Source organism: Ochrobactrum sp. PL_is501, assembly GCF_055816895.1.
The window spans coordinates 55,566-113,236 of sequence record NZ_JBVPGR010000040.1; the positions used below are offsets into that span (position 1 = coordinate 55,566).

At 55.8% G+C, this 57,671-nt stretch carries 50 protein-coding genes, 1 tRNA gene, 1 pseudogene and 1 riboswitch (2 of these 53 cut by a window edge); of the genes and pseudogenes, 15 read left to right on the forward strand and 37 right to left on the reverse strand.

Going from position 1 to position 57,671, the window contains the following annotated elements:
- The 3 genes in view from cobM to AC0TOF_RS19840 are tightly spaced (at most 42 nt apart) and all read right to left on the reverse strand, a layout consistent with a single transcriptional unit that may run on beyond the window.
- On the reverse strand, positions 1-44 hold the 5' portion of the coding sequence (gene cobM, locus AC0TOF_RS19830; RefSeq protein ID WP_473769533.1) for a precorrin-4 C(11)-methyltransferase. 715 nt of this gene lie to the left of the window's left edge; only the first 44 of its 759 coding nucleotides appear in the window; its start codon is at positions 42-44; the stop codon falls past the left edge of the window.
- The gene (locus AC0TOF_RS19835) at positions 41-466 is read right to left on the reverse strand and encodes a cobalamin biosynthesis protein (RefSeq protein ID WP_473769534.1); all 426 of its coding nucleotides are present in this window, start codon (positions 464-466) and stop codon (positions 41-43) included. Before AC0TOF_RS19835 ends, cobM begins: the two co-directional genes overlap by 4 nt.
- A 42-nt stretch (positions 467-508) precedes the next feature.
- Positions 509-958: a TerB family tellurite resistance protein gene (locus AC0TOF_RS19840; RefSeq protein WP_122000516.1), complete on the reverse strand. Its 450-nt coding sequence runs from the start codon at positions 956-958 to the stop codon at positions 509-511.
- A gap of 164 nt (positions 959-1,122) precedes the next feature.
- On the opposite strand from AC0TOF_RS19840, the gene AC0TOF_RS19845 reads away from it, so the two are divergent.
- A complete protein-coding gene (locus AC0TOF_RS19845; protein WP_473769535.1) occupies positions 1,123-1,908 on the forward strand; it encodes a TSUP family transporter in 786 nt (261 codons plus the stop codon).
- Between the two features lie 99 nt (positions 1,909-2,007).
- Here AC0TOF_RS19845 and AC0TOF_RS19850 read toward each other — a convergent pair whose 3' ends face one another.
- The 8 genes from AC0TOF_RS19850 to AC0TOF_RS19885 all read right to left on the reverse strand — a co-directional run bounded on the left by AC0TOF_RS19850 (position 2,008) and on the right by AC0TOF_RS19885 (position 11,265).
- Complete coding sequence (locus AC0TOF_RS19850; RefSeq protein WP_122000514.1) at positions 2,008-2,436, reverse strand: EamA family transporter; 429 nt, start codon at positions 2,434-2,436, stop codon at positions 2,008-2,010.
- On the reverse strand, positions 2,436-3,074 hold the full coding sequence (gene cobO / locus AC0TOF_RS19855) for a cob(I)yrinic acid a,c-diamide adenosyltransferase (RefSeq protein WP_112592424.1): 639 nt from the start codon (positions 3,072-3,074) through the stop codon (positions 2,436-2,438). Before cobO ends, AC0TOF_RS19850 begins: the two co-directional genes overlap by 1 nt.
- Positions 3,067-6,846 carry a cobaltochelatase subunit CobN gene (gene cobN, locus AC0TOF_RS19860; protein WP_473769536.1) on the reverse strand — a complete coding sequence of 1,260 codons (3,780 nt, stop codon included), beginning with the start codon at positions 6,844-6,846 and terminating at the stop codon, positions 3,067-3,069. The genes cobO and cobN overlap by 8 nt, the downstream gene beginning before the upstream one ends.
- A complete protein-coding gene (cobW, locus tag AC0TOF_RS19865) occupies positions 6,846-7,895 on the reverse strand; it encodes a cobalamin biosynthesis protein CobW (RefSeq protein WP_473769537.1) in 1,050 nt (349 codons plus the stop codon). Before cobW ends, cobN begins: the two co-directional genes overlap by 1 nt.
- Positions 7,896-7,899: 4 nt before the next feature.
- Complete coding sequence (gene cobU, locus AC0TOF_RS19870; protein WP_473769538.1) at positions 7,900-8,421, reverse strand: bifunctional adenosylcobinamide kinase/adenosylcobinamide-phosphate guanylyltransferase; 522 nt, start codon at positions 8,419-8,421, stop codon at positions 7,900-7,902.
- A gap of 5 nt (positions 8,422-8,426) precedes the next feature.
- Positions 8,427-9,140: a CbtA family protein gene (locus AC0TOF_RS19875; protein WP_473769539.1), complete on the reverse strand. Its 714-nt coding sequence runs from the start codon at positions 9,138-9,140 to the stop codon at positions 8,427-8,429.
- A 147-nt stretch (positions 9,141-9,287) separates the two neighbouring features.
- Complete coding sequence (locus AC0TOF_RS19880; RefSeq protein WP_473769540.1) at positions 9,288-9,476, reverse strand: CbtB domain-containing protein; 189 nt, start codon at positions 9,474-9,476, stop codon at positions 9,288-9,290.
- A 51-nt stretch (positions 9,477-9,527) separates the two neighbouring features.
- Positions 9,528-9,764, reverse strand: a riboswitch (cobalamin riboswitch).
- A 49-nt stretch (positions 9,765-9,813) separates the two neighbouring features.
- Entirely contained in the window at positions 9,814-11,265 is a 1,452-nt protein-coding gene (locus AC0TOF_RS19885; RefSeq protein WP_473769541.1) for a cobyric acid synthase, read from the reverse strand.
- 181 nt (positions 11,266-11,446) lie between these two features.
- Between AC0TOF_RS19885 and AC0TOF_RS19890 the strand changes: the two genes are divergently transcribed.
- The 3 genes from AC0TOF_RS19890 to AC0TOF_RS19900 all read left to right on the forward strand — a co-directional run bounded on the left by AC0TOF_RS19890 (position 11,447) and on the right by AC0TOF_RS19900 (position 15,422).
- Entirely contained in the window at positions 11,447-12,604 is a 1,158-nt protein-coding gene (locus tag AC0TOF_RS19890) for an isobutyryl-CoA dehydrogenase (RefSeq protein ID WP_473769542.1), read from the forward strand.
- Between the two features lie 30 nt (positions 12,605-12,634).
- The gene (mmsB, locus tag AC0TOF_RS19895) at positions 12,635-13,525 is read left to right on the forward strand and encodes a 3-hydroxyisobutyrate dehydrogenase (protein WP_473769543.1); all 891 of its coding nucleotides are present in this window, start codon (positions 12,635-12,637) and stop codon (positions 13,523-13,525) included.
- A gap of 400 nt (positions 13,526-13,925) precedes the next feature.
- Positions 13,926-15,422, forward strand: a complete 1,497-nt coding sequence (locus AC0TOF_RS19900; RefSeq protein ID WP_473769544.1) for a glycosyltransferase family 39 protein — start codon at positions 13,926-13,928, stop codon at positions 15,420-15,422.
- Positions 15,423-15,460: 38 nt separating this feature from the next.
- Here AC0TOF_RS19900 and AC0TOF_RS19905 read toward each other — a convergent pair whose 3' ends face one another.
- Together AC0TOF_RS19905 and AC0TOF_RS19910 are read right to left on the reverse strand one after the other, a co-directional pair.
- Entirely contained in the window at positions 15,461-15,595 is a 135-nt protein-coding gene (locus AC0TOF_RS19905; RefSeq protein WP_122000505.1) for an entericidin A/B family lipoprotein, read from the reverse strand.
- A gap of 221 nt (positions 15,596-15,816) precedes the next feature.
- A complete protein-coding gene (locus AC0TOF_RS19910; RefSeq protein WP_473769545.1) occupies positions 15,817-16,737 on the reverse strand; it encodes a LysR family transcriptional regulator in 921 nt (306 codons plus the stop codon).
- On the opposite strand from AC0TOF_RS19910, the gene AC0TOF_RS19915 reads away from it, so the two are divergent.
- The 3 genes from AC0TOF_RS19915 (at position 16,717) to AC0TOF_RS19925 (ending at position 21,323) form a co-directional block, all read left to right on the forward strand.
- Positions 16,717-17,037 (forward strand): hypothetical protein, encoded by a 321-nt coding sequence (locus AC0TOF_RS19915; RefSeq protein ID WP_473769546.1) that lies wholly within the window; start codon positions 16,717-16,719, stop codon positions 17,035-17,037. The genes AC0TOF_RS19910 and AC0TOF_RS19915 overlap by 21 nt on opposite strands.
- A gap of 433 nt (positions 17,038-17,470) precedes the next feature.
- A complete protein-coding gene (locus AC0TOF_RS19920; protein WP_473769547.1) occupies positions 17,471-18,469 on the forward strand; it encodes a GlxA family transcriptional regulator in 999 nt (332 codons plus the stop codon).
- A gap of 292 nt (positions 18,470-18,761) precedes the next feature.
- The gene (locus AC0TOF_RS19925) at positions 18,762-21,323 is read left to right on the forward strand and encodes a GcvT family protein (protein ID WP_473769548.1); all 2,562 of its coding nucleotides are present in this window, start codon (positions 18,762-18,764) and stop codon (positions 21,321-21,323) included.
- Here the strand turns inward: AC0TOF_RS19925 and AC0TOF_RS19930 are convergent.
- The 3 genes and pseudogenes from AC0TOF_RS19930 to AC0TOF_RS19940 form a co-directional block, all read right to left on the reverse strand.
- Positions 21,322-21,429: pseudogene (locus tag AC0TOF_RS19930) on the reverse strand (flagellar basal body P-ring protein FlgI); the annotation flags it as partial. The gene AC0TOF_RS19925 and the pseudogene AC0TOF_RS19930 sit on opposite strands and share 2 nt — an antisense overlap.
- Before the next feature lie 103 nt (positions 21,430-21,532).
- Positions 21,533-21,823, reverse strand: coding sequence for a hypothetical protein (locus AC0TOF_RS19935; protein WP_473769549.1), 291 nt, complete (start codon positions 21,821-21,823; stop codon positions 21,533-21,535).
- Positions 21,824-21,943: 120 nt separating this feature from the next.
- Positions 21,944-24,520 carry a mechanosensitive ion channel family protein gene (locus tag AC0TOF_RS19940; protein WP_473769835.1) on the reverse strand — a complete coding sequence of 859 codons (2,577 nt, stop codon included), beginning with the start codon at positions 24,518-24,520 and terminating at the stop codon, positions 21,944-21,946.
- 235 nt (positions 24,521-24,755) lie between these two features.
- On the opposite strand from AC0TOF_RS19940, the gene AC0TOF_RS19945 reads away from it, so the two are divergent.
- The 5 genes from AC0TOF_RS19945 to AC0TOF_RS19965 all read left to right on the forward strand — a co-directional run bounded on the left by AC0TOF_RS19945 (position 24,756) and on the right by AC0TOF_RS19965 (position 31,409).
- A complete protein-coding gene (locus tag AC0TOF_RS19945) occupies positions 24,756-25,172 on the forward strand; it encodes a hypothetical protein (RefSeq protein ID WP_122000498.1) in 417 nt (138 codons plus the stop codon).
- 108 nt (positions 25,173-25,280) lie between these two features.
- Positions 25,281-27,815: a protein translocase subunit SecD gene (secD, locus tag AC0TOF_RS19950; protein WP_122000497.1), complete on the forward strand. Its 2,535-nt coding sequence runs from the start codon at positions 25,281-25,283 to the stop codon at positions 27,813-27,815.
- A gap of 77 nt (positions 27,816-27,892) precedes the next feature.
- Entirely contained in the window at positions 27,893-29,737 is a 1,845-nt protein-coding gene (gene ybaL, locus AC0TOF_RS19955) for a YbaL family putative K(+) efflux transporter (protein WP_473769550.1), read from the forward strand.
- Positions 29,737-30,684 (forward strand): lysylphosphatidylglycerol synthase domain-containing protein, encoded by a 948-nt coding sequence (locus AC0TOF_RS19960; RefSeq protein ID WP_122000495.1) that lies wholly within the window; start codon positions 29,737-29,739, stop codon positions 30,682-30,684. The genes ybaL and AC0TOF_RS19960 overlap by 1 nt, the downstream gene beginning before the upstream one ends.
- Before the next feature lie 161 nt (positions 30,685-30,845).
- On the forward strand, positions 30,846-31,409 hold the full coding sequence (locus tag AC0TOF_RS19965) for an alpha/beta hydrolase (RefSeq protein WP_473769551.1): 564 nt from the start codon (positions 30,846-30,848) through the stop codon (positions 31,407-31,409).
- A 39-nt stretch (positions 31,410-31,448) separates the two neighbouring features.
- Here the strand turns inward: AC0TOF_RS19965 and cysW are convergent, their stop codons facing one another.
- From cysW to AC0TOF_RS19995, 6 genes are all read right to left on the reverse strand, one after another.
- Entirely contained in the window at positions 31,449-32,279 is an 831-nt protein-coding gene (cysW, locus tag AC0TOF_RS19970) for a sulfate ABC transporter permease subunit CysW (RefSeq protein ID WP_473769552.1), read from the reverse strand.
- Complete coding sequence (cysT, locus tag AC0TOF_RS19975; RefSeq protein ID WP_122000548.1) at positions 32,266-33,087, reverse strand: sulfate ABC transporter permease subunit CysT; 822 nt, start codon at positions 33,085-33,087, stop codon at positions 32,266-32,268. Before cysT ends, cysW begins: the two co-directional genes overlap by 14 nt.
- Before the next feature lie 68 nt (positions 33,088-33,155).
- Positions 33,156-34,160 carry a sulfate ABC transporter substrate-binding protein gene (locus AC0TOF_RS19980; RefSeq protein ID WP_473769553.1) on the reverse strand — a complete coding sequence of 335 codons (1,005 nt, stop codon included), beginning with the start codon at positions 34,158-34,160 and terminating at the stop codon, positions 33,156-33,158.
- Between the two features lie 267 nt (positions 34,161-34,427).
- Positions 34,428-34,616: a hypothetical protein gene (locus tag AC0TOF_RS19985; RefSeq protein ID WP_122000491.1), complete on the reverse strand. Its 189-nt coding sequence runs from the start codon at positions 34,614-34,616 to the stop codon at positions 34,428-34,430.
- Positions 34,617-34,791: 175 nt separating this feature from the next.
- Positions 34,792-36,360 (reverse strand): TerC family protein, encoded by a 1,569-nt coding sequence (locus AC0TOF_RS19990; protein ID WP_473769554.1) that lies wholly within the window; start codon positions 36,358-36,360, stop codon positions 34,792-34,794.
- Positions 36,361-36,682: 322 nt separating this feature from the next.
- The gene (locus AC0TOF_RS19995; RefSeq protein ID WP_122000489.1) at positions 36,683-37,345 is read right to left on the reverse strand and encodes a DedA family protein; all 663 of its coding nucleotides are present in this window, start codon (positions 37,343-37,345) and stop codon (positions 36,683-36,685) included.
- Between the two features lie 569 nt (positions 37,346-37,914).
- Between AC0TOF_RS19995 and AC0TOF_RS20000 the strand changes: the two genes are divergently transcribed.
- Both AC0TOF_RS20000 and AC0TOF_RS20005 read left to right on the forward strand, forming a co-directional pair.
- Positions 37,915-37,990, forward strand: a tRNA-Lys gene (locus AC0TOF_RS20000).
- Positions 37,991-38,253: 263 nt separating this feature from the next.
- The gene (locus AC0TOF_RS20005; protein ID WP_473769555.1) at positions 38,254-38,781 is read left to right on the forward strand and encodes an EF-hand domain-containing protein; all 528 of its coding nucleotides are present in this window, start codon (positions 38,254-38,256) and stop codon (positions 38,779-38,781) included.
- 62 nt (positions 38,782-38,843) lie between these two features.
- Here AC0TOF_RS20005 and AC0TOF_RS20010 read toward each other — a convergent pair whose 3' ends face one another.
- From AC0TOF_RS20010 to AC0TOF_RS20060, 11 genes are all read right to left on the reverse strand, one after another.
- The gene (locus AC0TOF_RS20010; protein WP_122000487.1) at positions 38,844-39,266 is read right to left on the reverse strand and encodes an RbsD/FucU family protein; all 423 of its coding nucleotides are present in this window, start codon (positions 39,264-39,266) and stop codon (positions 38,844-38,846) included.
- Positions 39,267-39,358: 92 nt separating this feature from the next.
- Positions 39,359-40,225, reverse strand: coding sequence for an ABC transporter permease (locus AC0TOF_RS20015; protein WP_473769556.1), 867 nt, complete (start codon positions 40,223-40,225; stop codon positions 39,359-39,361).
- A gap of 10 nt (positions 40,226-40,235) precedes the next feature.
- Positions 40,236-41,165 (reverse strand): ABC transporter permease, encoded by a 930-nt coding sequence (locus AC0TOF_RS20020; protein WP_473769557.1) that lies wholly within the window; start codon positions 41,163-41,165, stop codon positions 40,236-40,238.
- Positions 41,158-42,147: an ABC transporter ATP-binding protein gene (locus tag AC0TOF_RS20025; RefSeq protein ID WP_473769558.1), complete on the reverse strand. Its 990-nt coding sequence runs from the start codon at positions 42,145-42,147 to the stop codon at positions 41,158-41,160. Before AC0TOF_RS20025 ends, AC0TOF_RS20020 begins: the two co-directional genes overlap by 8 nt.
- Complete coding sequence (locus AC0TOF_RS20030; protein ID WP_473769836.1) at positions 42,144-43,178, reverse strand: ABC transporter ATP-binding protein; 1,035 nt, start codon at positions 43,176-43,178, stop codon at positions 42,144-42,146. The genes AC0TOF_RS20025 and AC0TOF_RS20030 overlap by 4 nt, the downstream gene beginning before the upstream one ends.
- An 89-nt stretch (positions 43,179-43,267) precedes the next feature.
- A complete protein-coding gene (locus AC0TOF_RS20035) occupies positions 43,268-44,902 on the reverse strand; it encodes an ABC transporter substrate-binding protein (RefSeq protein WP_122000483.1) in 1,635 nt (544 codons plus the stop codon).
- A gap of 15 nt (positions 44,903-44,917) precedes the next feature.
- Positions 44,918-46,462 (reverse strand): phosphoric/sulfuric ester hydrolase PehA, encoded by a 1,545-nt coding sequence (gene pehA, locus AC0TOF_RS20040; RefSeq protein ID WP_473769559.1) that lies wholly within the window; start codon positions 46,460-46,462, stop codon positions 44,918-44,920.
- A 139-nt stretch (positions 46,463-46,601) separates the two neighbouring features.
- Positions 46,602-48,650 (reverse strand): hypothetical protein, encoded by a 2,049-nt coding sequence (locus tag AC0TOF_RS20045; RefSeq protein ID WP_473769560.1) that lies wholly within the window; start codon positions 48,648-48,650, stop codon positions 46,602-46,604.
- A 300-nt stretch (positions 48,651-48,950) separates the two neighbouring features.
- Positions 48,951-49,730, reverse strand: coding sequence for a sugar ABC transporter ATP-binding protein (locus AC0TOF_RS20050; protein ID WP_122000480.1), 780 nt, complete (start codon positions 49,728-49,730; stop codon positions 48,951-48,953).
- 14 nt (positions 49,731-49,744) lie between these two features.
- Positions 49,745-50,875, reverse strand: coding sequence for an ABC transporter permease (locus tag AC0TOF_RS20055; protein WP_122000545.1), 1,131 nt, complete (start codon positions 50,873-50,875; stop codon positions 49,745-49,747).
- 87 nt (positions 50,876-50,962) lie between these two features.
- Entirely contained in the window at positions 50,963-51,892 is a 930-nt protein-coding gene (locus AC0TOF_RS20060; RefSeq protein WP_122000479.1) for a sugar ABC transporter substrate-binding protein, read from the reverse strand.
- Between the two features lie 278 nt (positions 51,893-52,170).
- Between AC0TOF_RS20060 and AC0TOF_RS20065 the strand changes: the two genes are divergently transcribed.
- The gene (locus tag AC0TOF_RS20065; RefSeq protein WP_473769561.1) at positions 52,171-53,301 is read left to right on the forward strand and encodes a Gfo/Idh/MocA family protein; all 1,131 of its coding nucleotides are present in this window, start codon (positions 52,171-52,173) and stop codon (positions 53,299-53,301) included.
- Here the strand turns inward: AC0TOF_RS20065 and AC0TOF_RS20070 are convergent.
- The 4 genes in view from AC0TOF_RS20070 to AC0TOF_RS20085 are tightly spaced (at most 13 nt apart) and all read right to left on the reverse strand, a layout consistent with a single transcriptional unit that may run on beyond the window.
- Positions 53,298-54,071, reverse strand: coding sequence for an ABC transporter ATP-binding protein (locus AC0TOF_RS20070; RefSeq protein ID WP_473769562.1), 774 nt, complete (start codon positions 54,069-54,071; stop codon positions 53,298-53,300). The genes AC0TOF_RS20065 and AC0TOF_RS20070 overlap by 4 nt on opposite strands.
- A complete protein-coding gene (locus tag AC0TOF_RS20075; protein WP_473769563.1) occupies positions 54,068-55,069 on the reverse strand; it encodes a FecCD family ABC transporter permease in 1,002 nt (333 codons plus the stop codon). Before AC0TOF_RS20075 ends, AC0TOF_RS20070 begins: the two co-directional genes overlap by 4 nt.
- Positions 55,062-55,901, reverse strand: a complete 840-nt coding sequence (locus tag AC0TOF_RS20080) for an ABC transporter substrate-binding protein (RefSeq protein WP_473769564.1) — start codon at positions 55,899-55,901, stop codon at positions 55,062-55,064. Before AC0TOF_RS20080 ends, AC0TOF_RS20075 begins: the two co-directional genes overlap by 8 nt.
- 13 nt (positions 55,902-55,914) lie before the next feature.
- Positions 55,915-57,671: the 3' portion of a TonB-dependent receptor domain-containing protein gene (locus AC0TOF_RS20085; RefSeq protein WP_473769565.1), read on the reverse strand. 109 nt of this gene lie beyond the right edge of the window; 1,757 of the gene's 1,866 nt are visible here — the last part of the coding sequence; its start codon lies off the right edge, out of view; its stop codon occupies positions 55,915-55,917.

Consider the following 57,671-nt stretch of genomic DNA (forward strand, 5'->3'; position numbering starts at 1 on the left):
AGATCCGCCGCACCGGGACCGGCGCCAATGAAATGAACAGTCACAATTTTCCCTTCCTGAACTGCGTAGCGCCGCTTGAGCCAACAATCGCCAGAGCGGCAGTTGCCCGGACTGACGCGGTTTTCTCGACTGCAAGAATACCGTTCGGACCAGAGGCAGCAAGCGCTGCTGCTTCGGCAACACCATGACAACCGGCTGCCTGAAAAACGGCTTCCGACGGGTTTTTGAGACGCGGTGTTTCCTGCTCCAGTCGCTCCGCATCGAAGTAACAAACCGCACATGCAAAATATGACGCAAGCTCAGCCCATGCGGGCTCACCGCGTTTCGTGCTCAAGGTCGCAATAGCATCAGGCCGCGAACACGCCCCCCGAGCCAACACTTGCTCGGCCAAGGCCAAAAGCTCATCGAACGTCACGCCCGACGAACCGCCCATGCCAAGAACTCTGATGAAATTGCTTTTAAGCATGTCTTTATCCCAAAACCGGTTCCCACTTTTGGGAGACATGCATTAGAACCCACAGGGAGATGACTGGCGTGCTTTGTGCAGTTCTTCCGGCTTGACCCCGAGCGTATCGGCAATGCGCTGGATCATTGTTGCTTCGCTACGATCAAGGCGATTATCGGAGCAGGCAATTGTCACGAGATCACCAAGCAGCGCCAGACGACGCTCCGGCGCCATCTCTGCCAGCATATTGGCGGCTTGCTTGGTTGTCGTCTCGTAAGCAAAATCCTTGAGATATTCCGCGACTTCCGGAAGCTCTTCTGGTGCAATGCCGAAATTCTTTTCGGCAATTTCCTTGAAGGCGGCTATTTCGGCTGGGTGCTGATCGCCATCGGCAAAAACCACATGCAACAGCAAAAGCAATTCAGAAGCGAGCGCCGGATCATCGGCGACGCGCTGCACAGCGCTCTTCCTGCCCAGAAAAGCAGTAATCCGCTCAAAGATGCTTTCGCTCATGGAACCCCTCTAAATTTTCAGCTTGCATATAATGAATAGCGCCGGATGCGCAGGAAAACAATCTCGCTCCGAGACCCAGCTTTCTTCAATGAGCATCTTTGTTTGACTGGCGTTCGCGAAGCCGCTGCTCTATGTTGCCCCAACCTCTCCTTTAGGCTCCCCCGATGCTTGAATTTTTTGATACGCTTACCCTGCTCCTCACGGCTGCGGCATTCATTGCCGGAATCATCGATTCCATAGCTGGCGGCGGCGGAATGATTACGATTCCCGCCCTGTTGCTGGCCGGAATACCACCCGTTGAAGCACTGGGCACAAATAAGCTGCAAGGCTTGTTCGGATCGTCGTCGGCGACAATCGCCTATGCACGCAAAGGGCATGTCAACATCAGGGAACAGTGGCCCGAAGCGCTCGCCTCGCTCATTGGTTCGGTATTCGGCGCATTGCTTGCAACCGTTCTGCCCGTGGATATCATGCGCGCAGCCTTGCCGATCCTCCTGATCGCCATCGCCGTCTATTTTGCCGTTAAACCCAGCCTCGGCGATGTCGACCGGGCACGCCGCATCGGACCGTTTCTTTTCGGCGTGACACTCGTTCCGCTGATCGGTTTTTATGACGGACTCTTCGGTCCCGGAACCGGATCGTTCTTTATGCTCGCCTTTGTGGCGCTTGCCGGTTTCGGAGTGTTGAAGGCCACCGCGCATACGAAGCTTCTCAACTGCGCTTCCAATGTCGGCAGTTTTGTAACCTTTGCCCTCGTTGGCACCATCAACTGGAAAATCGGCATCTGCATGGGCATCGCCCAGTTCATCGGCGCACAGATCGGCGCAAGCCTTGCCATGAAGGTCGGCTCACGCATCATCAAACCGCTTCTGGTCGTTGTCAGCCTGGCGCTGGCAATTCGCCTTCTGATGGACGGCACCAACCCGCTGCGCCAGTGGATCGGTTTCTAGAGCTTGCCAGCAAAAGTGTGAAACGGTTTTGCGTCGGATAAATGCAATGAAACAAATAGTTGGAGCGGTTCCGACTGCTCCGTTTTAAGCGGAACCGCTTTAAACCCGAAGTGCTACCAGCACCACGCCGCAGCCGATAAGCAGAATACCGAACCAGTTGACGGTCGACATGCGCTCGCCAAGAAATGCCGCACCGAACAGCGCCACCAGCACGACCGACAATTTGTCGATCGGCGCGACGCGGGATGCATCACCGATCTGCAAGGCCCGGAAATAGGCAAGCCACGAAGCACCGGTCGCCAACCCCGAAAGCACCAGAAACAGCCACGATTTTCCGGAAATCTCGCCCGGCTTCTGCCACTGGCCGGTAACGGTCAGGAACAAGCACAGCGCGCCAATAATGACCAGCGTGCGCACAAGCGTCGCGAAATCCGAATTGATGCCTTGAATACCGATCTTGGCGAAGATTGCCGTCAGCGCGGCAAACACTGCCGACATCAGCGCCCAGAACTGCCAGCTATCGATCATCAGAATTCAATGCCCTTCTGCGCCTTCACGCCGGAGCGGAATGGATGTTTGATCATCTCCATTTCGGTCACAAGGTCTGCCGCTTCAATCAGCTCGTCCTTGGCATTGCGCCCGGTAATGATGACGTGCTTCATCTCCGGCTTGGCTTTAAGAACCTCGATCACTTCCTCAACCGGCAGATAATCATAACGAAGAACGATATTCAGCTCGTCGCAAAGCACCATATCGTAGCTTTCATCCATTATCAGTGCCTTGGCCTGTTCCCACGCGCCCCGCGCCATGGCGATATCCCGCGTGCGATCCTGTGTCTCCCAGGTAAAGCCCTCGCCCAGCGCTGAAATCGTCACCTGCTCGGGAAATTTTTCAAGCACCCAGCGCTCGCCTGTGTCCCACGACCCCTTGACGAACTGCACGACGCCGATCTTCATACCATGACCCAACGCACGGAAAACCATCCCGAAACCGGCGGTCGATTTGCCCTTGCCCTTGCCGGTATGGACGATCACCAGCCCCTTTTCCTCGGTCTTCGTAGCCTGGATCTTGTCGCGAGCAGCCTTCTTCTTGCGCATCTTGTCCGCATGGCGGGCGTTCAGTTCCTCTTCAGTCATGGACAGAAGTTTTGCAGATTTTTCAGCCATTTGTTCTCTTTCCCGGATTCAAAGTCGCAAGTTGCTCCAGTTCGAACCGCGCCGAATTGGACCGTGGTATCCAGAAGCCTCGCTCGATGGCGTCGTTCAGCTTCGCTGCCGTCTCGGCAAGTGCTGCGGGGTTTTTCTCGGCCATGAACTCATGCACCGTCCTGTCGGCGATATAAGCCTGATAGACCGCCTCGAAGTGATGATTTCCGACCTTGCCGGTGGTCGCTGCAAAGGCGAACAGATAATCGACCGTAGCCGCTATCTCTGCCGCCCCTTTATAGCCGTGGCGCATCACACCCGCGATCCATTTCGGATTGGCCGCGCGCCCCCGCACGACGCGTGAAAGCTCTTCTTCCAGCGCCCTGATCACCGGCTTTTCCGGGCGGGAATGGTCATTGTGATAGACCGCAGGCATTGCGCCGCTCAGGCTTTCCACGGTCGCGGCCATTCCGCCTTCGAACTGATAATAATCATCGCTGTCGAGGAGATCATGTTCGCGGTTGTCCTGATTCTGCACCACCGCCTGAACCGAACGAAGCCTTTCTTCCAAAAGGCCACGCTCGGCCTGCCCTTCCTCACCCGCGCCATAGGCATATCCGCCCCAGACAAGCCAGGCTTCCGCCAGATCGTTGCGCCCGGCCCAGCCATTCTCGTCGATCAGCGCCTGCAAGCCTGCGCCATAAGCGCCGGGTTTGGACCCGAAGACACGATAGCCTGCACGGCGCTGTGCCGTCTTCTCGTCTACCCCATCTGCAACGAGACGCGCTTGCTCTATCCGCATGCGCGCCGCAATCGGATTATCCTCGGCATCCTCATCTAGCTCCCCCACTGCCCGCACAGCCTTGTCGAACAGCGCAATCTGTTCTGGAAACGCATCGCGGAAGAAGCCGGAAATGCGCAATGTCACATCAACCCGCGGGCGGCCAAGCTTTGCAATCGGAACAATTTCGTATCCGGTTACCCGGCGTGACGCCATGTCCCAGACCGGCTTCACGCCGATCAGCGCCAGGGCCTGCGCGATGTCATCTCCGCCCGTGCGCATATTCGACGTACCCCACGCGGTCAGGCCGAAAGATGTTGGCCATTCACCATGGTCCTGCGTATAGCGGGTAATCAGGAGTTCCGCCGATTTACGCCCAAGTTCCCATGCGGCCGGGGTGGGAACGGCGCGACTGTCGGTAGAGAAGAAATTGCGCCCCGTAGGTAGCACATCGGGACGGCCCCGTGTCGGTGCGCCAGACGGTCCCGGCGGCACAAATCGCCCGCCAAGCGCGGCAAGAAACCCGTCTATTTCCGAAGGGCCGCAATTGACCACCATGGGACGCAGATGTTCCTCTATGGATTGCAGCACCGCCCGCGTCTGCGACCAGTCTTCCGGGCATTCCTTTTCGCCCGCAACAAAACTCGCAGCCAGCAGTTCGATACGTTCCACCGTATCGCCTGCTATACGCCATGTTGCGGGGCTCGCGGCGCGCAGCAGTTCCGGGCTTGGCCCAGTCCATGCCTCGGCCATGTTGCAATCGAGCGGATCGAATGTTTCGCCAAGCCCGCAATCCGAGGCGATTGCCCGCTGGAGACTTTGATCACCCGGCGCACCGCCAAGCGAAACCGGAACACCGCGCGGCACACGGGCCAGCGCGACCAGAAGATCGGTCAGCAGCCTGCCTTGAGGTGCAAGCCCGAAAATATGCAGCCCGTCGCGTATCTGCATTTCCTTTAGATCGCAGAGATAAGCGTCGAGCTTTTGCAGCGCCATGTCTTCATCGTCGTGGTCGTGAATGCCTGCATCGCGATCCAACCCGATGTCGCGCACGAGATCGAGTATCTGCCCTTTCAATCTCAGCAGACGACGCGGATCGACACCGGAGGCTTCGTAATATTCATCCACCAACGCTTCCAGATCTTTCAGCGGCCCATAACTTTCAGCGCGTGTCAGCGGCGGCGTCAGATGGTCGATGATGACCGCACCGGCACGACGCTTGGCCTGCGTGCCTTCACCGGGGTCATTTACGATGAAAGGATAGATATGCGGTGTGGAACCGAACACGGCTTCGGGATAGCAGTTTTCCGACAGCGCAAGCGCCTTTCCCGGCAGCCATTCCAGATTTCCATGCTTGCCCATATGCACAATGGCATCAATGCCTGCGACCTCGCGCAGAAACGCGTAGAAGGCAATATAGCCGTGCGGCGGCACCAGATCGGGCGAGTGATAAGTCTCTTTCGGATCGATATTGTATCCGCGTGCAGGCTGAATACCGACAAAGGTCTCCCCCAGCCGCATCAACGGCAATGCGAAAGCGACAAGTTCCTCGGCAAAATAAGGATCGTTTTCCGGCGGGCCCCAGCGATCTCCAACTTCTTTCTGAATCGCAATGGGAAGTCTTTCGAAGAAAGCCTTGTATTGATTCAGTGAAATCGTTTCGCGTATCTCGCGCCCGTCACGCGCGGCATTGGTCGGGCCTGCCGTCAGGACACGCATCAGCGCATCACCATCCGCTGGCAGGTCAGCGACCGAATAGCCGTCGTTCGCCATCGCATACAGGACTTCGACAGTTCCGGCTGGCGTATCGAGACCCACGCCATTGCCAAGCCGCCCATCGCGGTTCGGATAATTGGCAAGGATCAACGCGACACGCCTTTCCTCAGGCGATTTCCGCTTCAACCGCACCCAGTTTGCGGCAAGCTGCGCCACAAAATCCACCCGGTTTTCATGCGGTTCGTGGGTAACGATATTCGCTTCCACTGCCGCATCAAACTGCTTTGCAGACTTGAAGGACACCGCACGCGAAAGCACGCGCCCGTCCACTTCCGGCAAGGCGACATTCATCGCCAGATCACGCGCCAGCAGCCCTTGCTGCGACGATTCCCAGACGGTTTTCGGCGTACCGGAAAAGATGACTTGCAGGACCATATTGCCGCGCTTGTCGAGCACGGTCGGCTTGCGCTCGGCACCCGGTGAAGAAATCGCAAATCCGGTGGCGTTCAAAACGATATCTGGCGGACAATCCTCGAACAGACCGTCGACAACAGCTGCGGACAATCGATCCTTGAGGCTCGAAACGAATATTGGAAGCGGATTGAGGCCCTTGGCCTGCAACGAAGCGATCAGCGCATCGACGGGTTGCGTCTGTCCGCTTTGCACCAGCGCCCGATAAAAAATGATGCCAGCTACAGGTGCCTTTGCATCGCCCCACTGCGTGCGGATGCTGTCCAGCGACGCGACATGCTCTCCCGGCCACCACAGACCGGCCTTGAGCAGAGGTGCGGCACTCTCCGGCTTCTCTGAACCGGCAATCAGTGCAGCGCAATAGTGAAGAAATGCCCCCGTATTCGCCGCCCCACCTTCGATCAGATACTGCCAGAGTTCATTTCGTTCTTGGGCGGAGATCGTCGAAAAACGGTCCAGCCCATGGTCCGGCTTATCGTCTCCCGGCAATACTGCAATCTTGATGCCCTGATTGACAGCACAGGCATGCAGAGCCTCCAGCCCGTAAGGCCAGTAAGTCTCGCCCCCAATGATGCGCACCACAATCAGCTTTGCGTGCCGCGCGGTGCGCTCCACATAAGCGTCTACCGACATCGGATGGGTGAGGCTCAGGAAATTGGCCAGCCGCAAGCTTGGCAGCGCAGGCGCAAGCTTGTGCGCCTGCGCCAGACTGGCCAGTTCTGTATCGGCGGCGGAAAGGAACAATATGTCTCCCGGCGTCTGGCCGAGATCGACGGCCTCATTGCCGTCGCTGATCGTTCCTTTCTGGGCAAGCAGGAGATGCATCAGGCGGCGTCTTTCACCGCTTGGGCAATCGCTGCTTCGTCAATATCGTGCAATCCGATGACAACCAGTCGCGTGGAGCGCGTTTCATCCTTGCCCCATGGACGGTCGAAATAATGCTCAATGCGGGGACCGACCGCCTGCACCACCAGACGCATCGGCTTTCCCGGCACATCGACAAAGCCCTTCAGACGAAGAATGTCATGTTCCGCGATGACCGCTTTTAGCTTTTCCGTGAATAATTTGGGATCGGCGACAGAACCTGTTTCGACGACAAAACTCTCGAACTCATCGTGATCGTGTTCATGTCCATCCGCATGATGGATTTCATGATGCGACTTGCGGTTAGCGATGTCGTCTTCTGTGCCGACACCGAGGCCCAGTAGAACATCGGCTCCAAGCTTGCCAAAGCTTGCAGGAACCATGTTCACCCGGCGCGACGAACGTTCGGCCACATCCGCCTTAACGCTGTCCAGCCTTGAGGCATCGATCAGATCGGCCTTGTTGAGAACAATAAGGTCAGCGGCGTGAATCTGATCCTCAAAAAGTTCCTCCAAGGGGCTTTCATGATCAAGAGATTCATCTGATGCCCGCTGTGCATCAACCTTGTCATGATCATCGGCAAAACGTCCCTCTGCAACAGCTGCCGCATCGATCACCGTGACCACGCCATCGACCGTCACCTGCGTCTTGATTTCCGGCCAGTTGAAGGCCGCGACCAGCGGCTGCGGCAAGGCAAGGCCGGAGGTTTCGATCACGATATGGTCAGGACGATCAGCACGATCAAGAAGCTTGGTCATTGTCGGGATGAAATCATCGGCAACAGTGCAGCAGATGCAGCCATTGTTGAGCTCGATCACATCTTCCTCGCGGCATGTCTCGATACCGCAGCCTTTCAGAATACCGCCATCGACACCGAGATCGCCAAACTCGTTGATGATCAATGCAATGCGTTTTCCATTGGCGTTTTCCAATAGATTGCGGATCATCGTCGTTTTGCCCGATCCGAGAAAACCCGTGATAACGGTTGCGGGAATTTTTTGTCCCTGCATTGATTTATCCCTTCATCTTGAGCGGCAGCCCTGCCGCCATGAAATAAACTTCGTCCACGATCGCAGCCACTGCCTGGTGCAGAAAGCCTGCATGATCGCGAAATTCCCGTGCCATACGATTTTCCGGCACGATGCCAAGTCCAACTTCGTTTGAAACCAAAACGACTGGCCCGGCGAGGTTTGGCAGCATCACGACCAGATTTGCCGTCTCTGTCGCTATATCGCGTTCGGCCATCATCAAATTGGTCAGCCACAGGGTCAGGCAATCGACCAGCACGAACCGGTCGGCGGCAGCATGCGATGTGAGTGCGCCGACGAGATCAAGCGGCTCTTCCACAGTCTGCCATTCGGAACCACGCCGGTCGCGATGAATGGCAATGCGGTTTTCCATTTCCTCATCGAAGGCGCGCCCTGTTGCCAGATAAAGCGGCTTGAGCCCCGAGGATTCGATCATTTTCTCGGCATAAGACGATTTACCCGAACGGGCTCCGCCAAGAACCAAAACCAGTTTTCCGGGCGAAGCCATTTTCGTCAGCCTCCAATCTCGGACGATGCATAGTGGTGGATGAACCAGCCAAGCGCGAGACCAATCACCGCCCACATGAACAGGTTCGTCGCCAGCGAAGCGACCGCGTATTGCGAAGCAAGCAGCGAGGGAACTGGCGACGAAATATCCTCTGGATGCGGAGCACCATAAAGATGCGGCGCCATGATCAGCACCAGCCCCGATATCTTCGCCAAGGTTTCCTGACGCAAAGCGATGAGATAGATACCGAGGCCGCTCAGCACCACGGTTGTAGTCCACCAGAGCTGGCGTTCGACCAGATCCGCCGCAGGCATTGCCGGCAATTCTGGCGACAGTCCCAACGCAGGCAGAAATGCGACTGTGAAGAAACCCGCAACACCCCAATAGATACCATTCTGCACCGTGATGCGACGTCCGATAAGCAGGGCTAGCCCGCCAAGCAGCAGGGCAAAACCGGCCCCGGCCACGAGATTGGCAAGAATCGTATTGCTCAGCCGTCCAAAAGGCAGCTCCGCTCCTTCTTCTCCAGCATCTGCAGGAGCGGCACCATGATCGTGAGGCGCAGCTTCCGTCTCGCCATGGCTGTGGCCACCACCAGCCTCTTCGTAGGTTTCGGCCTGCAGGATCAAAGGCACTGTTTTCAGATACATAACAGGCGTGACCAGCAGCCCGGCCAGAAGACCGGCGGCCAGTGTCGCCAACAAATAACGGATCAACATTTCTGTCCCTCAATACGGTTTTCGGAACAAGACGCGCATAAAACCAACCAGATAGAACATTTCCAATGGTTCAATCAAAACGGGAAATACTCTAGCCGTGCGGCATCGAGCCTTGTTCAACTTCAATTCCGAAAGATGTCAAACTGCTCAGTGACAGGGAAAACCATAGGAATGGCGCGTGTCATGTGCCGAATCGTGCAGCGTGTCGGAATGGGCAAGCCCTACGCCGTAAATCAGGAACGCGCCGAGGAGCAGTGAAGCGACAGCTGTGCTCAGTCGGGCAGCGAGCGGCATTGCGAGTATGTTGGAAACAGTATCTTGAGTTCGTGCAGCCATGACAACCTCCGTGCAGGCAGCAGGGAAAAACCTCCCATGGGGCTCGGGCTCAATGCCCTCACGCAACAGGCAGGTCTCCTGGCTCGCGGGTCGTGGGGATCGAAGCGACCTTCCCAGAAGCTCTCAGCTTCCAGTGGTTACCGGTTTGTCCGGTTTGCTTCTTCCCTCTCCGCTCTACAGTCGCGGGGTCGGCTGCGATAAAGACGCCCGGAATGGGTCCGTCCGTCGCATTCCCTTTTGGTATCGCCGGGATTCGTCCCGACAAAGACCTGTTGCATGACTTTGGACACTAGGCTTTCCCCCTATCGGCGTCAATCGCAGCCGACAATTGGAGAGCTTATTTCAAGTCAAACAGCGCATTGATGTCGAGACACGCTTCCAGCCCTTCGGCCAGTTCATCCAGTGCAGCCTCGACACCGGCGCGATAGTTCACTGAACTGCCATGCACCCCGAGACTGTGCAGAAATTTCCGACGAAATTCGTCCGCATTGAACACGCCATGCAGATAAGTCCCCATGATGCGTCCGTCCGGCGATATGGCTCCATCATCGTGCTCGCCAATTCGGGCGAAAGGCCGTGTCATATCTGGCCCGGTCGTGCGACCGATATGAATTTCATAACCTTCAAGCAGAGTATTATGAAGAAGCGAGGTCGCCCGCACATTGCGGACCACTTTTTCAGGCTCCATAACTGTTTCGATATCGAGAAACCCGAGACCATAGATGCCCCGCGCATCCCCCTCAATACCGGCAGGGTCGCTAATGTGGCGACCAAGCATCTGAAACCCGCCGCAAATGCCCAACACATGGCCACCCCGCTTCACATGGGCAGACAATTGCTGATCCCAGCCATTATCCCGTAACGCCCGCATGTCGGCTATCGTAGATTTTGTGCCGGGCAGCACCACAAGTCCCGCATCCGCAGGCAGACTGGAACCTGGCGGCACCATGACCACCTCTACATCGGGTTCTGCCTTTAGCGGATCGAGATCATCGAAATTGGCAATACGCGGCAACATCGGCACTGCGACGACAAGCGCCTTTTTGTCTGCGCGCGCAGCCCGCTCCAGAACGACCGAATCCTCGGCAGGCAACCGCGATACCGCGTCCATCCACGGAACCACTCCAAATGAGCGCCAGCCGGTAAACCGCGTGATTGCTTCAAGACCGTCATCGAAAAGCGAAATATCGCCCCGGAACTTGTTGATCAGAAAACCGCGAACCATGGCGCGGTCTTCTTCCGGCAAAATCGTGTGGGTGCCGACCAGAGAGGCAATCACGCCGCCTCTGTCTATATCACCGACGAGAACAACAGGGACACCAGCCTGTGTCGCAAATCCCATATTGGCAATGTCGCCCGCGCGAAGGTTGATTTCAGCGGGCGACCCAGCACCTTCCACCAGCACAATATCTGCGCATTCGCTGACTCGGGCGAATGATTCCATGACCGCAGCCATGAGCTGCGGTTTCAACTCCTGGTAATAACGCCCACGCGCTTCGCCCCGCATCTGACCCTGAACAATAACCTGGCTGCCCATATCCGTCTGCGGCTTCAGCAGAACCGGATTCATATGCACCGAGGACGGCACGCCGCAAGCCAGCGCCTGCAGCCATTGAGCACGACCGATCTCACCCTCGTCATCGCTGACAGCGGCATTATTGGACATGTTTTGCGGCTTGAACGGGCGTACCTTCAGTCCACGATTGCGCGCAAGGCGGCAAAGCCCGGCGACAAGAACACTCTTGCCGACGTCTGAACCGGTTCCCTGAAACATGATTGCGCGTGCCATCGACTGCTGCGTAGCTTAATCTGATCCCGCTGGCAACGGGACCCCGACCGGTACGCGTCTATGCAAAAATGCGCATCAGTTTATTACAAATGTGAGCAACATTATTCCACTGGAGCGTTGGCAGCATCCTGCTCTTATGCTCTAGTCGGACCATGAAAGCGGTGCTCATAGGGAGGAAACCATGGATGCTGCCGACCAGAACCAGTTCGAACTGAACGAAGAACAGCTTGCCATTCAGGATATGGCGCGCGCCTTCGCCAGCGATCGCGTCGCCCCTGATGCATTGCAATGGGATCGCGACAAGCATTTCCCGGTGGACATCCTGCGTGAGACCGGGCCGCTCGGCATGGGCGGTATTTATGTGCGGGAAGACGTCGGCGGCTCGGCGCTGAAACGGCTCGATGCAGTGCTTATCTTCGAGGCTCTTGCCACGGCTTGCCCGACATTTTCGGCTTTCCTGTCCATTCATAACATGGCTGCGTGGATGATCGACGCTTTCGGCGATGAGGACCAGCGCCAGCGCCTCCTGCCGCAACTGACCTCGATGAACTGGCTGGCGAGCTACTGCCTCACAGAACCCGGTTCCGGTTCCGACGCGGCGGCACTCAAGACCCGAGCCGTGCGCGATGGCGACCATTATATTGTCAACGGCGCGAAGCAGTTCATTTCTGGTGCCGGTGCGACTGACGTCTATGTCACGATGGTGCGTACCGGAGAGGACGGTCCGAAAGGCATTTCCACGCTTGTTGTGCCTAAAGATGCACCGGGCCTGTCTTTCGGTGCCAACGAGCATAAAATGGGCTGGAACGCCCAGCCGACCCGCACGGTCATTTTTGACAACTGCCGCGTACCGGTGGAGAATCGCCTCGGCGATGAAGGCGTCGGCTTCAAAATCGCGATGGCCGGCCTCGACGGCGGGCGCCTCAATATTGCCGCCTGTTCGCTAGGCGGCGCGCAAGCCGCAACCACCAAGGCGCTGGAATATAGCGCCGAGCGCAAGGCTTTCGGGCAAACGCTGGATCGCTTTCAGGCGTTGCAGTTCCGCCTGGCCGACATGGAAACGGAACTGGCCGCTTCGCGCATGCTTCTTTATACGGCCGCCAGCAAGCTCGACCGCAAGACCCACGACGCCGGCAAATGGTCGGCCATGGCCAAACGCTTCGTGACCGACACCGGCTTCAACGTCGCGAACGAGGCTCTCCAGCTTCTGGGTGGTTACGGCTATCTTCACGATTATGGCGTGGAGAAACTGGTGCGAGACCTGCGCGTTCATCAAATTCTTGAAGGCACCAACGAAATCATGCGCGTTATCATCGCCCGTCACATGATCGGCCGTTGAAGCGCAACAATCAGCAAGGGAGGTTTTGTCATGGCCACAATCGCATTTATCGGCCTCGGCAATATGGGCGGCCCGATGGCTGCCAATCTGGTCAAGGCCGGTCATAAGGTGCTGGGCTTCGATCTGTTGCCGCAGCATCTGGAAGAAGCAAAGGCCAACGGCCTCGTAATTGCGGCAAGCGCGGCAGAAGCAGCCGCCGACGTGGATGCGGTCATAACGATGCTGCCCGCAGGCAAGCATGTTATCTCGGTTTATGAAGACATTGCGCCCAAGGCCCGCAAGGGTTCGCTTTTTATCGATTGTTCGACGATCGACGTCGATTCGGCTCGCAAGGCGCATGAACTGGCAGCCGCTCATGGCCACCTTTCCATCGATGCGCCGGTTTCGGGCGGCACGGGCGGTGCTTCTGCGGGCACATTGACTTTCATGGCCGGGGGCAGTGACGATGCTTTCCAGCGCGGAGAGCCTATCCTGCAACCCATGGCCGGGAAAATCGTCCATTGCGGCGGCGATGGCGCCGGACAAGCCGCAAAGATATGCAACAACATGATCCTCGGCATATCGATGATTGGAGTGAGCGAAGCCTTCGTGCTCGCTGAAAAGCTTGGCCTGTCCCATCAGGCACTTTTCGACGTGGCCTCAACCTCTTCGGGACAATGCTGGTCGCTGACAACCTATTGCCCGGTTCCGGGTCCGGTTCCCACATCGCCCGCAAATCGCGACTATAAGCCCGGCTTTGCTGCTGCTTTGATGCTGAAAGACCTTAAACTTTCACAGGAAGCAGCCAAAAGCGCCGGCGCCGAAACGCCTCTCGGTGCGCATGCGCAGGACCTTTACAGTCTTTTTGACGGCGAAGGGCACGGCGGCGAAGATTTCTCAGGCATTGTCAATTACCTTCGTTCCAAATCCGCCGCGAAGTAAATAATTTTCCATGCAAAAAACTTGCATTGTTTAGAATTGCTTAAGTCTCTGATAACCGTACGGTAACGATGTTGAGCTAAAAAGGAGCACGAGACGGATCAAACCGCTCTCGGCTCCGGATCTGGTACTGCGTACCGGAGCTCTGTATATCCCGCCAGTGTAACGTTCGGCGGAGATGCCATGCGTAATTGGCAAAACCGTGCACCTCTGGCAGCGCGGTTTTTGCCATTATTGCGCATATAAATTGCCTGAATCGGCCTGCACCCTTTATCTTGTGAGGTTGCGTATTTACACGCCTTTGTTACAAGGCTTTTTGAGCGGCCCAATTGAAATCTGGACATAATCCTGTGAAATGCAGGCTGCTTCCAGTGGAACCCGCACAGACAATTTATTCAAGGCAATGCATTTGACCGCGCAACGATCAGCTACCGTTGTTTCCACCGCCGACAAAAAGCTTTTCGGCCTGCCTTTAGCTGTAGTTTTCGTGCTGTGCTATTTCGCTTTCCAAGCCGTTCTCGTCACTATCGTTTCCAACGGCGCTGGCCTTGATGACGCCGAACAACTGGCCAATATCGGCTATCTTGACTGGGGCTATGGCGGATCGCAACCTCCACTTTATACATGGATTACCAATCTGGCAGCGTCAGTGTTGGGCACATCGATGCTCACCCTCCAGATCGTGAAATTCAGCATTCTAGCGAGCCTTTTCCTGAGCGTTTATGGCGCCATGAGGTTGCTTGGCTTCACGCGCATCATCGCTTCAGCCAGCATGCTCGGGCTGTTTCTCATTCCGCAAATCGGATGGGAATCCCAGCGCGCCCTCACGCATTCTGTTGCAGGCACCGCCGGTTGCGGCTGGGCTTTCCTGGCCTTTTCCTGGCATATGCGCGCGCGGCGTGCCGGCTCTGCCGCCGCCCTTGGCGCGGCTATGGCAGCCGCGCTTCTCGGCAAGTTCAATGCCTCGTTCTTCCTGATCATGTTGATCGTTACGGGACTTCTCATTCCCGAATATCGCCGGATACTGCTGTCCAAGCTCAGCTTCGTCACGGTCCTGACATTTGCGATCTGCTTTGGACCGACCGCACTCTGGATGCTAGCCCATAAATCCAGCGTCATGGCGCGTGCCGGAAAATTTGAGATCGGTGCTTCCGGCAATATTCTCTTCGACCGGCTGATGGGGGTCGAAAGCCTGATAGAAGCGGCATTTCTGTTTTCCATCCTTGCGCTCGCAATAGCAGGCATCATCGCGCTCATTCACTGGAAAAAGCGCGCCGCCGCATCCACCCCGCTGACCCCTGGCGAACAATTCATGCGCCTCCTGATCCTGATCGGGCTGGGAATTGTTCTGGTTGGCGTCGTCGCTACCGGCGCCAATAATGTGAAAGATCGGTGGCTCCAGCCCGTTCTGTTCCTCACTCCAGCACTGATGGCGAGCCTTATGGCACGTTATCGGATCGGAAACAGGGCAGTGCTCGACTATGCCGTCGTCGGCGCAGTCGTGGCGCTCATTGTTCCGCCGGTTCTGAGCTATTATCTAACCTACGGCTCTAGCTCACCACCTTACGGTCAGCTCGATTATCGGCATCTTTATGAAGAGGTGCAGGCGAAAGGCCCATTCAAGACGATCCTGACGGACAATGCCCAGATACCGGGAAACTTCCGATTGTTTGATTCGTCCTTGCGTGTGGTACATCCCGAAACGCCGGGCGGCACGACAAACTTGACACCACCTTTTCTCGTGATGTGGTTTGGCGGGCCTGAACCCAACGACCGCATTGCAACCTTATTGCACAATGCGAACATCGTCGTGCCTCAAAACGGCGTAGTAACCACTGAAATTAAATACAAAACCTGGCCAGACGAGCGCTTGAAGGTTAGCTATTTTCTGGTGCCATGACCGAAAGGCCCGGGATACACCTGGGCCATTCGTTCTCTTTATTCCACAGTTTCCTGAACCGCATGGGCAGTGTTCTTTACGTCGCGGCCAACGCCGCGAACGGTATTTGCGCAGGACGCAAGCGTAAATGCGCAGAGAACGATAGCAACAGGGACAAGTCGGGTCAGCTTCATCACAGTCTCTCCAATGGGATGCGCGTTTCTGCCCTTTTGAAAAAGCAGGCGCATAGAGTTCCAGGTCCATTCAAACCAGTTATGCTTCCGCCACATGCTGGGCCCTGCCCGGCATCTGGCGGTGAAGCCGATTCACTCGGCTGTCACGGAAGAAATTTAGCGCAGCGTTTTTCCCTGGCAAGAGAAGGAATTAGCCCATCCCCATAAGCTGCAATTTGCCGTCAGCAGGAGCGGAACGTCTCGAAGCGACCTGAGCGACGATAGGCTTCGAAAACATTCCGCAGATGGTCGGCAACAACCTGAATGTGCGGACCGGCTTCCGGCTTTACCACCATGCCTAGCTGATAACGCCCCAGAGCAGGCAGACCATGCTCCGGCCCGAGCGCTACGATCCCGTCATTCAAAAGTGTCTTACCGAATGGCGCTATCGCGAGGTCAGCCATGATCGCGGCCCGCTGCCCGGTCGAGTGTGAACTCATATAAGCGATCCGATAAGGACGCCCGCTGCTTTCAAGCGCTTCGAGCGCATTGCCCCGCCAGGCGCAGCCCTCTTCCCATATGGAGAGCGGCAAAGGGTCCCGGCGATAAGCCGTACCACACTTGGCGCCAGCCCATACCAGTTCCTCGTCCAGCAGAACTTCCACATCGCCTTTGTTGGGCACCGTGTGGGAAATATTGATCAGCGTCACATCGAGTCGGCGCTCATCCAGCCGCTTGCGCAGGTTGCTGCTTTGGTCGATCACCACATCGACCGTTACCCCCGGATGGCTTTCAGAAAAACGCTTCAACACGAGGGGCAGGACACATTCGCCAATATCGTCCGGCGAGCCCAGCCGGACCACGCCTGTAACCGTCGGCGCAACAAACTTTGATACGGCCTCCCGATTGAGAGCCAGAAGACGGCGCGCATATCCAAGCAGAATCTCGCCATCGCTCGTTAGCGTGACCGAGCGCGCATCCCGGTCGAAAACCGCAACACCGAGCTGCTCTTCCAGTTTCTTGATTTGCATCGATACGGCTGATGGCGTGCGGAACACGGCATTTGCAGCAGATGAAAAACTTCCCGTATCGGCAATCGCCACAAAAGTGCGCAGCACATCAATATCAAGCATTGGAAGGGGATGTTGAACGGGCGCGGTCATGACGGACTCCGTTTCCGTGCTGAATGTTCAAATTTTCTGATCTTAAACCTTTCTATATTTCGTTTGATTGAACGTCAAGTGGAATACATATTCAGGACACCAACAAGCGAGCTGCAGCGAACGCATCAACCGGACTTCCTGAATGAGGAGAAAGAAAATGACCGTTCAATGCCAATCCGCTTCCAGTGGCAAGGCGACGACCGTTCGCTCCATGCCAATCTGGACCGCTATGAATGGGCCCTCATGGCTTCTGGAGCTTCGCTCCAAAATACAGAAGCAGCTACAAATATGGGCTTATGAAGGTCGCGTGAGGCGCAGCCGCCGGGTACTGGAATCGTTGCCTGAGCACATATTGCACGATATTGGCTGGCCTAACGTGGATGATCGTCTGCCCGGCATTCCAAGAAACCAGGGCGAATTCCAGCGCAGAAACTGAAATCGAATTGAGGGCGATCATGCGATCCGCCCTCAATTTCGCGACATGAAAACACCTTTTAGCGGCAGGCATTTAGCCGCACTTTGCAACCTAGCCGTTCTGTGTCTCAATATAACCCTATCTTGTTTGCGTCATCATCGTCCCCCTGCAAATCCGGGCTGACGCGACAAGATCGCCGGTCTGAAAGCGACCGGATAAAACCGGGCCCAAAAACGACCCGGAGTCGTGACGGAGACACAAGGCTTCAACTGCGTCGGGAACCGCAGGCGAAGCTTTCGAGAATGGGAACGATAGGGCATGATTCAGGCTTCATCGGTTAAGCGGTCTATTGTCTTTTTTCTTGTTCCAAATTTTTCGATGATTGCTTTCGCAACGGCCATAGAGCCATTACGCATAGCAAATCGAATGCTGGGCTATGACGCCTATCAGTGGCGCCTGACATCGGTGGATGGAAAACCGGTAACGGCCTCCAACGGCGTGGAATGCGCGGTCAACGCTTCACTGGAAGATGAGCGCCGCTATCTCCAGCGCGAACAGCGGCCTTCCATGGTTTTTGTCTGCTCGGGGGTCTATGTCGAAGAGTTTCGGAACAAATCCGTCTTCGCATGGCTGCGCGAAGAATATAATCGCGGCGTGGCGGTCGGCGGACTATGCACCGGCGCACATATATTGGCGGCCGCCGGGCTTCTGTCGGGAAAGCGCTGCGCCATCCACTGGGAGAACCTGCCGGGCTTCGCTGAAGCATTCCCAAAGGCTGAGGTCTATGCCGATCTCTTCGAAGTCGACAGCAATCTCTACACCTGTGCGGGCGGCACGGCTTCTCTCGACATGATGCTGAAGCTCATCGGCGATGATTTCGACGCCAATCTGGTCAACAAGATCTGCGAACAGGCCCTGACGGACCGTGTCCGCAGCCCTCAAGATCGCCAGCGCCTGCCGCTGCGCGCCCGCCTCGGCATCCAGAACTCGAAGGTACTGACCATTATAGAGATGATGGAAGCCAATCTTTCGGAGCCGCAGGCGCTGATCAATGTCGCCCACACGATAGGCCTGTCTCGCCGCCAGGTGGAGCGTCTCTTCCGTCAGGAAATGGGCCGGTCTCCCGCACGCTATTATCTGGAAATCCGGCTCGACCGAGCGCGCCATCTGCTGCTGCAATCGTCCATGCCTGTTGTGGAGGTGGCCGTTGCATGCGGCTTCGTCTCGGCGTCGCATTTTTCCAAATGCTACCGAGAACTATATGGACGCTCGCCGCAACAGGAGCGCGCCGAGCGTAAAATGCTCATCGCTGCTTGACGCGAATATCGCGAAAGGACGGGTTGCAGTTTCAATGGCGCGTCCCGCCCTGTCAGCTTTCAAAAGAAAATCAAAATCATACAAGCATTTCTGGAATCAGTTCACCAGGTCGAACTGTCTATTGACCTTCGATTGAAGGCATGTCGCGAACAGAATAGTCCACGTTCGATCCTCAGGGATTTCCGGAAGCTGCAATGCAGTCGTCTGCCGCTTCGAATATGTCGTATAAAGGCAAATGTCGCGCCCGGCCAACGACTATGGTTTTGTGAAATACCAACCAGGATCGCATAAAATGGCAGAGTTTCCTAAGAAGGCGAAAGTTGTGATTGTCGGGCTTGGCGGCATCGTCGGCGCCTCGGTTGCACATCATCTGATCGAGCGTGGCTGGGACGATATCGTCGGCATCGACAAGTCCGGCATTCCGACCGATATCGGTTCCACAGCCCATGCTTCCGATTTCTGCTATGCGACGAGTCACGATTTTCTATCGTGCTGGACGACGCTTTATTCCATCGACTTCTATGAAAAGATGGGCCACTACGCCCGCGTCGGCGGTATCGAGGTGGCGCGCGTCGGCGACGATGCGCGCATGGACGAAATCAAGCGCAAGGTAGCGTCGGGCAAGGCTTTCGGCACCCGCGCGCGCCTGATGGAGCCAGCAGAGATCAAGGAAAAATTCCCGCTGATCGAAGAAAGCATGGTGCAGGGCGGTCTGTGGGACCCGGATGCGGGCCTCGTCATCCCGCGCTCGCAGACCGTTGCCGGCAAGCTGATTGATCAGGCAGAAGCCGCCGGCAAGCTCAAGAGTTTCGCCAATACACCAGCCCAGTCGCTGGTCGTCGAAAATGGCCGCATCAAGGGCGTCGTCACCCATCGCGGCACCATTGAAGCCGATTATGTCATCATCTGTGCCGGGCTTTGGGGCCGCCTTATCGCCGAAATGGTCGGCGAAGACCTGCCAGTGATGCCGATCGACCATCCGCTGACATTCTTCGGCCCCTATAACGAGTTCGAGGGAACCGGTAAGGAAATCGGCTGGCCGCTCCTGCGCGATCAGGGCAATTCCGCCTATATGCGCGACACGGGTGATCCGAAGACCGCCGAAGGTGGCCAGATTGAATGGGGTTACTACGAGGAAACCAATCCTCGCCTGTGCCATCCGCGCGATCTTCTGGAAAAGCACGAAGCGCGCCTGTCGCCTTCACAGCGCGACCTCGAAATGGAGCAGATTCTGGAACCGCTGGAACGGGCAATCGAACTGACGCCCATTTTAGGTGAGCTTGGCTACAATGAAAGCCACTCCTTCAATGGCTTCCTGCAGGTCACAACCGATGGCGGCCCCTCAATGGGCGAAAGCCAGAAGGTGCGCGGCCTCTGGTATGCGGTGGCCATATGGGTGAAGGATGGCCCCGGCATGGGCAAGCTCATCGCCGACTGGATGACGGACGGGCGCACTTCCATTGATCATCACGCCATCGATTATTCCCGTTTTTATCCGCACCAGATGACGGAACAGTTCATCTGGGACCGCTGCACTGAAACCGCGATGAAGGTTTATAATCCGGCGGTTCACCCACGCGAGCCTTTCTCAAAGGGCCGTAATATTCGCCGCTCACCATTCTATGAACGCGAAGTCGAACTCGGCGGCTATTTCATGGAGCTGGGCGGCTGGGAACGCGCCCATGGCTATGCCGCCAACGAGCACCTGCTGGAGAAATACGGCGACCGTGTGCCGGTACGCGAAAATGAGTGGGACAACCGCCATTTCTGGCGCGTCTCCAATGCCGAGCATCTCGAACTGACCGAAAATTGCGGCATCATCAATCTCTCGCACTTTGCGATGTATGACATCGAAGGCCCCGACCATGTCGAGCTGATGGAGTGGCTCTGCGCGGCTAAGATCGGCGGCGACGCCAATATCGGCAAGGGCATCTATACCCACTTCCTCGACGACGAAGGCATGGTGCGAGCCGACTTCACGGCAATCCGCATGGCTGACCGCATTCGCATGATCAATGGCGCCGATGCGGGCCCACGCGATTTCCACTATATGCGCCGTGTGGCCGAAGATAAGGGTTTCGATGTCACGATCACCGATGTGACGGAGAAATACGTTACCATCGGCATCTGGGGGCCGAATGCGCGCGAAAATCTGAAAAAGGTTGTCGAGAATCCTGAAGGCCTCGACGCGGAAAATTTCCCGTTTGCGGCGATCAAGCCGATCCGGATTGCAGGCAAAGATGTTACCGCTTTCCGCATTTCCTATGTCGGTGAACAGGGCTGGGAACTGCATATGCGTTACGAAGACGGTCTCGCCGTCTGGGATGCGCTTCGCTCTACCGGTGTGATCGCGGTCGGCGTCGAGACCTATGCCAACACGCGTCGCATGGAAAAGAGTCTGCGGCTGCAAAATGCCGACCTCCTGACCGAGTACAATCTTCTGGAAGCAGACCTTGCCCGTCCCAAGGTCAAGGAGGCCGATTTCCGCGGTAAGGCAAAGCATGTGGAATATCGTGCCCGCGAGCATCAGCCTGCCATGCTTTGCACGCTGGTCATGACCGACAATATCGATAAGAAAGGCGTGGCCCGTTATCCAGTCGGCATCATGCCGGTACAGGACCCTGAAACGGGAGAAACACTTGTCGATGAGCTTGGCCGCCGGTCTTTCACGACGTCCGTCGCTTATGGTCCGACCATCGGCAAGAACATTGCCCTCGCTTATCTGCCCTGGGCTTATTGTCAGGAAGGCCGCAAACTGAACGTGGAATATTTCGGCGAGACTTATCCGGTTGAGGTGCGCTCTATCGGCTATAAACCGCTCTACGACCCGGAAAACTTGAAGCCCCGCAGCTAAGAGCCTGAATCAAAAAGCGGCAGGCCGAGGCGAAAATGGCAATTTTCGAGTACCGGAGCGCAGTGTACTTATCGTAGATGAGCACCGGAATGCAGAAAATTGCCATTTGCAGACCAGCAGGGCGAGTTTTGGAACAGGCTCTAAACACTCTGTAAAAAAAAGCCGAGGCCTCATATCGCCTCGGCTTTTTGCATTACAGAATGAAATTGTTATTTCAACGTAGCCTTGCCACCGCTGATCGTGATCTTTTCATCACCGGTCAATGCTTCGCGGTCGCCATTGGGAAAAGTCACGAAGCAGCCCGAAGCGCAGAAATCCACTGTCTCGCCGGGCGCGACGATCATTTCGCGCTTGGAAGCACCTTCGGTGACTACAATCGTCTGAGGACCGCTATCATTGTTGGAAATCTGGGCGGCATAGGCACTCCCAGTCGAGACTGCAAAACCGATGGCTGCACCGAGAACAAGCTTGCCTAAGCTGTTGACCTGATTTCTGTTCATATCGTCCCGACCTTTCCATCGCTCCCGCAGCGATATGTCCGATGTCGTCTGAGCCTTATTGCCCTTTGTCATCCCGTTTATAAACAGACAAAACTGAACTGCAACTGAACGAAATGTTCATCAAGCCCGGTCGTCTGCATCTTCCTTGTTATCCGCCTTGTCTGCACTTGCCTTTTTCTTCCTGACGGCAGACGAAAGTTCCCTTTCCTTCTGCAACAGGTCTGAAAGCTTTTCGATCTCTGGAACGCTCAGCACCAAATCGGTCGAAGACGAAGACAGGTGCACCCCTTCTTCATGGAAACGCTCGACAATCTGAAAGCGGAGTTCATTCTTGATACCGCCAGTGGACGTGATGTCAGCAACATGGGCGTAAACGTCAAAAACCATCGTTGAATCATTCATGCTTTGGAACGAAACAGATGGCTCGGGATTCTTCAGGATCGATGGATGGCCGCGAACGATTTCGAGCAGCAAAGCATGGACGCGGCGCGGCTCTGCCGTGTAGGCGGCCTGCACATTGATGTCGATCCGCCCGAGCTTGTTGCGATGGGTCCAGTTGCCAACGTTGCCGTTGATGAGCGTTGAATTCGGCACGATGATCGACTGTTTCTGGAATGTTTCCACTTCGGTCGCACGCACGCTGATCTTCTTGACGATACCGCTGACTGTGCCAGCCTCCACCCAGTCGCCAACCTTGAACGGACGCTCGGCAAGGAGGATCAGGCCGGAAACAAAGTTCTGAACGATATTCTGAAGACCAAAACCGATACCGAGAGACAGACCACCGGCGATGAGAGCCAGGTTCGACATATTGAACCCGGCTGCCGATATGCCCACCAGAGCGGCAAGGCAAAGCCCGACATAACCTATGACCGTGCGTATCGAATTGCGCACACCGGAATCCACACGTCCGCGCGCCATGACGCTGGTGTCGAGCCAGTTCTGGAACCAGCGCGTCAACAGATAGCCAACCACAAACAGCAGGACACCGGTCAGCAGGCCCATAAGCGAGACCGAAATATTGCCGATCTGGAAGCCGGTCATGAGCTGATAGAATGTGCTTTTCAGTTCAGCCCATTGGAAACCGAGCTGCATCAGAACAAGCGGAATGCCGATCAAGGCCACGACGAGATTGATGAGAATTCCCGCCACAAGCCCAAGCTGGTCGAGCGTCGCGTCATCGAAATGAAAACGCTCCCGCATGGCCTTGCCGATCTGGCTGGATGCAAAAGCCTGTTCCTCGGAAATCGCGCGCCCGGTCAGGAAACCCATATACATCGTGACGAGGAATGCGCCTGTCACCACAATCTGCTGCGATATGAAGCGCGCCAGACCGATATAGCCGAAAAGCGCGGCCAGAATAGGCAAAAGCCCCAATATGATGAGGAATGTTCTGAAAGCACGCGGCCATGACCGGATGGCGCCGTCCCTTTCGCGCTCGACGGGCTTCAGGAATGCAATCGCCAGAATGAGAACACCGACCATCACCGTGGCCAGCAGGCTTTTCGCCATCGTCAGCGACAGCGGTGACGACAAAATCTGGTTGACCTTTCCGAAGAAGGAATCGAGACCGCTGGTCAATGCGGTCCCCGTTATCAGCCAGCTCAATACCCGTCCCGGGCGTGGTGCAACCGGAACCAAGCGCCACTGCGGCATATCCGAACTGATACACGCGGACGCCAGTCTGTGAATGAAGAAGACAAGCCCCAGCACAAGAAAAAGCGACTGAAAAAGAGCCGCAATGTCTGTTCTCAGGACATTGAAATAGTTCAGGAAAAAGTAAGTCGTAGCCAGAAATACGCCAACGGCCGCTGATGGTATCACAGTAGACCAGAACGCCACCGAAAGACGGCTTAGGTAGGATGGCGTTTCCACCGTCGGGTCACGTTGATAAAGAGATCCGAGAATGCGCCTTGCACCAAGCTGGATGACCAGCGCGGCCACAAACGCAAAAAAAGCGGCGGCGAGAAAAGAATTGAGCTTGAAGGTGCTGACGAAGCGCCACCATGATTGAACGATGCGCCAGAGAGAAACCATCTGGTTGCTGGCGGCAGAAGCGACCTCCGTGCCGAGCGTCGTATCGAGGTTCACGCGCTGAGAAAGTGTCTTCGCAAAAAGATCCCGACGCATATCCCCGATTTTGGCAGACATCTGATTGACGGAAAGCGAAGTATCCTCCGTCTCGCCGACAATCGCATTGATTTCCGCTTTTTCGGAAGTCAGCCGCGCACGCTCTTCACTGACGATTGCCGGTTCCGGCGGCTGATCGCTGGAGGGTGCCGGGCCTAGTTGTTCGAGGCGCGTATTTATTTCCGCAAGACGCGGACGAAATGCAACCCCCGCCTCCAGAAGCTTCTTTGAAAGAGAGTCCAGCTTGAGCTTGAGATTGGCAAGAGATTCATCATTCGAAGCTGCCTTCGGAAGCTGATCGCTGATCTGTTTCGTCTGTTGCTTCAGATCGTTGATGACCGGCCTTTGCTGTTGAACGACGCCGGAAACGGGTGCCGGGGCTGGCTGATCAGTGGCAGCCGGCGCCTGCTGATTGGCGCTGCCTTGCGGCGGCGTTGACTGTGTCGCGGGCGGCGGCGACGGCTTGTTGTCCTGCGCAAAGGCGGGCGCAATGCTGCCCAGCGACCAGGCGCTGATTAGAAGAGAAAATGCAAGAACACGAAGCGTCGGTGAATATGCCAATTCAATTCTGCCGTTAAACAAGACATGGTTTCAACATAAAGCGCCCTAAAACGGTTGCAAGGCATAGGCTGCTTACAAGATTTCAGAATGCGCGAGAAGCGGATCAATAGCGTATGAGACGCGCCTTGATGCCAGTATTTCCTTGTTCGTGCGAACACAAATGATTAATGAGGATTCGCAATGAGTGTGAAAAGCTGGCTCAACTCCACGGATAGACTCTAAAGAAAGTCTTGGCGATTTGATGAAGGGCATGAAAAACACGGAACAGCACAAACGGCATGGTTTCATGCTGTTCGTGACGTGCGTTCTGTCGTTTACCGCTTTTCTCTTTGCCGTCGATTTTTCAACACTCGATGACGATGCGGCTCGCGGGCACTCCGGCGGCATTGTGGCAAGGCAGGTCGAGGGTAATCCATCAGCGCCTGTTCGCCAGCAATCCACCCCCTCCCCGCAACCCATGCGGGCGATCCTGATCGAAGCCATAGCAGCCAAGATCAAAGTTGCTTATCTCGACAGCTCGGGAGCAGCACTCCCGGTTGCAGCGGCGACCGTTTTTCTTCCAAAGACAGGTTCAGCCGAAGCGGCGCGGAAATTCCAGCGCCTTGCGGTCTTGCAGGGACATTTTGGCTCTGCCCGTGCGCCCCCGAAAAGCGCATAATACGCCATTCTTGATGATTGGCCCTTACCAATCCTAACGCCATTGAAAACAATGCCCGCGCCGCACCTTTGAGTGGCAATTGGGGCTTACCAACCGGAACCTTAATCCATGCGTACTTCGAAATGGGTGGTTGTGCTATATAGCCTGATCGTTGCGATCGGCGTTATCATCGCCTTGCCCAACTTCTTTACCCAAAAGCACCTTGACGCGATGCCGTCCTGGTTCCCCAAGCGCCAGGTCACGCTCGGCCTCGATTTGCGTGGCGGCTCCTATCTCGTGCTTGAAGTCGATGCAGCCAGCCTGAAGAAGGATCGTTTGCGGACTTTGCTCGACGATGCCCGCAGCAAGCTGCGCGCAGAACGCATCCAGCCGCAGTCTATCCGCGCCGTCGGTGATGCTGTTGTCGTGACCATCCCTGATGCCGACCAGCGTTCGAAGGCAGAGACTGCACTGCGCACCCTGATTTCGCAGGTCAACACCAGCGGTTTCGGTACGGCGATCAACGATATTGATGTTGCATCGAACGACAATCAGGTACGTCTGACCCTGACGGAAGCTGGCTTCAACTACCGCCTCGATGCCGCTCTCCAGCAGAGCCTTGAAATCATCCGTCAGCGCGTCGACCAGGTTGGCGTCGCCGAACCTTCCATCCAGCGTGTGGGGTCGGATCGCATCGTCGTTCAGCTCCCCGGCCTCCAGGACCCGGCGCAGCTTCGCCAGCTTCTCGGAAGCACGGCAAAAATGAGCTTCCATATGGTCGCTGACGCCAATCCGAACGATGCGCCGCCTCCCGGCGTAAGCATCATGCCGGATTCCAAAGACCCGAGCATCAAATATCCGATCGAAGATCAGATCGCGCTTTCCGGCGAACGTCTTACCGACGCGCGCGCAGGTTTCGACCAGCGCACCAACGAGCCGATTGTGTCCTTCCGTTTCGATAGTCTCGGCGCACGTCAGTTCGCGGACATCACCACAAAGAACGTCAATCGCCCGTTTGCAATCGTCCTCGATGGCAAGGTGCTGAGCGCTCCGGTCATCCGCGAACCGATCACCGGCGGATCGGGTCAGATTTCCGGCAGCTTCACGGTTCAGGACACGGTCGTCCTCTCCGCGCTTCTGCGTGCAGGCGCCCTGCCCGCTCCGCTGACCGTTATCGAAGAACGCACCGTCGGACCGGATCTTGGCGGCGATGCCATCAAGATGGGCTTGATCACCGGCGTCATCGGCTTCGTGCTTGTCGCGGTCTTCATCCAGCTCCTGTACGGGGTCTGGGGAACCATCGCCAATGTCGCGCTTCTGCTCCACACCCTGCTCACCTTCTCGGCCCTGAGCCTTATTGGTGCAACGCTGACATTGCCCGGTATCGCCGGTATCATTCTCGGTATTGGTATCGCGGTTGACGCGAACATTCTCATCAACGAACGTATCCGTGAAGAAACACGGCGGGGTCTCGGAGCCATGGCCGCGCTGGACAAGGGCTTCCATAGCGCCTTCTCCACCATTGTGGATGCGAATGTCACATCGCTGATCTCGACCTTGCTGCTGTTCACCTTCGGCACCGGTCCGGTTCGCGGCTTTGCAATCACCATGATGCTCGGCATCGCGATCTCCATGTTCACGGACGTCACACTCGTTCGCATGGTCATGGCCTGGTATGTTCGCAAGCGTAAGCTGAAGGTGCTCGTTATCGAGCCGCTCCTGAAATTCGTTCCCGAAAAGACGAATATCAGCTTCATGAACGCTCGCTTCGTCGGCATTGGCGTCTCGATCGTCCTGTCCATCCTGTCGATTGGCTTGTTCTTCAAGCCAGGTCTGAATTACGGCATCGACTTCAAGGGCGGCATTCAGGCGGAAATCGTTACGTCACAACCTGCCGATCTGGCACAGCTTCGTGCCAAGCTTGGCTCGCTAGGCCTGGGTGAAGTAGCACTCCAGTCCGCGGGCAGCCCGAACGATGTTCTGATCCGAGTGCAGCGCCAGGATGGTGGCGAAGAAGCGCAGACGGCCGCCGTCAACAAGATGCGCCAGGCCGTAACCGAGCTCGATCCCGGCGTGAAAATCGAGCGGACGGAAGTCGTCGGCCCGAAGGTTTCCGGCGAACTGGCCCGCTCAGGCTTCATCGCCGTTGTCCTTTCGGCGCTCGGTATGCTCATCTATCTGTGGTGGCGTTTCGAATGGTTCTTCGCGATGGGCGCGATCATCACGCTTGTCCTCGACACCACCAAGATGGTTGGTTTTTTCGCGCTGTTCCAGCTCGACTTCAACCTGACCGCCATCGCAGCACTTCTGACTGCTATCGGTTACTCGGTAAACGATAAGGTCGTGGTTTATGACCGCATGCGTGAAAACATGCGCCTTTATAAATCGAAGCCACTGCGCGAGATCGTCGACATGAGTATCAATCAGGTGCTTGTCCGCTGTATTTATACATCGGTGACAACGTTCCTGTGTATGCTCCCGATGGCTATCTGGGGCGGCAGCGCGGTTCATAATTTTGCCGTGCCGATGCTGTTCGGTATCTTCATCGCTACATCGTCGTCTATCTTCATCGCGGCTCCGATTCTGCTTCTGCTGGGCAACTGGTGGCAGCATCGCAAGGAAGCCCATCAGGCAATTGAAGACAGCGCCGCAGCGCAGAAATAACCCGCTTGCCGGGCAAGGTTCAGGCCTTGCCCGGCTCCCACATACAGAATTGAGAAGCCAGAGGGGGAAGGCACCCGATGCCCCATGACACGCCTTTGATAGCGACAATCGTCATCGGGTTATGCCTGGCCTTCATTTTCGGTGCGATAGCCACCCGTCTGAAAACCTCCCCCCTCGTCGGCTATCTTCTAGCTGGCGTCATTGCCGGTCCCCACACACCCGGTTTTGTTGCAGATCAGGACCTTATTCTGCAGCTCGCTGAAATCGGCGTCATCCTGCTGATGTTCGGTGTGGGCTTACATTTTTCCCTCAAAGACCTTCTTTCCGTCAAAGCCATCGCGGTGCCCGGCGCACTTGCGCAGATCGCTGCCGCCGCAGCCCTTGGTACCGGTCTCGGCCTCGCACTTGGCTGGGATGTGCAGGCGGGCCTAGTTTTCGGCCTGGCACTTTCGACGGCTAGTACCGTCGTCCTTCTGCGCGCCATGCAGGAACGCCGCTTGATCGATACCGAACGCGGACGCATCGCTGTCGGCTGGCTGATCGTCGAAGACCTCGCAATGGTCATGGCACTGGTGCTGCTTCCGGCAGTCGCCAGCGTAACGGGCCGCGCAGAAGGGACAGCGGCAAGCGACCCCATCGTTTCATGGCTCGGTCTCGGCATTGGCGGCATCATCCTTCTCACCATTGCCAAGGTCATTCTGTTCGTCGCGCTGATGCTGATCGTCGGCCGCAAGGTCATACCGTGGCTTCTCAATGTCGTGGCTCAAACAGGTTCCCGCGAACTGTTTCGTCTCGGCGTGCTGGCCATTGCGCTGGGCGTGGCTTTCGGCGCTGCACATCTCTTTGGCGTTTCCTTCGCGCTGGGCGCATTCTTCGCGGGTATGGTCATGAGTGAATCCGAGCTCAGCCATCGGGCAGCGGAAGAGTCTCTCCCCCTGCGTGATGCCTTCGCGGTGCTGTTCTTCATTTCTGTCGGCATGCTGTTCGATCCGATGAGCCTTGTCCGCGACCCGCTGCCCCTGCTCGGGACGCTCGCCATTATTCTCGTCGGAAAGTCGGTTGCTGCATTCTTCATCGTGCGCGCTTTCCGTCGTCCGGTCAGCACGGCGCTCACCATTTCGGCAAGCCTTGCGCAAATCGGTGAATTCTCGTTCATTCTTGCAGGGTTAGGCGTCAGCCTCAATCTTCTCCCCCCAGCCGGGCGCGATCTCATTCTCGCGGGCGCAATCCTCTCGATCTTCCTCAATCCGCTCATGTTCATCGTCGCAGAACGGATGCGGCCATGGATCGAAGAGCGAAGCAAAAGCGAAACCACGCCCGGCGAAAATGCCGATGTCGAGCCCAGCATTTCCGAGCCCGAGCCGTTGCCGCAAACATCGCTGGCCGGACACACGATTGTGGTTGGCTATGGCCAGATTGGCGCGGGTATCGCGGGAGGATTGCAGGCGGAAACTTCACCTTTCCTCGTGATTGAAGATTCGCCGAAAGTCAGCGCATCTTCGAAAGACAAAGGTATTGAAGCGATTACCGGCAATGCTTCGGATTCAGAAATACTGGCGGCAGCCAACCCGTCGGCTGCTCGAAACCTGGTCATCGCGATACCCAACGCTTTTGAGGCCGGTCGTGTGATCGCGCTGGCTCGAGCTGCCAACCCGGAAATCAACATCGTCGTGCGCGCCTGTTCAAAAGCAGAGGCACAATATCTGCAAGATCTTGGCGCAAATTCCGTCATTCTGGGAGAAGAAGAGATTGCAGCCGCCATGGCGAAGGCAATCGGAACCGAAATCAAAAAGAACGAGGCCGACACCGTTTCGGAACGCGAAACGCAGAACGGCATAATGGGAATGGTATCGGACGGATCGACCGATATGATGGGCAAAAATGGGGATGATATGAAGCATGAACGTGTGGTGACCAGTTGATGAAAGCAAAGGATTACATCTGGCCGGTCATAGGCATTTGCGCAGTTGGAGTTTCGGCCTGGCTTCTTTATCGCGAACTTCGCAGCATTTCGCTTGAGGATGTTCTGGACAGTCTTTACGCGATCCGGGCCCATCATTGGGTTCTGGCGACAGCGTCAGCACTGCTGGCCTACAGTTCGCTTGCAGGCTATGACCGTATCGCGCTCCTGCACCTCAAACGCAAAATTTCCTGGCTGTTTATCGCGCTCTGTTCCTTCACCACCTATGCTTTGTCGCACAATATCGGCGCTTCAGTCGTCTCAGGCGCTGTGGTGCGCTATCGGGCCTATTCCTCGCAAGGCATGCCCGGCAGTGAAATCGCCGTCCTGATTGCCTTTTGCTCTTTTACCTTCATTCTTGGTGTCATCATAACCTCCAGCGTCGTTCTACTGCTGGAACCGCACATTCTGATGCGTTTCAACGAGGAACTGACGCCGACCGTTTCCATCGTCATCGCCCTTTTGATGCTGGCATTTGTGCTACTTTATGTCTTCGGCAGCTGGTTGCGCCTGCGTCCGCTCCAGATCGGCAGTTTCCGACTGGAATATCCACGTATGTCGGTGGTTGTGCAGCAGCTCATCGTCGCGCCGCTGGAATTGATCGGCGCCGCTGGTATCATCTACTTTGCCTTGCCAGAGGCCGGCAATCCCGGTTTCCTCATCATTCTCGGCATTTTCCTGGTCTCATTCTCTGCTGCACTAATCTCGCACGCTCCAGGTGGACTAGGCGTTCTGGAACTCGTGTTCCTGACCGGCTTGCCGGACATGAATCAAGCTGACGTGCTGGCTGCGCTAATCGTTTTCCGGTTGCTCTATCTCCTCATCCCTTTCGCGATGTCGCTCGTGGTCGTGCTGGTGTTCGAAAAGTCCCAGTTTCTTTTGCGCTGGAATGAAAAACAGCGAAAATAGACAGGTCAGACGTGGAGCATAATTTTCACATAATCGCTCTAAATTGAATTTGTTTTCCTTAAAAAGGCGGCTTCAGCCGCCTATCTTGGAACCAGTTTCGCAAAGCACAAGCATCGCGAAATTGAACGCCTCCCAAGGCTTTAATCCAAGAGGAAAGACGCATGCCTGCGACATTGATCATCCCCGGCTACAAGGGATCGGAAGCAGGCCACTGGCAGCGCCAATGGTTGCATGACGATCCGTCAGCATTGCTTGTCGAACAAGACGACTGGCATTATCCGGTGCTATCCGACTGGATGCACGCGCTGGAAGCCAAACTCGCCGAAAATCCGGGCGCAGTTCTGGTTGCCCATAGCCTCGGCTGTGCGCTCGTCGCCCATCTGTCCAGCCGCCCATCGGCTGCTCATGTGGCAGGCGCGCTTCTCGTTGCTCCTGCCGACGCCGAGACCATGGCCCGCAAGGACAGCCGCTTCCAGAGCTTTGCCCCGCTGCCCCGCCATGAACTGGGCTTCCCTTCCATCGTCGTGGCAAGCCGCAACGATGAATATATGAGCTTTGCCAAGGCTGAAGCTCTTTCGCATGTGTGGGGATCGGGGTTCGTTGATCTGGGCCATGCCGGTCACATCAACGTGGCAAGCGGATTCAGCCGCTGGCCGGAGGGAATTATTCTGGCATCCTCTCTTCACAGAGAACCGGTAACCAACACGCTTTCCCAAGCAGCGTGACCGCAAGCCGTCCATTCCTCGAATGGGCGGCTTCCTTACTCACGCGCCCTGCCTGCGCTCAAGCAAAACTTTCAAAACAAGAGTTAGAAGAGCAATCAATGCCAGTGTCGAGGCTGCCGCGAAAGCACCGGCGACGTTATAATCATTGAACAATAGTTCCACCTGTAGCGGCAGCGTGTTGGTCTTGCCGCGTATCGCGCCCGACACAACCGACGTTGCCCCAAATTCCCCCATGACACGCGCATTGCAAAGCACCGCACCATAAAGCAATGCCCATTTGATATTGGGCAAGGTGACATAGAAAAAAGTTTGCCAGGCATTGGCCCCCAACGTCAGCGCCGCCTCTTCTTCATCGCTTCCCTGCACTTCCATGAGCGGAATCAGTTCACGCGCGACAAAAGGCGAAGTCACGAAGAGGCTGACAAGAAAAATCGCCGGGACCGTAAACATGATCTTGATATCATAGCTTTCCAGCAATGGTCCCAGCAGGCCTTGCGATCCATAGAGGAAGAGATAGGTCACGCCCGCCACGATGGGCGAAACTGAGAACGGTATCTCAACGAAAGTAATCAGCAACCGCCGGCCCGGAAAACGGAACTTGGTGACAAGCCATGCGACACAGACACCGAAGGCCATGTTTATCGGCACGACGACAATAGCCGTCAGAATGGTCAGCCACACCGCATGGAGCGTATCCGGCTTCAATATCTCGCCGAAAAAGACACCGACACCCTTGCTGAAAGCATAGGAAAAGATGACCGCAAGCGGCGCTCCGATACAGATCACAGACAACCCGGCTGCCAACCAGATCAGCAGGTTACGCATCGGCCCTGAATTTCGCGCCTGCATGCTCGCGCTAGCGTTCTGCATAACGAAGCTGCCTTGCCTGGATGAGATTGGTTACAAGAAGCATGACAAAAGCCGTAACAAGCATCACGAATGCAAGCGCAGCCGCGGCCGGATAGTCATATTCATCCAACCGAATGAAAACGAGCAGCGATGTCACTTCGGTTTCGAAGGGCAGATTGCCCGAGATGAAGACAATTGAGCCAAATTCGCCAAGGCTGCGCGCAAAGGAAAGCGAGGAGCCCGCAAGGAAAGCCGGAAAGATGGTCGGCCAGATAATATGCGAGAATGTCTGCCAGGAACTGGCCCCAAGGCTGCGCGCAGCCTCTTCCACATCCGCGCTCATATCCTCAAGGACAGGCTGAACCGTGCGGATGACAAAGGGGATGCTGGTGAAAAACATCGCGATCATGATGCCAAGGGGTGCGTAAGCGACCTTAACCCCAATCGGTTCAAGAAGCCGCCCGAACCAGCCATTCTGGGCGAACAGTGTTACAAGCGCCAAACCAGCAATGGCAGTCGGCAACGCGAAAGGAAGATCGACAGCGGCATCGATCAGACGTTTGCCCGGAAATTCGTATCGCGTCAGGACCCAGGCCAGCAGAAGGCCGAACAGGCCATTGAACACAGTCGCCACCGCAGCAGCGCTCAAGGTGATCTTGTAAGTCGCCAGCGCCCGCTCTGAAGTCACGATACTCCAAAAGTCGCTCCAGCCAAGGCTCGCCGTTTTCAGGATCATGGCCAGCAGCGGCAATGCCACGATCACAACCAGATAAAGCAAGGTGCAACCGAGGGTCAGCCCGAACCCCGGCAACACCGAATTACGTTTCATGCTGAGCAGCGCCACTGGATTTTTCCAAAATGCGAGGCGACCCCGCCCGGGATCGCCAGTCGGCTTCGTTATTTGCCTTTGAAGAGCTGATCAAGCACTCCGCCTTCGGCGAAATGTTCTTTCTGCACCTTCTCCCAGCCACCAAAAGCATCTTCAACCGTCACAAGGCGCACGTCAGGATAGATATCCTTATGCCTTGCAATGACGTCCTTATCATGCACGCGGTTAAAGTTTTGAGCCAGGATTTCCTGGCCTTCCGGGGCGTAGAGATAATTCAGATAAGCTTCGGCAATCTTGCGCGAGCCACGCTTGTCCACCACCTTATCCACGACTGTAACGGGAAATTCCGCGAGCAGGCTGACTTCCGGTACGACAACATCGTACTTGTCAGGCCCAAGCACCTTTTCGGTCCCGCGCGTTTCTGCTTCGAAAGTCACCAGCACGTCGCCAATGCCACGCTCGGCAAAAGTTGTCGTTGCCCCGCGACCGCCTGTATCAAAAACCGGAACGTTTTTGAAAATCTTGCCGATAAATTCATGCACCTTTGCCTGATCGCCCTTGAACGCCTCGTTCGCGTAAGCCGTCGCGGCAAGGTAGGTGTAACGCGCATTGCCCGAGGTTTTGGGATTCGGGAAGATCACCTTGACGTCGTCACGTGCCAGATCATCCCAATTCTTGATGTTCTTTGGATTGCCTTCACGAACGAGGAACGCGGGAAACGAATAATAAGGCGACGAGTTGTTGGGCAATCGCTTCTGCCAGTCGGCTGGAATGAGATTGCCTTTGTCATGGAGGACTTGCACGTCGGTCACCTGATTGAAGGTCACGACATCCGCCTCAAGCCCTTCCAGAATCGAACGCGCCTGCTTCGATGATCCAGCATGGGACTGGTTTACGGTCAAATCCTCACCGGTCTTGGTCTTCCAGTCAGCGACGAATGCCTTGTTGATCTGCTCGTAGAGTTCCCGCGCGATGTCATAGGAAACATTGAGGATTTCCTTTGGCTCCTGCGCGTGAACCGGTGCGGAGCCGAGACCAAGAGCCACCGCCGCATATAGAATAATTTTTCTCATTAGACCCATCCCCACCGCGCCGTTTGCGAAAAGCGCTCTAAACTGGATTGTTTTCGGAAAACAAATCTAACGAGAGAAGAGACAAAATCAATCTAAATCATTGATTTAAATATATAAACTACTTTCAAAGCCATTCATGGAACCTGCACCCAATCAATATGTCAGCGTGAGAAAATAATTCTCACCTGGAGCAAAACCATAAAATGAAACGCAAAAGGCAGGAGGCTTTCGCCTCCTGCCTTCAAAACTGTACTCGCCTGAGCGGATTTACCAGAAGCCGCGATGCTGCCAGCACCAGAGAAAATTATGCTCGCCACGCTCCAGCCGATTGCGGCGGCGGGCTGCAATTTCTTCAGCATTCAGCTTCATCTCGCGCCAAGGCTGTTCCAGAAAGGCCGGAACACGCAAAAACGTATTCTTCATTTTCATAGCGAGCAGTTGAACGGTTCGCTTCATGCTTGGCCTCCTCATTGCCTTACGCTCCAATATTGCCGCGCTTTCGCCGCAACAATGAACGAGAGGTTAATTTTGAAGGCTTCTCAGCTTTTGTCAATAACCCACTTATTTGATCGGAGTTAACTGCGTGAAATAATTTGCGAGCCATATCCACCAGCCCGCAAATTCATTCCTGTTATACCTCATAGTCGATTGCAGGCGTAATGCGCACCTTGCCGATGTGACGACCATTCATCGACTCGATCTTGAACTCCAGACCATCGGCAACGAAACTTTCCCCGCCCAGAGGCAAATGTCCCAGATGCCAGAGAACATAGCCGGCAAGGGTCGTATAGCGATCGCCATCGTCGAGAAGGTCGCGCTCCAAAAGCCCACTCAAACGGCGGATATCCGTGAAGCCGTCCACGAGATAACCACCCTGCCCGTCCGACTGCGCGACAGCGGCCTCTTCGTCTTCATCCGGAAATTCGCCGGCAATGGCTTCCAGAACGTCGGTGGGCGTCACCACACCTTCGAAAGAGCCATGCTCATCCACGACGACCGCAATCTGAACAGGTGAATTGCGCAACTGTTCCATCACGCGCAGCACATTTGCATTTTCATGCACGACAAGCGGCTGCTTCACAGTCTTGTCCCAGTCGACAGGTTTCCTGTCGCCGATATCCAGCAGAAGATCCCTGACCAGAGCCACTCCGACGAATTCATCCACCTGACGGCGTGCAACGATGACGCGGGAATGCGACAGCTTGCGAATGGCCGCATCGAGTTCCGCTTGATCTTCATCAAGATCGAGCCATTCGATCTCGTTACGCGGCGACATGATGGAACGCACAGGCCGGTCGGCCAGATCGAGAACGCCGCGGATCATCTCTTTTTCTTCGGGCAGGAAGACATCGCTGGCCGCTGTCTGCTGGGCGATCACGTCCACAGTATCGGAGAGCGGGTTTTCGCCACGGCCGCCACCCAGCAGGCGCAAAACGGCACCTGCCGTGCGTTCACGCAAATCATTGGTAGTGACCAATTTTTCACGATTGTGCCGCGACATCTGATTGGCAGCCTCGATCAACACCGAGAAGCCGATCGCCGCATAGAGATAGCCCTTCGGGATATGGAAGCCGAAGCCCTCCACGACCAGACTGAAGCCGATCATCATCAGGAAACCGAGACACAGGATCACAACGGTCGGGTGCTTGTTGACAAAATCCATCAGGGGCTTGGAAGCAAGCATCATCACGCCGATGGCGATCACCACAGCGATCATCATGACCGGCAGGTGTTGAACCATGCCAACGGCCGTGATGACACTGTCGAGCGAGAACACGGCGTCCAGAACGACAATCTGGACAATCACCTGCCAGAACACAGCATGGACTGCCTTGGAGCTTTTGGGCCCGTGATTGCCTTCCAGTCGTTCATGGAGTTCCATGGTGCCCTTGGCAAGGAGGAACAGACCGCCGATCAGCATGATGATGTCCCGCCCCGAGAAGGACATGCCCATCAACGAGATCAATGGCTCGCGAAGCGTAACGATCCATGAAATCGAAGCGAGCAGCACCAAACGCATCAGAAGAGCCAGGGTAAGACCGACCAGCCGCGCACGATTGCGTTGATGCGGGGGCAGTTTGTCGGCCAGAATGGCGATGAAGACGAGATTGTCGATACCGAGAACGATCTCGAGTACCACCAATGTCACCAAACCTATCCAGGCATTGGGGTCGGCAATCCAGTCCATGGACCAGTCCATGATATGTCGGCTCCTTTTAAAGATCAGCGGAAATGGAAATTGGAGATATTGTCGCAAACAATTTGTGACCGGGCCGCATCCTACGGTCCAGTCTCGAAATGGCGAAGCTTATCGGGAATTGTTCAATGCAGAGGAAGCCCGAACATTCCTCAGGGAAATTCGGACTTCGAGAAGACGAATCGTCAGAACTGTCGTCGGGCATAAAGCGCGATGAACCTTATGTAAGAGGTTTGCGAGGCAGAAGCCTTAGCGAAACCGGTTGCCATATGAAACATATGGTCCTGTTATTATGCAGTCTGGAGCCCGCCATACAAGAGACCGATTATTCCGCTGGCGTAACTTGTACACGCCGTTTCCGCTCCCGTCGCGGACGGGCTTTGAAAAAGCGAACGCCAATGACCGTCACGATGATGGTGGCAACCGTGATCCCGATGACAAACCAGAACATGTGATCGCCGTCCATTCTGGCGAAAATGCCTGCACCGCGACCGACCAGCCAGCCCGGAAGGAACATAGCCGGGGCCCATACCAGCGCAGAAAGCACGTTGGCGGTCTGGAAACGCGTCTGATCCATGGACATTATGCCAGCAACCATCGGCACGGTGCAGCGTATAGGACCGAAGAAACGCCCCAGAAACACCGCCGAAAAGCCGTAACGGCGGAACAGCAGGCGCGCACGCGCCACGCCGCTACGGTGCTTGTTGAGCGGCCATTTGTGAATGATATTGCGGCCGAGCCACCATCCCAGGAAATAGGAGATGATATCGCCAATCACAGCGCCAATGATTGCACCGATAATGACGGGAATGGGTTCAATGATTCCGGCGCCCACAAGGCCGCCAATGGCAATCATGATAGGGGTGGCCGGAATGAACATTCCAATAATGGCGAGAGATTCGCCAAAGGCGATAGCGCCTACGATAGGCCCAGCCCATGCCCGATGATCGGAAATAAACTGTCCGAGATCGCCTATTATGCTTTCCATTCCGTCCTCAAATGTCGCAAACCGGGTTTTGAACCGCTATGAGCCGTTCCTGTTATGCAGCAAGGGCAACCCGGTGCATAAAGCGCCTTGCTCTGAATTTTTCTGGGCCGCGTCGGTATCCTTTGATTCAGGACAGCTACCAACCGATCAAGTCTTTTATATGCAGTAGCTTCTCAGACAAGCATCAATAATTGATGACATGGCTGCGACATTTGCAGCGTGGCCCTACTCCCTGATAAACTTCCCACCCACATATTGTACCGGCAACGTCGAATATGGAGCCGCCTGCGTCTCCTTACAACGTCAGACCGTGAAAAAATGAATCAAATCAAGAATTTCTCTTTTTTGATTCTCCAATGCATGCCTCATGTATGCAACCTCAATATGTGTATTTTAAATAAACACCTATGACGCGCAAAATCCTGAATTCAAAAGCCCCGCATTTCCGGGGCTTTTTGCGCTAACTTTCATTTTTTTCAGAAAATTTGCAGTTGGAGGCTGGACAGGTGGAAAAGAGGCCGTTATAGAACCGCTCACTTCACCGGGGCCGCTGCCTCGGCAAAGCGAGTGGGTGATTAGCTCAGTTGGTAGAGCAGCTGACTCTTAATCAGCGGGTCGTAGGTTCGATCCCTACATCACCCACCATTTTCTCTTCAGAAAACAAACGCTTCCGCTGATATACTGTCGTCATTGACTGGACCAAACCAGACTTTTTCGTATTGAAAATACGCTTCGATGCTTTCACCTTTCCGCACCTTTGACAATGTCCTCCTTGGACTGCGGCTTTCCCTCCGACACATTACCGATAATTAATTCGCATATTCATATGCAGTTCATCTAGGATGACAGACATTACTCACACGCCATCTAGCGGCGCCCCTGTAAAAGAGTAATGGAGTAAAAGAACCATGAAATCCAAGACCGCATTTATCGCTGTAGTTGCAACATCTTTGCTTGCCGTACCCGCACTGGCGCAAGAAAATAGCAGTGCAAATACTGATAAACCGGTGACAGAGACGGCCGTTGCACCAAACAAAGATATGAAGGGCAGACATGGCCCCGTCGACCTCGAAAAATTCTCACGCATGGATGATCTCAAGGCAGCCGATACCGATGGCGACGGGGTACTTTCTCGCGCTGAAATCGAAGCACTGGCACAAAAGCGCATCGTGAGCCGTGCAGCTGACCGCATGGAGCGCCGACTTGACGTCAACGGCGACGGCAAGGTCACGCTTGCGGAAGTTGAAAACCAGCGCAAGAAAGAATTCGCTGCACTGGATCGGAATGAGGACGGCAAGATTGATCGCAGCGAAATGCGCGCAGCGAAAATGCACCACGCCCGAGGTTCTCACAAGGGTTCCCATCACATGGGCCACCACAAGGGTGGAGAACACAAAGGCCCGATGAAGGGCCAGGCAGAAAAGCCGCAGGAATAAGCCTTAAACAAATAGCCCGGGCTCAACGTCCGGGCTATTTTTACATAGATATCAACGACACATCAGGAGCGGATGACGCCCTTCTTGAAGATGATATTGCCGTATAATCTCTTTTCACCCGTCCGAATGATCGCGAAAGCGTCACGAGCGCGATGATAAAAGGCAAATCTCTCCATTGGATCGACAGAAATCTTTCGCCCCTCGGCTTTTTCAATGACAGCTTCAAACTCTTTGAAAATCGCTGGCGTTTCATTTGGTGCCTGCATGACAGCCGCTGGCTTATCGACAAAATCGTCCAAAGGCAGCAGCGACAGAACAGCCTCAGCCATATCCGTTGCAGTGATTCCCGGAAAATCCAGTACGTGCACACCGGAAGACTGCGCCGGATAATTGGCATCGACAATCACCAGATCGTCGCCGTGCCCCATATCTGCAAGGACTTCCAGCAGCGAGCCCGTCAGCAATGGATTGATATTCTTCAACATAAGACGTCATTTCCCACAAAAATTCGAACAGATCACACTAAGCAACTCGCTTTCAGAATCGCAAGGCCCAAGTGCTGGCGAGGGGGACAGGCTTATCGGGTTGTCGGGTCCAGCTTGTCACGCAGCCAATCGCCCACAAAACTGATCGACAGAGTCGTGAACATGATCACGAATGACGGCGCGAGCATGATCCAGGGCGCACGGGTGAGATACTCGCGGCCATAACCGACCATATTGCCGAGGCTGGTCATTGGTGGCTGCACGCCGAGACCAAGGAATGACAGACTGCTTTCGAGCAAAATGATCTCCGGAAATGTCAGCGTCATCGAGACGATCAGGGTCGAAGCAATATTCGGGAGAATATGCTTGAGATAAACGCGTGACGGCGCGGCGCCGAGCTGCGTAACCGCCGCCGCGTAACCTTGCGCATTGGCAGAAACGGCCAGCCCGCGAGCGATACGGGCATAACGCTCCCAGCCATAGAAACCCATCAGGCAGGTCAACAGCAGAAGCGAACTTCCGAAGAAGGCAAGCACGGCAAGCGACAAAATGAGGAATGGCAGTGCCGCCTGAAAATCAGCGAGCATGACCACCACCTGCTCCACCACACCGCGAAAATAAGCTGCGAGGAAACCGAGCGTCGTACCGAACACTGCAGAAATGATAGTCGCACCGAATGCAATGAGCAGTGAAATGCGGATGGACTCGATAAGACGCGAGAGCACGTCGCGTCCGAGCTCATCGGTACCCAGCCAATGTTGCGGATTACCCGGCAATGCGAGGCGGTTTTTCAGATCGAAAGCCGTGATGTTGTAAGGCTTAATCCAATCCGCAGTCAGCGCAATCAGGATCATCGCCGCGATCCAGATGAAACCGATGATGACCATCAGCGGAAGGCGTTTATGGGTCTTTTTGGGCTGTGTAGAAAGAGTAGCTGTATTGGCGGTCATATCCGTCATCAGTTCAGCCTCACGCTTTGCCCTGCGCCTGACGCAGACGCGGATCGAGATAACCGTAGAGAAGGTCGACAACGAAATTGGAGATTACCATCGTCGCGGCCACGAGAAGCAGGATGCACTGCACGATTGCGAGATCGCGATTGGCAACCGAAACCACGAGCAATCTGCCCACCCCCGGCCAGGAAAAGAGCGTCTCTACAACCACTGCGCCTGCAATCAACGACCCCACCATGAAACCGACGATGGTAACGATCGGAATGGCCGCATTGGGTAGCGCGTGCCGCCAGACGACATCGCGCCACGACACACCTTTGGCGCTCGCCGTGCGAATATATGGCTGCCCCAGAATCTCGATCATCGCACTGCGGGAAAACCGCGCCAGAATAGCCGCGCCGCCAAGCCCCATCGTGATGATAGGGAGAATGGCGTGCATCCAGCTATCCTGTCCGCCCGAAGGCAACCATCCAAGCGATACCGAGAACACCAGCACAAGCAACAGGCCGAGTACAAAGCTCGGTAACGTGAAGCCAATGACAGCAGTCGCCATGACAGCCCGGTCAATGAAGCTGTTGCGGTGCAGCGCCGCATAGATTCCGGCGGGAATGCCAAGCCCAAGCTTGATCAGCAAAGCCGGTATCGTGAGTTGAAGCGTGGCAGGTATCCGCTCTGCCACGAGTGCGATTGCCGATTGGCCGTCGCGCATCGATATTCCAAGATCGCCGCGTGCAATGGCTCCGAAATAGCGCAAATATTGCTGCCAGAGCGGATCGTCGAGACCCCAGTTCTTTCGGAACGCAGCTATGGCTTCCGGCGGTGCATCCGGTCCCATGATGATCTGGGCCGGATCACCAGACATGCGCAACACCACAAAGGCAAATGTTACCACCAGAAGAATGGTCACAAATGCGCGGAACCCGCGAACCATCAGAAATCTAAGCATGAATAACGTCCGTCTGAAGGGCCTCTGCAAAATGGCAGGCCACTTTGCGCCCCGCGGGCATGTCGAGGAGTTCAGGTGTCTCGCTGCTGCAGCGCGGAGCAGCAAAACGGCAGCGGGGATGAAAGGCGCAGCCACTCGGTCGCGCGGCAGGGTTCGGCGGCTCCCCCTGCAAGATGATACGATCGCTGAGCGGCGTACCGGCAACCGGGACACTGGATACAAGCGCCTGCGTATAAGGATGAAGTGGCTTGGCAAAAATTTCGTCAGAGGAAGCTTCTTCGACGATACGGCCCAGATACATGACCGCGACACGATCCGATATATTGCGCACCACCTTCAGATCATGGCTGATGAAAACCATCGCAATGCCTGCGCGTTCCTGTAAATCCCGCAAAAGGTTTACGACCTGCGCCTGGATGGAAACATCCAGCGCCGACACGGGCTCATCACACACGATGAGGCGCGGTTTGGACGCGATGGCCCGCGCGATGACGACGCGCTGGCGCTGCCCGCCGGAAAGCTCGTGCGGGTAGCGTGAAGCCTGATCGGGACGAAGCCCGACCGCCCGCATCAGCTCGACAACACGAGCTTTCTGCTCATCTGGGGTTCCAATGCTATGGATTTCCAGCGGCTCGGCTATCTGACGGCCAATCGGTAACCGTCGATCCAGAGCAGCAAGAGGGTCCTGATAGACGAGTTGCATACGCGCTCGTAGAGCGCGCCAGCTCGGGGTCTTCTGGCGAGGCAGGGTTGAGCCTTCGAACGTGACGTCTCCCTCGCTGGGGTCTTCCAGACCCAGAAGCAGACGCCCCGTCGTGGATTTACCCGAACCGGATTCGCCAACGATTCCCAGTGTCGTCGCCGGAGCGACCGATAGGGAAAGGCCATCAACAGCGCGAACCGTAACGGGTTGCGCGAACAGCCCTTTGCGTGACGTATAGGTTTTGACAAGGTCGCGGGCTTCGAGAAGAGCGGCTGTCATTGTGCTATCGCCTCTGTACTCGCTTGCATTGAAACATGCCCACGCATTGATGGCAGCAAAGACGACGCTGCCGGATAAGGGTGAAAACAGGCGACCGTGCGCCCTTCGCCGGCGTCATCCTGCGGAACACCAAGCCTTGGGAGACTTCGCGCGCAGAGATCGCTCGCGCTCAGGCAGCGCGGCGAAAATGCACAACCTTGCGGAAGCTTGCCGGGTTCGGGAACTGTGCCCTCAATGGGGATCAGGCGATTGCGTCCGCCATCAAGGCTGGGAATGGAATCAAACAGCCCATGTGTATAGGGATGGCGCGGAGCGGCAAAAAGCGCCTCGGTCCGGGCCTGCTCGACAATGCGTCCCGCATACATAACCGAAACCCGTTCGCAGATTTGCGAAACAGCGCCAAGATCATGACTGATAAAGACTACAGCCATACCCGTTTCCGCTCGCAGCCCGGCCAGCAGATCGAGTATCTGAGCCTGGATCGTCGCATCAAGTGCTGTCGTCGGCTCATCCGCGATAAGGATGTCGGGGTTTCCTGCCAGCGCCATGGCGATCATCAAACGCTGGTTCTGGCCACCCGAAAATTCGTGCGGATAATTATCAATACGTCGGCGAGCATCGGGAATTCCAACAAGTTCCATCAATCGCAAAGCCTCTGCCCGGACCGCAGGTCCTGTCAGGCCGCGATGTAGTCGCACTGCTTCCTCAATCTGCCGCCCTACCCGGATAACCGGGTTCAACGAACTCGACGGGTCCTGAAAGATCATGGCTATGCGACCGCCGCGAACATTTTCGAGCGTGCTGCGAGACGCGGTCAGCAATTCCGTTCCTTCGAGAAGGACACTGCCGGAGATCGACGCCTTCTTCGGAAGGAGGCCGAGTGCTGCCAGCCAGGTCACAGACTTGCCACAGCCGGATTCCCCGACAAGCCCCACAGCTTCGCCACGCTCAATTGAGAGGTCGATACCATGCAGAACTGGCACGCCATCAAAAGCTACTTGCAGATTGGAAATTTCGACCAGCGGCATCATGCAATCCTTCTGGTTCATTCATATTCGCGGGGCTAAATGCCCCAAAGGACAAGCGAGCCCGGCTAAGCCGGGCTCGCGCCTACAATGGTTCAAGCCCAGTTGTTCTTGCGGAAGTCCATTGCGAAAGCAGGTGCTGCTTTCCACTTCAGCGACTTCGGCTTCGCCGTGAAAGTCGCGTTCTGATGGAGGACCGTATAGGCTGGATCTTCACGCTCGCAGATTTCCAGCATCCGCTTGAATGCTTCCTTGCGCTTTGCGTGATCCGTGCTTGTTTCCAGAATGACGGAAAGCTTGTTCGCTTCCTCATTCGTCCATTCTCCGACCTGCTGCTGTTGACCGTTCGGGCCATGCTGGCTGACGATGGAAGAAACAGGATCGTTGAAGGGCGCAGAATTGGACCAGTCACGCACGGCGCGTCCCGGGCTCTTTTCCAGAATCTGCTGCCAGTTTTCCTTCATCTGAATTTCGACGTTCAGGCCCACCTGATTCCACATCTCCACGAGGATTTGCGCCGTCGGGGTCTGGTTCGTGTAGTAGTTATTGAGCAGGCGATATGGGATCGCATCGCCCTTGTAACCGGCTTCCTTCAGAAGCTGCTTAGCGAGATCAGGGTTATATTCCGGAACGTTCCAGCCCTGAACGAACATATCGCCATAATAATCCCACTGAAGACCCGCTGGAACGACCGTTCGGCCTGCCCACAGCGAATCCACGATCGCCTGACGATCGATCGCATGGGTAAATGCGCGGCGCACTAGCGGGTTTTCCAGTTGCGGATGGAACTTGTCGAAAACGGTGAGACGGTGGTTGAGGATCGTACCGCCCTGAACCTCGAAAGCATCATTCTTTTCGATGCCCTCGATCTGATCCGGCGGAATGTCGCAGGCAAACTGATACTCACCTGACAGCAGACCATTGATGCGCGAGGCAACTTCCGGCACTTCAATGAAGCGGATTTGCTTCAGCGGCGGGCGCCCGCCCCAATATTCGTCATGAGCTTCGAGCACCAGCATGTTGTCTGGCTTGAACTCGACGACCTTGTAAGGCCCGGTGGTGATTGGCTTGCGCGCCCAGTCGAGATAGCTCGGCGACTCCTCCCAACCGCGGCGGCTCATGATCTGGCTGCCGTAGCGCGAGATACGGCCTTCCATGGTCACGTCCGGCGTACCGTTCTTGAAACGCACCGTATATTTGTCGACGACTTCGACACCCAGCAGGGATGGCCACGAACGGCGTGCAGTCGCGGGCACTTCGAGCGGCAGTTCCTTGCTTTCGCGACCGAGCGGGTTTTTCTCGGAGACATAAATCGTCTTGCCTTCGGCAGGCTGCGTGTCGCCGAACATGCGTTCCTTGCCGAAGGTGAAGGCAACGTCCTCAGCGGTCATCTCATCGCCATTGTGGAATTTCACGCCTTGCCGGAGCTTCAGTTCCACGGTCTTGTCGTCAATACGGGTCCATTCGGTCGCAAGGCCCGGTACGGCAGAAAGCCCGCCCAACCAGTCACGGTCAATCAGCGCCTCCCAGATACTGGAGAAGAAAACGCGTTCGCCGACATTCGACTGTTCGCGAAGGACGTCGAGCGTATTACTGTTCGCCACCTTTTGCACGGCAATGGTGATCGATGGGCGATTGTCAGCCTGCGCGATAGCAAAGCGCGGCAGGATAAGCGAACCGGCTGCACCAGCTGAAAGTCCAAGCATCCCGCGTCGGGTCAGGTTGATCATTGGTTGCTCCTGAGATCAATGGTTGCGCGTTGTCAGCCCTTGCGGGCCGGATCTGTAATGAGTGAGTGTCCGGTCGGCATGTGACAGCCGCCACGACAGTGCCTTTTGGGCATAGTTGCGAACGAGAACCGCATAAGCGGGATCATCAGCCAGATTGTTGAATTCATGCGGGTCCGCCTTCAGATCGAAGAACAGCGGCGGCAGGGCCGCAAAATGCACGTACTTATAGTTCTCGTCTTCGATCACGCAGAGGCTGCAATCATCCTGGGAAAGCTGAACCGAATTCTGCGGCTGATCGTAGAATACATCGCGGAAATCGAACTCGTAGTGCAGTTCCGTGCGCCAGTCGGCGGGCTTTCCTTCTGCCAGAAACGGCAACAGCGAACGGCCGTCGCAGGCACGAGGCGTTTCTCCACCCAGCCACTCCAGGATGGTCGGCATCACGTCAATGCTTTCGGAAAAGGCATCTTCGATTTGGCCAGCGTGGTTGTTCTGCCCCGCATCCTTTATGACCAAAGGAATGCGGAAGCTTTCGGCGTTGTAACCGATCTTGCCGAGAAGGTGATGATCGCCCAGCTGCTCACCATGATCGCTCGTGAAGATGACAAGCGTGTCATCCCACTGACCGGTTTCATCGAGATACGCAAAGACCTGTCCCAGACAGTCGTCAATCTCACTGATCAGGCCGCAATAGGTGGCTCGCATCTGGCGAATCTCGCCTTCATCAAGCGTTGCTCCCGAGCCTTCCGCGCCATGGAAGAACGAACCGCGTCTGATGTGATCGATGTAGTGCTTCATAAGCGGATGTTGTGCCGCTTCGGCATCCGGGTTCTCCGCACGTATAGGCGCAGGCATATCCTCGGCTTTGTACATCGCATGGTAGGGCGCAGAGGCTACGAAAGGCGGGTGCGGGCGATAATAGCCAAGATGCAGGAAGAAAGGCTTGCCGTCCCTGCCCTTCAGATATGTCAGTGCGCGCTCAGTAAAAAATGTCGAATCCGAAAATTCCTTCGGGATGCGCGATGGCTTGTCGGTTGCGCCGGGAACGGAATGTTCACCTTCCGGCAGCCAGATATCTTCGCGGTTCTCAGGCAGTTCAAAGCCGTTCTGTGACACCCAGCCAAAATACCCATCCATATTGGGCTCAAATGCGCCAACAGAGCGAAATCCATCCATGATGTCGCCCAGAACCGTAAAACGCGGATCTCTGGGAGACGTGGAACGCGGATCGGGTGTGGTTGTCGTGTAACCGATAAGCGCGGGGTCATAGCCAATAGCACGCAGAGCTTTTCCAAGGTTCAAATGACGCTGGTCAAGTGGAACGGTGTTCTGCACTGCCCGGTGATTCATCAGGTAGAGACCTGTAAGCAGGCTTGCCCTTGCGGGGCCACATGGCACGCACGTCGTGACATGGTTGCGGAAGGTCAAGCCTTCCCGGCAAAGACGATCAAGATTGGGAGTTTTAAGGAAGGGTTCGCGTCCCTCCGCCCGCATCAGGTGAGGGATAAAATCTGCTCGCCATTGATCAACGACGATAAGCAGGACGTTTTTTCTGGTCATGTTGGCCTCGTTATTTCCGAGGCTTACTAGGACCCTTGTATTTCAAGGGCATGACCCTTGTGTAATGTTTTGGTGAAGCTCTGATTACAGAAACGCCGGCCAAGGGCCAGCGTTTCGCGCAGATTGATGGGATAGTCGATCATTCCGTCTTGGCTTCGATATCGACTTTATCGAGCAAAGTGAGCGGGTCTTGCGATGCTGCGACCATTTCAAGAGCGCCAATTCCTTTATCGGCTTTGGCTTTGACAGCCAGCTCGAAAATATTCGGCTTCGCGAGGAAGGTAGAAAACGCCGCCGCAACGTCCTGCAACTGGGGCTGATCCGCTGCCAGTTCCTGTAGAGCGGCTGCGGCTACCAGAGACACAGTGCTGCGCACTTCATCTTCGGACATATTATTTTCTTCGGCATACATTTTGATGCCCTTGGCGATGATGCCCTTTTCCTCAATCTTGAGGTTCACCTGCCTGGCCTTGAGCCCGAGCAAAGCAACCTGCGTCATCACCTTGTCGCCTGAGAAGAACTCCTTGGTGAAGCCCCCCATCAAGCCGGACATGGACACCGACCCCATATCCTTGCCGCTGATTGAAATGTCCTTGATGATCAGATTTTGGTTTGCTTCATCCCAGTTGGCCTCGAAATTTGAGGAAATGATGAGACGATCATAACCAAGTTTCCGAAGCTGCTGGTAGAACTCGTCACTGCCCTGCGCCGGGACTTTGAGCGACATATCTTCATAAGCCACACGCACATCTGTCGGAATGCCGTTGTACGGCTTGTTGAGAGCCACTTCATAGCTCTTCAACGCAAACTGAATGCGTTCGGGCAGCGAAGGAACCGACGTTTCTTCGGTTGAAGCCTGATCTGCATCGTCCGCGTTTTCCTCGCCTGCGTCCACATCTTCAGACTGGTCGTATGGCAGGTCGGCGTCGATGCCAGCAATCCGAAGCGTGCCCAATTCCGGAAGCATGGTCGTATAAGGGAAGTTCTCAACCTGATCGTCGCTCAGCGACGCAAACTTCTTCAACGCTTCGATCGACGTCGCCCAGGAGAAGCCCTTCAGGGAAGCTTCTTCCATCTTCATGTAATCCTGGCCTTCCGCGAAATCGAAACCTTTGATGGTAGCGTCCATCTTCTGATTGTCGAAAGCGACCGCGATCCGTTCGATACCGCCCTTCCCCTTCGAGGCATCGGCAGGTTCGATCTTCATGCCGAGCATTTCGACGTCGCCCTTGCCGATCGTTTCGAACAATGAAGTCAACTGGAGAATAAGCTCACGCGTTTCTGCTGGTGAAAGCTCGTCCGCCTTTTCGAGGGACTGGAGCTTTTGCAAAGTTTCGGTGAACGGCACGGCCGGCAGACGAGCCGTAAAACCATTGCTGCGAATTTCATCGTAGCTGAAGCTCGCATCCTTCGTCTTCATGACGATATTCTTCGCCGAGAACGGACCATAGACCGGCTTGGCTTCCTTGTCGTCCGGGCCTGCCTTCTCGGTATAAAGGCGGGCCAGGAAGACACCGTCAATGTCCTTGCCTTCCGCGGCACCCATTGTGCCTGTCATCTTGTCCGTGACGTTTTCGCCGTCCTCGCCGGGCACTTCGACGGCAAATTCGAAATCGGTGCTGCCAGCCGTATAACGAGCAACCTTACCGAGATTGATGTCTTCCAGCGCAACGTCCTTGTAGACGATATTCTGTTCGTTTTTCGCAACGGTCTGGACGACCTTGATTTCCTGCGCGGTGAGGCGCTTTGCCGAGAAACGACCAACGCGCTCCGGCAGGGTGAGACCGCTATTGCCGAAAGTGTCCTTCAGCATGGCGCTATCGAAATTGGCGTCTTCGATCACCACACTTGGAATGGAAATCTTGTAGTTTCCGAACTCCGTGTCGATACCGGACGCATTCAGCATCCCCGTAAGGAACAGGAACTTCGGACGGCCATCAACCGAAGCGATATGGACGTTGGAACCATCCTTCAGCGGCAACGTCACGTCGCGCAGGTGGATACGTCCGAGAAAATCCGCTTCGACGGAAGAGGCCTTGCCGCCGCGCTTTTCAAGCTGCGATGTAATGGTCTTCTCAAGTGTGATCTTGTATCCGGTCAAACCGGCGGCAGCTATAGCGATTACCGCAACAGCCGCCCACAGCGCCTTGCGCCCACCCTTACGGGTTCCGTTCTTTGCCTGCTCCACGATGCTGGTCCTTTCAGCGCAAATTAAAACGGTGTCTGTGCAAGCCAGCGCCCAAGACGAATTCGCAGACGAAAGGGAGGCTTCGACATCGCGTTAATACGGCTGAAACAACGGCTTAAAACACACAGCCTGAATCAGTCAGGCAGACAGATGCTCTAACTACCTGAAATTGCAAGCGCAAGCAGGATCGCAAAAGTTTCTCACAATATTTTACCATTTGCTCAAGCATTACTCGGGAAAAGCAATCTGTGATCTCTTGTGCCGCTGAACTATGGTTCGTTCTACACTCTGAAATTTCGATCAGACCCGACCGCCCAGTTCGGCCGTCAGGTCGGCTAGTTCCTGCCCGCCCGCCATAAGGCTCTGCAGCTCATCCATGTCGACGTCGTTTTTCGTGCGCGTTCCAAGGGTTACACCGCGATTGAGAACAGTGAACTTGTCACCAACCGCATGAGCATGGCGAACATTGTGCGTGATGAAGATGACACCAAGCCCGCGTGAGCGCACGAGATTGATGTATTTGAGGACCATAGCCGTTTGCCTCACACCCAGCGCCGAAGTCGGTTCATCAAGGATGAGCACCTTTGCGCCGAAATAGACGGCGCGCGCAATCGCCACGCACTGCCGCTCCCCGCCGGAAAGTGTTCCCACAGCCTGCTGCGGGTCACGGACATCGATCCCGATCTTGCGCATTTCTTCGCGCGTCACTTCTTCGGCCTGTTGCGCATCGAACCAGCGGAAAGGCCCGACACCCTTGGTCGGCTCGCGCCCCAGAAAGAAATTGCGCATCACCGACATCAGCGGGATCATCGCAAGATCCTGATAGACCGTGGCAATGCCATGATCGAGCGCATCGCGCGGGCTATTGAACGAGACCGGCTTTCCTTCGACCAGAAAATCGCCGCTCGTCGGTTTATGCACGCCCGAAAGCGTTTTGATCAGGGTCGATTTACCCGCGCCGTTGTCGCCAAGCAGACAATGCACCTGCCCCGGTTCGACGCTCAGCGAAACGCCGTTCAAAGCAATGACCGGGCCGAAATGTTTAACGAGATTGCGGACTTCGATGATGGGTGTCGTCATGGCAAATCCTCCCCTCAGCGCTCGCCGGTAGCGCGCTTGCGAATGAAATTGTTGAAGAGCACCGCGATCAGAAGCATTCCGCCAAGGAAAACGAGATACCAGTCCTGATCGATCTGGGTGTAGGTGAGTCCGATCAGCACCATGCCGAAGATGATCGCGCCGAAGAACGCGCCAATTGCAGAGCCATAGCCGCCGGTCAACAGACAACCGCCAATGACCGCAGCGATGATTGCCTCGAATTCCTTCTGGAAACCGCGGCGCGCATCGGTCGAACCCGCATCAAGAACCGTAAGGATTGCGACCAGCGCTGCGGCCATGGCCGTGCACATGAAAAGCGTGGTCTTGACACGGCGCACGGGAACACCGGAATTGCGTGCCGCCAGGGCGTCGCCACCGGCTGCAAAAATCCAGTTGCCGAAGCGTGTGCGCACCAGAACATATGTTGCGATAAGTGCAATGGCGATGAACCATAAAACTTCCACCGGCACGCCTTTCACAGAAGGCTCGCCATTGGGAAATTTGGCAATCAGATCGTTTTCAGCCATCCAGGCAAAAACTCCCTGAAAGGCATCACCGGAGAAAAGGCCGGCCAGATAACTGCCCGCTACGGCTTCCTTCACGCCCCGCAACTGCGTGGCGCCACCTGTCGCCCATTTCAGCCCAACCAGTGACAGACCGCGTAAAATGAACAGGAAAGCAAGCGTCACAATAAAGGATGGCAAACCGGTTCGAATAACAATCTGCGCATTGACCACGCCTACGAATGCCGCAAACAGCAGGGTGACGATGATGGCGACGCCAAGCGGCACCTGCCAGACGACAAGGGCAGCGGCAAAGATCAACCCCGCAAAAGCCACCATAGACCCGATGGAGAGATCGAATTCTCCGCCAATCATAAGAAGTGCGGCAGCGACGGCCAGAATTCCAAGCTGCGAAGCGGGAGCCATGAAGTTCATGATGCCTGCAGCCGTAAACATCGCCGGATTGGCAACCGAAACGAAAAAGATCGAAATGAGGATTAGGCCAGAGACCGCGCCCAATTCCGGTCGGCTCAGGAGCCGCTGCAACGGGCTGGCCGACTGCAATCGCTCATCCTTCGAGAGCACAGCGGTGCTGGCCTTTTGATGGGGAAGTGGCTCACTCATGATCTTCTCCTGATGCATTCTGGGTACAGATACCCGTTCCCGCCCATTGTGATGGGCGGGTTCGATATTGAATGGTCGAGATGATGCTTACCGGATACCCTTGGCCGAAAGTTCCACGACCTGCTTGGCCTTATCCTTCGTGATCAGGTTCGGGCCTGATGGAACATTCCCACCCGGCATCAAGCCGTATTTCGCATTAAGCGCCAGGAACGATACTGGCAGATAGCCTTGCAGAAACTGCTGCTGGTCAATGGCGAAATCCGCCTGCCCCTTTTCAACGGCCTCAAGAAAGCCAGCCGACATATCGAATGTCGAGACATGGATTCCGGTGCGACCGCTTTCAGCCGCCGCCTTCACGGCAGGTTCCCCCGCCAGTGTCGCATTGAGCGTCAGGATCGTGTCGACCGTAGCGTCAGATGCCAGGGCAGCGCGAACCTTGGCTTCGTTTTCGGCAGGATCGGTCGATGTCGGCAAAACCGTTACGTCGCCGAAACCTTCCTTGAAGCCTGCGCAGCGCTGATCGAGCGAGACATTGCCGACTTCGTGATTGACGCAAAGGCCTTTCTTGCCGCCAGCATTCTTCAGCGCTTCACCGGCAGCTTTACCGGCATCGAACTCATCCTGACCGACATGCAGCATAGCCCCCAGCTTCTTCGAAGCATCGGAGCCGGAATTCATGGAAATGACCGGGATGCCAGCCGCCACAGCCCGCTGGATCGACGGCCCAAGCGCATCGGCATCGGGAATGGAAACCACAATGCCTTGCGGCTTCTGATTGATCGCAGCGTCGATAAGTTGAGCCATCTGCACCATGTCAAAGGTTTCCGGCGCGCGATAGTCAACCTTCACGCCCGTATCCTTTGCCGCTTCGGAAACGCCATTTTTCACGACAGACCAGAACGGATCTGAAGCCTGACCATGACTGACGACAACGATGCTGATATCGGCTGCCTGGGCCGCGAAAGACGCAGCCAGCAAGGCCACACCTGCTACTGCCGACTTCAATAGAGATTGCATGTCCATTCCTCCCTTGTCCGGCACTCCCCGCCGGTCTGCATTAACGCTCTTATCCCTCACCTGCAGCGTCCTGGCGCTCCTCCAAGCGTTTTCCCGGCGCCACATGCAGATGGCCATTCAATTCAATAGAATGAAACATTCATAACGAAATTCTCGTGGAATTATAATTCCATTTCTGTTAGCCCATGTCAATCGCATAAGCTGCCAACGATATGCTTATTTCCCAAAGGAGTTGCGCAGCGCCAGGCGCTGCGACCATCGTTTCAGGAGGATTGGTGATGGCTGACAAGGCTGAGCTAGTGGTAACAGGTTTGATCGGCTCCGGTTTCATGGGTAAGACGCACGCCCTTGCACTGGCAAACGTCAACCGCGTCTTTGACTTACCGGTTGATGTCCAGCTTCATACATTGGCCGACGTAAATTCTGAAACAGCGGCAAAAGCCGCAAGACAACTCGGATTTGCGAATGCTACCGGCGATTGGCGAACGCTGATCTCCAACCCGGATATCAATCTCATCGACATCACAACGCCAAACCGTTTTCATAAAGAAATGGCGCTTGCCGCCATTGAAGCAGGCAAACACGTCTATTGCGAAAAGCCGCTTGCGCCAACCGCCACCGAATGCCTCGAAATGACGCTTGCGGCGGAAAGAATGGGCATTCAGACAGCCGTTGGCTTCAACTATCTGAAAAACCCGATGATAAAACTGGCCAAAGAGATCATCGACAGCGGTGAACTGGGCGAAATCCGCAATTTTCGCGGCATCCATGCAGAAGACTTCATGGCCGATGCTCGCATTCCCTGGACATGGAGGCTTGATCCGGCGGGCGGCGGCGGTGCGCTAGCCGATATCGGCAGCCATATCATCGCCGCTGCACGCTATCTCGTTGGACCGATCAAAGCCGTTATGGGGGATGCGGTCACAATCATCGGCGAGCGCCCGGATAGCTCCAACCTTTCGCAGATGAAACCCGTTAAGGTGGACGATGTTGCTCGTGCCTTCGTACGTTTCGAAAACGGAGCGATCGGCACACTGGAGGCAAGCTGGATCGCCAGCGGCCGCAAGATGCAGCACGACTTTGAGATTTCCGGATCGAAAGGGTCGCTGTTCTTTTCGCAAGAGCGCTTCAATGAACTCGATCTGTTTCTTTTCTCCGACAAGAAGGGACAACAAGGCTTCCGCAAGATTTTCGCCGGACCTGAACACGAACCATACGGAGCATTTTGCGTGGCAGGCGGCCACCAGATCGGCTTCAATGACCTGAAGACGATCGAAGTCCGCGACTTCCTGCTTGCCATTGCAGGACAGAAGAGCAACCATGCCGACTTCCGCGAAGGTTATGAAGTCCAGAAGACGGTCGAAACGATCTATGCTTCGTCCCCCGAACGCCAGTGGAAAAATATCTAGCCTATACGGGAGGTCGGATGGACGATGAACTCGCCATCCACAGTCATGATTTTTGCCCTAATTCCGTAGACATCGTGCAGCAGTTGCGGCGTGAGCACTTCCATCGGCGCTCCGTCCGCAACGATACGTCCCTTGTCGAGCAGAATAAGCCGAGTGCAATGCTGTGCCGCAAGGCTCAACTCATGCAATGAAGCAACAACGGTCTTTCCCTCCTTCGCGAGTGCGGCAAAACTTTCCATCAATCCAAGCTGGTGTGAGGGGTCGAGCCCCGCCACCGGTTCATCGGCAAGTATTACGGGCGTATCCTGCGCCAAAACACGCGCAATCAAGACACGCGCGCGTTCACCGCCGGAAAGCTCCATCGCCGACCTTTCCCGAAATCGGGTCACGTCCATGCGCTGCATCGCATTCTCGATAAGCGTTTCGTCTTGCGTACTCAGGCTCGCAAAAACCGGCTTCGATGCTGAGCGCCCCAACGAAACGAGCATTTCCACGGATACTGGCCACGCCACATCACGTTCCTGTGGCAAATAGGCAAGGCTCTGCGCTTTTGTCGAAGCGCTCATCTGGCGAACGTCGTCGCCATGAAGGGAAATTTCGCCCCGCGAAGCCACAAGTCCCAGAATGGCGCGCAACAATGTCGTTTTTCCGGCACCGTTGGGTCCGATCAGCCCGATGAATTCACCACCATGAATATCGAAACTTGCATTGTTGAGTGCCACCTTGCCGCCAAGCGTAACGGAAAGATTTTTTACCGAAAGCGATGTCATATGAGCTGCCTCCGGTATTTAAACACCAGCCAAAGAAAGAAGGGCGCACCGATGATCGCGGTCAGGACGCCCAGTTTCAGTTCCCGTCCCGGCATGACAATGCGCACCAAGATGTCCGCCGCCAACAACAATGCGGCGCCACCCATTCCGCTGGCAACCAGCAATCGTGATGGGCGCGCACCAACCAGCGGACGTAAAAGATGCGGGACCACCAGTCCCACAAAACCGATTGCACCGGCAACAGCAGTGGAAGCCCCCACGCAAGCTGCGGTTCCCAGCACCGCAAAGAGTTGCACGCGAGCCAGATTGACGCCCATCGTGGCCGCAGCATCCGCACCCAATGTCAAACTGTCCAACGACCGCCCGAGCGCCAGCAGCAACGCCCAGCCAATCAGGATAAACGGCGCGGCGAGAACCACATGGGTCATTGATCTGTCGGCCAGCGATCCCAGCATCCAGAAGACGATTTCCATTGCCGCAAACGGATTGGGCGAAAGGTTGAGCGCCAGCGCCGTCAATGCACCGGCAAGGCTCGTTACTGCGACGCCAGCCAGTATGACGGCGAGCGTACCGGCATTGCGCCCCGCCAGAAGCTTGACGAGAAACACCGAGACAAAAGCGCCTGCCAATGCGAGCAGCGGCAAAGCCAGCGGAAACAGAAGCGACAGGCCGCTATAGATAGCGATGACAGCACCAAATGACGCGGAGGCGCTCACCCCCAGCAAACCGGGTTCTGCGAGCGGGTTCCGCAAATAGCCCTGCAAGGCAGCACCGGACAATCCAAGCGAAGCTCCGACAAGGAGCGCGAGCAATGCCCGGGGCAGACGAATTTCGCGCATGACCAGTACGATCATTTCGCTGTCATTGCCGAAAAGTGCCTTGAGACTGTCGGCAATACTGATAGCAGCGGGACCCGTCAGCAACGAAACCACGAAAAGCAAAGCCACGAGCAGGGCGAGCCCGACCAGCAGAAGATAGAAGCGGTTCCGTTCAGTCACGCGCCGCCTCCGCGAGTTCTGCCACGGCTTCGACGCTGAATGGCCCACCGCACACGGTCAGATTATCTGCTATCGTCACCGCCCTCGCCTGTTTTTCCAAAGCCCGCAATGCCGGGTGCTCGAAATTCTCGAAAGCCAGCGCAGGCGCACGATCCCTGGAACTGCGCACCAGAATGTCCGGCTTCTCAAGCACCAGCTTTTCCAGCGATAGCGGAGCAGAACCACTGACGCCTGCCTTGTCGGCCAGATTATCAAGCCCTGCAAGGCGCACAGCTTCATCGACCAGCGTTCCCCGGCCTGATGTGTAACTATTGGCATAATAAAGTGCGACCGTCTTGTGGCGAGCAGGAGGCCGAATTGCCGCCAAGGCAGCTTTCATTTTATCGATTTCCCTGCGCGCTTCTACCTGTCTTCCGAGCAGCTCACCCATGCGACGCAGATGAACTTCTATATCCCCGAATGAGCGGGCGGGTGCGAACTCTTCCACACGAACGCCAAGCCTCCGCAATAGCCCAACCGTTGCCCTCGATGAGAAGGTTCCCGCCAGCACAAGATCAGGTTTCATCAGAAAGACTTCCTCCGCCTGTGCGTGATTGACCGGCATCTTACGGGCTTTCGCAGCCATGACGGACAGCTCCGGGTCCTGCGACAAGTACGAAACCGATTCTAGCTGCCCCTCATCTGCCAGCAGCAATGCCAGCTGATCGGTACATACGTTGATGGAAACGACGCGTTGGGAATTTTCCGCCGCGTCTGCTGGATTTCGAGCAAAAAGGGCCAGCCCCGCCGCGAGGCAGAAGCTGGTGATCCATTGTGCGGATGCCCTTTTCATTCTCTGTTCAGCCTCAGAAATTCCGGGTCAATCCGATATTGATGGTACGTCCCGGTGCAATATAGCCAGAGCTGGTCTGATAATCCTTGTCAAAGATATTCTCGACCGAGAGCTTCAACTGCGATTGGCTGTCGATGGAATAAAGTGCCACGAAATCAGCGGTCACATAGTCTCCCAGCTTCTTGCTATTCGCAGCATCGGCATAGCGCGAACCGCCATAAATCAATCTTGCCGTCAGATCGAGCTTTTCAATCGGCATGAAGTTGATCTCGGCCGCAGCCTTGAAACGTTCACGATAAGGAAGGTCCCTACCTGTATCCTCATCGACTGGCTGTTTGAGATCGATCGAGCCCTTGACGCCCCAGCGATCATCAAAACGATGCGCCAGCGTGGCCTCGAATCCGGTAACTTTCGCACTGGCGATATTGTAAGGCAAATAGGATGGCGCCGTGCTCATGATGGCATCGCGCAACCACGTCTGATAAAATGCCATATCGAGACTGGTCGAAGCCGTAGCCTGCCAGTTCAAGCCGACTTCATAGGATCGGGACTTTTCCGGTTGCAGATCGGGATTGGCGAAACCAGGATAATAAAGTTCGTTGAACGTCGGGGCCCGAAAACCCGTGGCATAGGATGACCGCAAAACCAGATCCGGCAAAACCTCATAGCTCGTACCGAGATTGTAGGTCACGACATCACCGAACTGACTGTTGTGGTCGTAACGCAGTCCGCTATCGACGCGTAGCGCCTCGTATTCCAGCGAGTACTGGCCAAATATGGCAGCCAGATCGCGACTGGTTTCATCATAGGCAACCGTGGTGTTGATCTCCTCCCGATAGGCTTCCACACCAGCAGTCACGATATGATTGGCATTGCCTGTGTCGAAACTCTTCTCGGTCGACGCAAAGACCCCATAACGCTTGGTTTCAAACCGGTCAGACCCGTTCACGCCCTTGCGAAAATTACGGCTGCTGTCAACGCCGGTGCTGAATTCCAGCGTAGACGACCAATCCGCTGAATGATCGATGCGCGTTCCAAGCTTGCCGGCAAATGCCGTGCTGTCGGCCTGGTTCGGAGATGGTGCCTTGGCATCATATTGGTTCCGTCCCCGGCTGAAGAGACCGTCGGCATAGATTTTGCCCCAGTCGAAATCTTTCGACAGCGCAAAGTTGAACGATCCTTGCAGAAATCCGTCGCGATCCGGCTCATGGCCATAAGCGTCCGGCGTCGTGAAATCATAGCCTTGCGTGCCTGTGATCGCCGCACCAAAAGCATAGTCGATGCCGTCGCTGCTTCGCCCCTGAACGGACCCGGACACATACCCGCCCCAGGGATGGCTGACACCGGTAGAAAGACTGCCGCACCAGGAGCGCTCACCGCAAGCTCCACCTTGCCTGGTGATGATATTGATTACCCCACCCATCGCATCAGCACCATATTGCGCAGAATGGGCACCCTTTGCGACCTCAATGCGATCAATGGAGCTCAAGGGAATATTCGCAAGCGCCGTGGAACCGGACGTAGCCGATGCGGTGCGTACGCCATTAATTAACACGACCGTCTGCTTGGACGACATGCCGCGCATATAAATATCCGAAGATGCGCCCTGCCCGCCATTCGTCTTTATGGAGATGCCGCTATAGGATTTCAGCAAGGATTGCAGATCGGGAGCGGCTGAACGCTCGATATCCGCTGAATCGATGACCGTCACGGACGATGTCGAGCGCTGGAGCGAAGACGCGCGGCGCAATGGTGTGACCACGATTGTGT

What these genes read in the sequence shown, in the direction of transcription:
- AC0TOF_RS20025 (WP_473769558.1), bottom strand. Translation starts at nt 42,147, where the DNA reads ATGACAGCCGCTCTTCTCGAAGCCCGCGACCTTGTCAAAACCTATACG.
- AC0TOF_RS19905 (WP_122000505.1), bottom strand. Translation starts at nt 15,595, where the DNA reads ATGAAGCTGACCCGACTTGTCCCTGTTGCTATCGTTCTCTGCGCATTT.
- AC0TOF_RS19945 (WP_122000498.1), top strand. Translation starts at nt 24,756, where the DNA reads ATGAAGGGCATGAAAAACACGGAACAGCACAAACGGCATGGTTTCATG.
- AC0TOF_RS19885 (WP_473769541.1), bottom strand. Translation starts at nt 11,265, where the DNA reads ATGGCACGCGCAATCATGTTTCAGGGAACCGGTTCAGACGTCGGCAAG.
- AC0TOF_RS20015 (WP_473769556.1), bottom strand. Translation starts at nt 40,225, where the DNA reads ATGACGGATATGACCGCCAATACAGCTACTCTTTCTACACAGCCCAAA.
- AC0TOF_RS19990 (WP_473769554.1), bottom strand. Translation starts at nt 36,360, where the DNA reads ATGGACTGGTCCATGGACTGGATTGCCGACCCCAATGCCTGGATAGGT.
- AC0TOF_RS19995 (WP_122000489.1), bottom strand. Translation starts at nt 37,345, where the DNA reads ATGGAAAGCATAATAGGCGATCTCGGACAGTTTATTTCCGATCATCGG.
- AC0TOF_RS20035 (WP_122000483.1), bottom strand. Translation starts at nt 44,902, where the DNA reads ATGATCAACCTGACCCGACGCGGGATGCTTGGACTTTCAGCTGGTGCA.
- cobU (WP_473769538.1), bottom strand. Translation starts at nt 8,421, where the DNA reads ATGGCTTCGCCCGGAAAACTGGTTTTGGTTCTTGGCGGAGCCCGTTCG.
- secD (WP_122000497.1), top strand. Translation starts at nt 25,281, where the DNA reads ATGCGTACTTCGAAATGGGTGGTTGTGCTATATAGCCTGATCGTTGCG.
- AC0TOF_RS19965 (WP_473769551.1), top strand. Translation starts at nt 30,846, where the DNA reads ATGCCTGCGACATTGATCATCCCCGGCTACAAGGGATCGGAAGCAGGC.
- AC0TOF_RS19850 (WP_122000514.1), bottom strand. Translation starts at nt 2,436, where the DNA reads ATGATCGATAGCTGGCAGTTCTGGGCGCTGATGTCGGCAGTGTTTGCC.
- cysT (WP_122000548.1), bottom strand. Translation starts at nt 33,087, where the DNA reads ATGAAACGTAATTCGGTGTTGCCGGGGTTCGGGCTGACCCTCGGTTGC.
- cysW (WP_473769552.1), bottom strand. Translation starts at nt 32,279, where the DNA reads ATGCAGAACGCTAGCGCGAGCATGCAGGCGCGAAATTCAGGGCCGATG.
- AC0TOF_RS19925 (WP_473769548.1), top strand. Translation starts at nt 18,762, where the DNA reads ATGGCAGAGTTTCCTAAGAAGGCGAAAGTTGTGATTGTCGGGCTTGGC.
- AC0TOF_RS20060 (WP_122000479.1), bottom strand. Translation starts at nt 51,892, where the DNA reads ATGCAATCTCTATTGAAGTCGGCAGTAGCAGGTGTGGCCTTGCTGGCT.
- AC0TOF_RS20005 (WP_473769555.1), top strand. Translation starts at nt 38,254, where the DNA reads ATGAAATCCAAGACCGCATTTATCGCTGTAGTTGCAACATCTTTGCTT.
- AC0TOF_RS20050 (WP_122000480.1), bottom strand. Translation starts at nt 49,730, where the DNA reads ATGACGACACCCATCATCGAAGTCCGCAATCTCGTTAAACATTTCGGC.
- AC0TOF_RS19915 (WP_473769546.1), top strand. Translation starts at nt 16,717, where the DNA reads ATGTTGAACGGGCGCGGTCATGACGGACTCCGTTTCCGTGCTGAATGT.
- AC0TOF_RS19835 (WP_473769534.1), bottom strand. Translation starts at nt 466, where the DNA reads ATGCTTAAAAGCAATTTCATCAGAGTTCTTGGCATGGGCGGTTCGTCG.
- AC0TOF_RS19875 (WP_473769539.1), bottom strand. Translation starts at nt 9,140, where the DNA reads ATGTTGATCCGTTATTTGTTGGCGACACTGGCCGCCGGTCTTCTGGCC.
- AC0TOF_RS20080 (WP_473769564.1), bottom strand. Translation starts at nt 55,901, where the DNA reads ATGAAAAGGGCATCCGCACAATGGATCACCAGCTTCTGCCTCGCGGCG.
- AC0TOF_RS19890 (WP_473769542.1), top strand. Translation starts at nt 11,447, where the DNA reads ATGGATGCTGCCGACCAGAACCAGTTCGAACTGAACGAAGAACAGCTT.
- AC0TOF_RS20030 (WP_473769836.1), bottom strand. Translation starts at nt 43,178, where the DNA reads ATGATGCCGCTGGTCGAAATTTCCAATCTGCAAGTAGCTTTTGATGGC.
- AC0TOF_RS19935 (WP_473769549.1), bottom strand. Translation starts at nt 21,823, where the DNA reads ATGAACAGAAATCAGGTCAACAGCTTAGGCAAGCTTGTTCTCGGTGCA.
- cobN (WP_473769536.1), bottom strand. Translation starts at nt 6,846, where the DNA reads ATGCATCTCCTGCTTGCCCAGAAAGGAACGATCAGCGACGGCAATGAG.
- AC0TOF_RS19980 (WP_473769553.1), bottom strand. Translation starts at nt 34,160, where the DNA reads ATGAGAAAAATTATTCTATATGCGGCGGTGGCTCTTGGTCTCGGCTCC.
- AC0TOF_RS20065 (WP_473769561.1), top strand. Translation starts at nt 52,171, where the DNA reads ATGGCTGACAAGGCTGAGCTAGTGGTAACAGGTTTGATCGGCTCCGGT.
- AC0TOF_RS20070 (WP_473769562.1), bottom strand. Translation starts at nt 54,071, where the DNA reads ATGACATCGCTTTCGGTAAAAAATCTTTCCGTTACGCTTGGCGGCAAG.
- pehA (WP_473769559.1), bottom strand. Translation starts at nt 46,462, where the DNA reads ATGACCAGAAAAAACGTCCTGCTTATCGTCGTTGATCAATGGCGAGCA.
- AC0TOF_RS20055 (WP_122000545.1), bottom strand. Translation starts at nt 50,875, where the DNA reads ATGAGTGAGCCACTTCCCCATCAAAAGGCCAGCACCGCTGTGCTCTCG.
- AC0TOF_RS19920 (WP_473769547.1), top strand. Translation starts at nt 17,471, where the DNA reads ATGATTCAGGCTTCATCGGTTAAGCGGTCTATTGTCTTTTTTCTTGTT.
- mmsB (WP_473769543.1), top strand. Translation starts at nt 12,635, where the DNA reads ATGGCCACAATCGCATTTATCGGCCTCGGCAATATGGGCGGCCCGATG.
- AC0TOF_RS19845 (WP_473769535.1), top strand. Translation starts at nt 1,123, where the DNA reads ATGCTTGAATTTTTTGATACGCTTACCCTGCTCCTCACGGCTGCGGCA.
- cobW (WP_473769537.1), bottom strand. Translation starts at nt 7,895, where the DNA reads ATGCAGGGACAAAAAATTCCCGCAACCGTTATCACGGGTTTTCTCGGA.
- AC0TOF_RS20020 (WP_473769557.1), bottom strand. Translation starts at nt 41,165, where the DNA reads ATGCTTAGATTTCTGATGGTTCGCGGGTTCCGCGCATTTGTGACCATT.
- AC0TOF_RS19910 (WP_473769545.1), bottom strand. Translation starts at nt 16,737, where the DNA reads ATGACCGCGCCCGTTCAACATCCCCTTCCAATGCTTGATATTGATGTG.
- cobO (WP_112592424.1), bottom strand. Translation starts at nt 3,074, where the DNA reads ATGGCTGAAAAATCTGCAAAACTTCTGTCCATGACTGAAGAGGAACTG.
- ybaL (WP_473769550.1), top strand. Translation starts at nt 27,893, where the DNA reads ATGCCCCATGACACGCCTTTGATAGCGACAATCGTCATCGGGTTATGC.
- AC0TOF_RS20010 (WP_122000487.1), bottom strand. Translation starts at nt 39,266, where the DNA reads ATGTTGAAGAATATCAATCCATTGCTGACGGGCTCGCTGCTGGAAGTC.
- AC0TOF_RS19985 (WP_122000491.1), bottom strand. Translation starts at nt 34,616, where the DNA reads ATGAAGCGAACCGTTCAACTGCTCGCTATGAAAATGAAGAATACGTTT.
- AC0TOF_RS19880 (WP_473769540.1), bottom strand. Translation starts at nt 9,476, where the DNA reads ATGGCTGCACGAACTCAAGATACTGTTTCCAACATACTCGCAATGCCG.
- AC0TOF_RS19960 (WP_122000495.1), top strand. Translation starts at nt 29,737, where the DNA reads ATGAAAGCAAAGGATTACATCTGGCCGGTCATAGGCATTTGCGCAGTT.
- AC0TOF_RS19900 (WP_473769544.1), top strand. Translation starts at nt 13,926, where the DNA reads ATGCATTTGACCGCGCAACGATCAGCTACCGTTGTTTCCACCGCCGAC.
- AC0TOF_RS19840 (WP_122000516.1), bottom strand. Translation starts at nt 958, where the DNA reads ATGAGCGAAAGCATCTTTGAGCGGATTACTGCTTTTCTGGGCAGGAAG.